This window comes from Rhodoferax ferrireducens, from assembly GCF_003347515.1.
Lineage (GTDB): Bacteria > Pseudomonadota > Gammaproteobacteria > Burkholderiales > Burkholderiaceae_C > Rhodoferax.
On sequence record NZ_QEII01000272.1, the window covers coordinates 56087 to 111187 of the forward strand.

Here is a 55101-nt window from a genome sequence, read left to right on the forward strand (position 1 = left end):
GTCGGCATGATGGAGGTCGAGCATCTGGCGACCGCAGCCGCCTTGGTGGCGCAGGGTCTGGGCATCAGCGTGATCCCGGCGCTGGCACTGTTCCAGTTCCAGCTGCCCGACATCGTGGTCAAACCGCTCGATTTGCCGGGACTGGTGCGCCACATTCACCTCGTGCGGCCGGAAGGACGCTCGCCCTCCGTCGCCGCCGGCGAGTTGCTGGAGATGGTGCGGGCCAGTTTTAGCGCCAGGTGACGATCAGGTAATCATCAGGTGATCGTATCCAGCCGCTTTCGGGTGATATGGGCCACGTCCTTGAGCCAGGGCTGGGCCGCCCAGTGCTGCCGTGCAAACTGACGAATCTGGGCGTTGTAGGTCAGCGACGCGCCAATCACGTCCAGCCCGTCGAGAAACATGCGACGGTGGCGCTCCGAGAGCGTAAAGGACGCGCTCAGGCCCGGGCTGCGCACGCGCAGGTTTTCCACGTCGATCTCCAGCGCCAGGGGACCGGTGCCGGCTTGGGCTTCGCGCATCAGTGCCTGGACTTCGTCCTCGCGCAGAACGGCCAGCATGAGACGGTTGTTCATGGCATTGGAGTAGAAAATCTCGCCGAAACTCGACGCAATCACGGCGGTGAATCCAAACTGCTGCATGCCCCAGACGGCATGCTCGCGGCTGGAGCCGCAGCCGTAGTTGGGGCCGGCGATCAGCATGTTGGTGCTGGCATAGGCGGGCTGGTTCAGGATGAATTCCGGACGGGCCTGACCGGCGCCGTCGAAGCGCAGGTCGTAAAACAGGCCGGGTGCCAGTCCCGATTTGTCGATGCCGCGCAGGAATTGCTTGGGCATGATCTGGTCGGTATCCAGGTTGGCGAGGGGCAGCACGGCGGCGCGGCCGTGGAGGATGGTGTGCTCAGACATGGTTGGGGGTCTCCTGCAGGCGGCGGACATCGGTAATGCAGCCGGTCACGGCGGCGGCGGCCGCCATGGCCGGGCTCATCAAATGGGTGATGGCGCCGCGGCCCTGGCGGCCTTCAAAGTTGCGGTTGGTGGTGGAGGCGCAGCGCTGGCCCGGCGCCAGCACGTCGTCGTTCATGGCCAGGCACATCGAGCAGCCGGGCTGGCGCCACTCAAAACCGGCGGTCATCAGTTGCGCCGCGATGCCTTCGGCCTCGGCCTGGGCTTTCACGGCGCCCGAACCGGGCACGACCATGGCCCGCACGCCGGGCGCGACCTTGCGCGTGCCCACAACGGCGGCCACCGCGCGCAAGTCTTCGATGCGCCCATTGGTGCAAGAGCCGATGAACACATGTTGTATCGGCACGCCCTCCAGGGCTTGGCCGGCTGCCAGCGCGGTGTAGCGCAGGGCCTGCTCGGCACTGAGGCGTTGCACGCTGTCGTCCAGGGTGTCAGGCTGCGGAATCCGGTCGGTAATGGCGATGGCTTGGTCCGGACTGGTGCCCCAGGTGACGAAGGGCGCGACATCGGTGGCGTCAAAGCGGTGTTCGATGTCGAAGACCGCAGCGCTGTCGCTCTTGAGCGTGGCCCAATGCGCCAGGGCCTGCTCGCACCAGGCGCCGGTGATGTCGGGCGTCCGCGCCAGGACATAGTCCATGGCCGTGTGATCCGGCGCGATCAGCGCGCCGCGCGCACCGGCTTCCACGGTCATGTTGCACAGGGTAAAGCGCGCTTCCACGCTCAGCGCATCAATGGCCGAGCCGCTGAACTCGACCACGTAGCCGCGCGCGCCTTGTGCGCCGATGCGGCTGATGATCATCAGAATCAGATCCTTGGCCGTGGTACCCGCAAGCAAGCGCCCGTCCACCGTGATGCGCATGTCCTTGGCCAGCCGGTAAACCAGGGTCTGCGTGGCCAGCACATGCTCCACTTCGGAGGTGCCAATGCCAAAGCCCAAAGCGCCCAAAGCGCCGTAGGTCGTGGTGTGGCTGTCGCCGCAGATCACCACCATGCCGGGGCGGATCATGCCGTGTTCTGGCGCCACCACATGCTCGATGCCTTGCAGCGCATCGTTGGTGTCGAACAGGGGAATGCCGTGGCGCTCGCAGTTGGCCTTGAGCTTGCTGGCCTGCAAGGCTGAGGCGGCATCGGCGATCACGCGCACCTTCACGGCGTACGTCGGGATGATGTGACTGACGACGGCAACGTTCTGCCCAGGCATTGCCACCTCGCGTTCTAGCTCGTGCAGGCCCGCGAAGGCCTGCGGGCTGGTGTATTCGTTCATCAGGTGCAGGTCGCAGAACAGCAGCACATTTTGTTCGTCCAGCTTCGTCACCGTGTGCGACGCGACGAGTTTGCGGTAAAGGGTTTGGGCAGTCATGGAGGGGTCTCGGTCAGGAAAGGCAGGGCGCGGGCGAGCAGGGCGTCAGGCGCTTCCTCGGCGATGTAATGGCCGCAGGGGAGGGCTTCACCGCGCACGTCGTCGGCCACGCGGCGCCATTCATCCAGCGGACGGAAACACTGCTGCACCACGCCTTGCGCACCCCACAGGGCGAGCAGGGGCAGCGCGAGGCGCCGCCCGGCGTCGCGGTCGGCCCGGTCGTGATCGAGGTCAATCCCGGCCGCCGCGCGGTAGTCCTCGCACAGGCCGTGCGCGGTGCCGGGCAGGGCGAGGCAGCGTTGGTATTCGGCCAGTGCGCGTGGGTCAAACGGCGCCAGGCCGGCACTGCGGCGCCCCATCACATCGCGCACATAAGCGGCTGGATCGGCCTCGATCAGGCGTTCGGGCAGCGGGGCCGGCTGGATCAGGAAAAACCAGTGCCAGTAGGCCCGCGCGAAGGCTTCACTGGTTTGCTCGTACATGGCCAGTGTCGGTGCGATATCCAGCAGCACCAGGCGCTGCACCGCGTCGCCATGGTCGGCCGCCAGCCGGTGCGCGACGCGCGCGCCGCGGTCGTGCGCCATCACGGCAAAGCGCGCGTGGCCGAGCGACTGCATCACGCGCAGCAGGTCAAGCGCCATCACGCGCTTGCTGTAGTTCGCATGGTCGGGGGCGCCTTGCGGCTTGGACGAGTCGCCGTAGCCACGCAAGTCGCACAGCACCAGTGTGAACTGGCGGGCCAGCGCGGGCGCGACCTTGTGCCAGATCGCATGTGTCTGCGGGTGGCCATGCAGGAGCAGCAGCGGCGGACCGCTACCGCCGGTCACGGTGTGAATCTGCACGCCGTCGTCGGTGGCAATGTGCCGGCGCTGGAAGCCGGGAAACAGGTCGATTGGGGTCATGGCTAAGTGCTTTCAATCCGGGATTTGGCTTCAAATTTATACGTTTTTGACCTCTAGCCCTCACCCTACTTGCGTAGGCTGCTATTGTTTCAGGACTGATGCGGTAGAGACCACAGGTCGACCGGCTTGTCGGCAGGGTCAGTCAATCTTGATGTCGCGCTCCTTGACGAGCTTGGCCCAGATCGGCATTTCGGCGGCCAGTCGGGTGCGTGCCTGCCCAGGCGTTGACGGCGTCGGCTCAAAGGCTTCCTTGTTCATGCGGTCCCGCAGCGCGGGTGTCTCCAGTGCCTTGTTCAGCGCGGTGTTGAGCTTGCTGATCACGTCCTTGGGCGTGCCGGCCGGCGCCACCACCATGAACCAGGTTTCGAAGTTGTAAGCTGGGAAGCCTGCCTCGGCGATGGTGGGCACATTAGGCATGAGTGCCGAACGCCTGGGCCCCGTCACGCCCAGCGCGCGCAGCTTGCCGGCCTGTACGTGCTGCTGTGCCGCCGACAGCACCGGAAAGCTCAGGTTCACCTGGCCACCGATGGTGTCCACCAGCGCAGGGCCACCGCCGCGATAAGGCACGTGCACGATGAACACGTCGGCGACCGACTTGAAGAGCTCGGCCGACATGTGAAAGGTGCTGCCGCTGCCGGCCGAGCCGTAGTTGAGCTTGCCAGGCTGGCTCTTGGCCAGCGCCACCAGTTCCTTGACGTTCTTGGCCGGCACGCTGTTGTTGACGACCAGAACATGCTGGGAACTGGCCACCATGCCGATCGGGGCGAGGTCCTTCAGCGTGTCGTAGGGCATCTTGGCAAACAGGGCTGGGTTGATCGCCAGTGATACCGTTTGCAGACCGATGGTGTAGCCGTCGGCCGGGGCTTTGGCCACGGCGTCAATGCCGATGTTGCCGGAGGCGCCGGCCTTGTTTTCAATGAAGATGGACTGTCCCAGCGCCCGGCCCCAGTCCTCGGTGATCAGGCGCGCCGCAATGTCGGCGCTGCCCCCGGGTGCGTAGGGCACGATCAGCTTGACTGGTTTGGCCGGGAACGATTGCGCCATGACCACGGCACCCAGTAGCGACAAGATCGTGGTGGCCGCGACGCGAGCCATCAGGCGGGATATTTTCATAGAGGTCTCCTGCGGGTCTATTAAGAATAAGGTGTTTGATGGTATGAATGAATCCACGCAGCATCAATGGCCTCATATTTATTTCATTAGTAAAAACAAAGCAATAATCACGCATGAGCGGATTTTCTGACCTGGGATTTTTTGCCCTTCTGATCAAGGAAGGCAGCCTGGCTGCCGCGGCGCAACAGATGGGCATAACGCCACCGGCGGTGAGTCGGCGTTTGGCCAATCTGGAGCAGCGTCTGGGCGTACGCCTGTTGAACCGAACTACGCGGCGCATCAGCCTCACGCCCGAGGGTGAAACCTATCTGCTGGAGGGTACGAAAATCCTGGCGGACCTGGCGTCGCTGGAGCATATGGTGACGGGTGCCCGCCGTGCGCCGCGCGGCTTGCTCAAGATCGCGGCGACGCTGGGCTTTGGGCGGCGGCAGCTGGCGCCCGCCCTGTCAGCCTTTGCCAAGGCCTACCCGGAGGTCGAAGTGCAACTGCACCTGACTGAAAAAGTCGTCAATCTGGTGGAACAGGGCTTCGACGCGGCGATCCGCTTTGGCGATCTGCCGGATTCTCGTCTCACGGCACGCCGCCTCCTGTCGAACCGGCGTGTGCTGTGCGCTTCACCGCAGTATCTGGAACAGGCCGGTGAGCCAAAGTTACCGTCAGACCTGATGGGGCACCGTTGCATCGTGATTCGCGAAAGCGACGAAACCTACGGTACCTGGCATCTGCATCAGGGCGACCAGCAGGAAACCGTGAAGGTTCGCGGGCTCATGAGCAGCAACGACGGCGAATCGGCCCTGGTCTGGGCGCTTGACGGCCATGGCATTCTGCTGCGTTCGCTGTGGGATCTGACGCCTTACCTGAGCTCGGGTCAGCTACGGCAGATTTTGCCTTTGTGGGAGTTGCCGTCGGCCGATATCTGCCTGATCTACCCCACCAACAGCAATATGTCGGCCAAAACCCGCGCGCTGGTGGATTTCTTGTGCGACTGGTTCACGGGCGAACATCTTGTTGCCAAGCTGTGAATGAATGGCTGTTGACTATAGTCAACAAGCTGAAACAATGGGTCGATGACCATTAATAAGAGTAATCAACGGACTTCATATTACTTTTCGGCGGATGGCGGAATTGTCAGGCCTTCAGAGCGTGTCGACAGGTGGTCGCAATTTCCTGAGTTCCGGCAGATTTCTTAAATGGCATAAATACGTCTGCTAACCTCGAAGTGGCTTACACATTCTTTATTCGCATGCTCAAGAACCCGCGCACAACGGGTGCGCTGGCTCCCTCTTCTGCTCGCCTTGCGCGGGAACTCGCTTGTTTGGCCGCGGGCTCGGACCATGTCCTTGAACTTGGCGCAGGGACTGGCGTCGTGACGCAGGCCCTCTCCAAAGTAGTCAATGAAGAGAAAATTCAGGTGGTCGAGGTGCAAATCAAATTGGCTGCCACTTTGAAGAAGCGGTATCCAAACATGAAAGTCCTGCAGTCAACGGCCCATCACGCCCTGGACAACTATCGCCAATGCGGGTCGGTGGCCGTGGTTTCCAGTTTGCCATTCCGGTCCCTGCCACCAGCCATGAAGCACTTGACCGTTCAAAGCCTGCTGGGGTTTCTGAAATCATCACCTGGCTCCCAGCTTATCCAATACACCTACGGCCTGGGCGCCCCATTCAGCGCACCTTCCGGTTTCAAGTGGCAGCAGGTAAAGTGGGTGTTTGCAAATATTCCGCCCGCCTGTATTTGGGTTCTCACCAAAACAGTTGACTAGCGAAACGCATTTGCCGGGGCCCCGACAATTTCATGTACGAATCAAAAGCACAAGCCCCTCTTTCTCACGTTCACTTTGCCCGGCGCCTGCTTTTCCATGTGCTGCTTGCGCTGGGTCTGCTCAGTGTGTCTCTTGGCGTTGGCATGGTTGGTTACTCCCATTACGAGCGTTTCTCGGTGCTCGACGCCTTCCTTAATTCAGCGATGCTCTTGGGTGGCATGGGGCCGGTCAATCCGCCTGTCAGTGCGGGAGGCAAGCTCTTTGCCGGCCTGTATGCTTTGTACGCGGGCCTTGTTTTTATTGTCACCGCCGCCCTGGTTTTTACGCCGATCGTGCACCGCGTTCTTCACAAGTTTCATTGGGACGAGAAGCCGTGAACTCATTCGTCATCGTCGCTGTCCGGTATGAGCACATCGGCCACCGCTCCGACGGCCTTGGCTGTGATTTTCACGCCGGTTGCCACCACTGTGACAGCGGCATCGGCGATGGCCACGACCGCACAAGCCTGAATCATCAGGACCAGGCCGACACTGATGAGCAATCGGGTTAGTTTGAATTTCATGGTCAGTCTCGCATCTTCCATAGCATGCGAACCGCATACAGGGTCAAGCTACCGATCAGCAAGCCTACGATGTCAGCCAACCAGTCCAGCAAGTCCCCTTGACGCCAGCCGCTTAGCGCTTGAGCGCACTCGATACCGGCCCCAAACAGCACCAAGCCGACGAGCAAGGATAAAGTGCGACCCGGATAAGCCAGCAGCCCCAAAAATGCAAGCGCAGCGAACCCCAGTGCGTGCTGAGCTTTGTCCCAAAAGTGGAGTTCCGAGGGCAGTTGATCGACCGGAACGAGCGACAGCCACAATGTGACCAACACCAGCGTCCAGAACGACAACTTATAGTGAACAGAAAAATTTGGCCGATTCATACGCTGCGCTTGTGATGGGTACCAGGAAGGATCTTGAGAGAGGTGTCTAGAATTTTGACCCGGAAATAAAAAAGCACCTAAGCTTGTGACTTAAGTGCTATTTATTTTGGCTCCTCGACCTGGGCTCGAACCAGGGACCTACGGATTAACAGTCCGGCGCTCTACCAACTGAGCTATCGAGGAATATAAAACTCTAAATTTCAAAAAATTCAAAGGCCTTCCGAAGAAGGCCTTTGAAACTGACACTGTATTCTGGCTCCTCGACCTGGGCTCGAACCAGGGACCTACGGATTAACAGTCCGGCGCTCTACCAACTGAGCTATCGAGGAATAAGCCTTAAATTATAGCTTCATTTTTTGAGGTGCCCGTGCCTGCGGATGACGATTCATTTGAAACCCGGTCCAGCCATCCATTGCTCGCATCGGACACGAATTCCCGGATAATCCGAACTCGCTAGAGGTGTCACCTGCGGGTGACTGAGACATACTCTTTGAACCTGATCTGGGTCGTGCCAGCGTAGGGAAGCTTCTTCCACTGCTCTCGTCTGGCCCATGTCGTACCTGTTATGGAATTACATGGCCACGAATCTCTCTTTTCCCGATCTTTGGTCTGACGTGGTCGCCGTGCGCGAACGTGCGCCGCTGGTGCACAACATCACGAATCTGGTGGCCATCAATTTCAACGCCAACGTTCTGCTGGCTGCCGGTGCTTCACCAGTGATGGCCCATGCCCATGAGGAAGTGGCGGACATGGCGGGCATTGCCCAAGCCTTGGTGCTTAACATCGGCACGCTCGATCCCTACTGGATTGAGAGCATGCGACTGGCCCTGGTCGCCGCATCCGGGCGCGGCATTCCCGTGGTGTTGGACCCGGTGGGCGCAGGCGCGACGCCGTATCGCAACAAGAGCATTGAACTTCTCTTGAACACGGCTTTGCCGACCGTGGTGCGAGGCAATGGCTCGGAGATCATGAGCGTGGCGGGTATCGCAGTGCAGACCCGTGGTGTGGACAGCAGTACCGGGGCCAACGATGCACTGGACGCGGCCCAGGGACTTGTCCAGAGGACTCAGGGCGTTGTCTGCGTCAGCGGACAAACCGACCACATTCTTGGCGCGCAACGGCGTTGGGCACGCCTGTCCAACGGGCACGCATGGATGACCAAGATCACCGGCGTGGGTTGCTCGGCCACGGCGCTTGTCGGGGCTTTTTGCGCCGTGCAGCCGGATGCCTGGCGGGCCACGGTGGCGGCGATGGCATTGCTTGGCGTGGCCGGTGAAGTAGCCGCTGAAAAAGTCATGACACGCGCTGGCGGTGTGGGCAGCCTGCAGATGGCATTGCTGGATGAGCTGCAATTGCTTGATCAGGCGACGTTCGAACAACGTCTGAAGCTGGAAGTCGCCGAGTGGTAGATGCGATAGCGAAAACAACACGGGGCGTGCCCTTGCAGGCGCTACGCCTGTATTTGGTCACCGATCAGTTCTGCGCCGGAGGCCGCACGCTCACCGATGTCGTCGCGGCGGCTGTGCAAGGTGGCGTCACCTGTGTTCAGTTGCGTGAGAAGCTGCTCAATACCCGCGATTTCTTGGCTCAGGCACTGTTGTTGAAGGCGCTGCTGGCTCCGCACGGCATTCCGCTGGTGATCAACGACCGCATCGACGTTGCGTTGGCCTGCGGTGCGCAGGGCGTGCACCTGGGGCAGGGTGATATGCCCGTGGCGCAGGCGCGTCGGTTGCTGCCCCCGGATGTATTCATCGGCTTGTCGGTGGAGACGATGGACGACGTTGTGCGCAGTGCCTTGCTTTCGGTGGACTACCTCGGGGTGAGTCCGATTCATGCCACGCCGACCAAAACGGATACCCAGACGCCCTGGGGACTGGACGGCTTGCGCCAGGTCCGGTCTGCGACTGCCTTGCCGCTGGTGGCCATTGGTGGCATCCACGCCGGCAATGCGCGTGCGGTGTTGGCGGCCGGAGCCGACGGACTGGCCGTGGTCAGTGCGCTGTGTTCGGCACCCGATCCCCGGGCTGCTGCGGTGGCACTGAGAAAACTCATGGATTCGGACTGATTCCGTTTCCAAATCATTCGTGTCTAGGCGCGAAGCCGCAGGCAGTGCAGTAGCACGACAAGGCGAAGCAACAACGACACGGATGATTTAGAAATGGAATGAGATCAAAAACCGGCAGCACAAGAGAATTGACAACGATGAATGCATTTAAATTCGAGTACCCCAGAGTCCTGTCCATCGCGGGCTCCGACAGTGGCGGCGGTGCGGGCATCCAGGCCGATCTGAAAACATTTTCAGCGCTGGGTTGCTACGGCATGACGGCCATCACCGCACTCACGGCACAAAACACCTGTGGCGTGCGCGCCATTCACGGTGTGCCGCCGCAGATGCTGCGCGACCAGATTGACGCCGTGCTGGAGGACATCGGTGCCGATGCGGTCAAGATCGGCATGCTGCATGCGCCGGAAATTGTGCGTACCGTGGCCGAAGCCATTGACCGGTATGCTCTGAAAAACGTCGTGTTCGACCCTGTGATGGTGGCCACCAGTGGTGCGGTGTTGATTGACGACACCGCCGTGGATGTCTTGGTGCGTGAGCTATTTCCCCGCGTGGCGGTGATCACCCCCAACCTGGATGAAGCGGCGCTGCTGGTGGGACACCCATTGAGGTCTGCGCAAGACATGGAGCAGGCTGCACTGGCCTTGCTGGACAAAGGCGCGCGTGCGGTCTTGCTCAAAGGTGGACATTTGCCGGGCGACACCGTGATTGATTTGCTGGTGACTGATACGGGTGAGAAATACTGGATGCAGGCTGCGCGCATTCACAGTCCCAACACCCACGGCACCGGCTGCACGCTCTCCAGTGCCGTGGCCGCCCATCTGGCCCTGGGCGCTCCGCTGCTGGATGCGGTGCAGCATGCCCGGATCTATGTGCGGGAGGCTTTGCAGGCTGGGGCGCAGGTACGCACCGGCAAGTGCAGCGGCCCGCTCAACCACGGCTATGCGCCTGTGGCCATGCGCCTTAAAACCTTGGGTTAATTCGGTCGAATCAGGTTCTTGCGTAGATCAATTCCTGCAGACTGGCGGCCACTTCTTCAGGCTGTTCAGCGGCGACCAAGGCCCGCACCACGGCCACCGAACCGACACCACTGCGTAAAACCTCTTGCAGCCGGCTACCGTCAATGCCACCGATGGCCACCAGCGGGTAGTCGCGCATCAGCCGCGCGTAGGCATGCAGCCGTTCTGTACCTTGCGGTGCGGTCACCATGCGTTTGAGCGTGGTGGGGAATACTGCGCCCATGGCCACGTAGCTTGGGCTGAAGCGGTCGGCGCGCAGCATCTCGGCGTAGCCATGGCTGCTCAGACCGAGGCGCAGCCCGGCGGCCCGGATGATTTGCAAATCCGCCGCGTCCATGTCTTCCTGCCCCAGGTGCACGCCATAGGCGCCCGCGTCTATCGCGGCTTGCCAGTGGTCATTGATGAAGAGCAGGGCGTCCGTGCCCTGAACGGCCTTAACGGCCGCGCGCACCTCATGCGCAATGGCGCTGGCGTCATCAGACTTGAAGCGCAGCTGGACCGTGGGAACACCGGCCCGAGCCATGCGGCTCACCCATGCCACATCCGGCAACACCGCGTACAGGCCCAGTTGGCGCGGGCAAGCGGCGAACGCATCCTCACGGGGCCACGGGCGCATGCCGAAGTCCTGCGCTTCGTCGGGCCACGCGTCTGCATTGAATTGACCGATGCGCTCCGTCATGGCCTGCCACGCCTTGGCAACGCATTCGGCATCCGCTTCGATGAAGCCCAGATTCAGGCAGGCCTGTTTGGCGGCGCGGTAGACCGGCGCGTCGCTGCTGAAGATAGCCGTGGCCGTTGTGTTGGCGATCGAGCCTGCCGCATCAGGTAACGCCAGGTCTTGGTGCGCCGTGATGATCGCCTGCACCCGCGCATTGTGTGTGTTCATGCTTATCAAGTTGCTCATGCCTGATGCCAAAACGGCGTGCCCAACACTGGCGTGCTGGCTTGCGCGGCGTGCTGCTCCGTCATGGTGCCTGACAGAAAAGCATCACGCCCCGCCTGGGTCGCACTGGCGAAAGCGCCCGCCATGCCGATGGGGTCCTGCGCCAGCGCAACCGCCGTGTTGAGCAGCACGCCATCAAACCCCCACTCCATCACTTGGCAGGCGTGCGAGGGCAGCCCCAGTCCTGCATCCACGAGCATGGGTACCGACAGGCGCTCCCGCAGAGTGCGCAGGGCGTAGGGGTTGATGGGGCCTTTGCCGGTGCCGATGGGTGCCGCCCACGGCATGATGGCCTGGCAACCCACGTCCACCAGGCGCTGGCACAGCACCAGGTCTTCGGTGCAATACGGCAGCACCTGGAATCCGTCCTTGATCAGCCGGCTGGCGGCATCGACCAGGTTCAGGGTATCGGGCTGCAAGGTGTAGTCGTCACCGATGAGCTCCAGCTTGATCCAGGGCGTGTTGAACACTTCGCGTGCCATCTGGGCGGTCGTGATGACTTCCTGCACGCTGTGGCAGCCGGCGGTGTTGGGCAGCACCGGCACATCCAGTTCGCGCAACATGTCCCAGAAGCGGTTGGGTGCGTCATGGGCGCTGACATTCTGTCGGCGTAGCGAGGCGGTGAGCATGGCCGGTTGCGCCTTGCGCACCGCCGCTTCCAGTACATGGGGCGACGGGTAGCGGGAGGTGCCCAGCAGCAGGCGGCTTGAGAAGGTCTGGCCGTACAGAACCAGGGGGTCGGCAGACGTGGCGGTGTGGTGTTCAGCGGTCATGGTGTGTCCCGGTTAGCCCCCGGTCACCGGGGTGATGATGTCAATACGGTCGTCGGCTTGCAGCAGTTTTTGCGCGTACTGCGTGTTGGGAACAAATTGCAGGTTCACCGCCGCGGCAAAAGGTGGCCGCGCCTTCAGCCGTGCGACGGCATCGGCCAGTGTCGCACCGGCCGGCAGTTCGTGTGGCACCTGGTTGATAAAGACTTGCATGGGCTCAAGTGTCGGCATTCTGGATGGACACGGAAAACCTGTTCGCCAGCAGTGACGTATTGGTTTGGAACAGCTCCATCACCACATCCAGCATGGCCGGGCCGATCAGATAACCATGCCGGTAGAGGCCGTTGATTTGCATGACGCGTTCGCCAAGCCGGCGAATGGAGGGCAGGTTGTTGGGCAAGGCGGGGCGGCATTGGGTCACCAGATCCACGATCCGCGCTTCGGCAAAACCGCTGTCGACCGTATAGGCGGCGCTGAGCAATTCCAGCGTGGAGCGCACGCTGATTGGCGACAGGTCGTCGGATTCAATCTCGGTGGCGCCGATCACAAAATAACCCTCCTGCTTGGGCGCAATATAGATCGGGTAACGGGGATGAACGAGGCGCGTCGGGCGAGACAGTTTCACCTCCGGCGCCAGCAAGGTGATGACTTCACCACGCACTCCGCGCAGCGCGGGCCATTGCGCGCGCGCACCCACGCCACGGCAGTCAAACACCCAGTCCGGTTGCCCGGGTGCGCCCGGCGAAAAGTCCCCCGGCGCACGTGGGCTGTCCCAGTTCAGTTTGACATCCAGGCGTTGCAGCTGGTGCAGCATGGCCGCCAGCAGCTGGTGGTTGTCCAGTTGTCCTTCGCCCGGCAGGTAAAGACCCTGAGGAAACCGGGTTCCCAGCGAGGGCTCCAGTTCCGCGAGTCCCTGGGCGTCGAGGCGCTGCGCCTTCGGCAGCATGGGCAACGACAGACTGGTGGCATCGAGTTGGCGCGAAAACCGGTCTGCCTCCGCCGCGTCCTGCCGATGCCACAACACCAGCGTGCCCTGCTGCTGAAAATAGACCGGCTCATCAAGCTGTGCAATCAGCTCCGGCCAGCGGGCGAGCCCATGGACGCCCATTTCCACCACGCTGGTTTCCGTGATGGCCGACTCCGCCAGAGGCGCCAGCATGGCGGCGGCAGCGCGGGCGGCCGAGTTCAGCGCCTCCGGGCCACCGGCATCAAACAGCTCCAGTTGATGACCCATACGCGCGAGTTGGCATGCCAGCAGACGACCCATCAGGCCTGCGCCCAGAATAACTATGTTCATGTTTCGTTCTCCGTTGACGATTTCACGCCTGTTTGGGGCGAGTCAGCCAGGCCAGCGTGAAGGTCAGTGCCAGCGTGGGCAGGGCAGAGCCCCATTGCGGCGCCCATTTGGCCAGGGCGTGATAAGTGGCGATGCCCGCCAGCCACAGCATCGCGGCGGTCAGGTCAATCTTGCGCTGCGGTGGTGCAAAGCTGGGTTGGCCGACCCCGAGTTGACCCAGAATGACGCCGTACAAAGGCACGAACACCGAGCTCAGCAAGAGCAAAAACGGCTCCAGACTGTGCATCGGCAGCACCAGCGCCAAGCCGGTGCACAGCACCGCCAGCCCAAGTCCCCATTGCCGGATGCTCCAGGACGGCTTGATGCTGTGGGCCGACACCGAGCCCGAGTACACGTCGCCATAAGCGTTGTCAATTTCATCAACCAGGATCAGGCTCAGGGCGATCAGCCCGCCTTGCGCCAGCAACAGCGCGCTGACCAGACTGGCGTCCGGCTGCGCCACGCTGACCACCAGCACGCCCAGTGCATAGCACCAGATATTGGCTACGGCGTAGCCCAACCAGGTGCCGCTCATGGCGCTGCGCCCCGAGCGACCATGGCGGGCGTAGTCTGCGACCAATGGCAACCACGACACTGGCATGGCAATCACCAGGTCCATGGCGGACAGCATGCTCATGCTGCCGTCACCGGGGCGGGTCCAGAAGGTGTCAAAGCCCTGTGTCTGCAATTGCCCGCCAAACTGCCAGGTCAGCCACATGAGCGAGGCAATCACCAGTGGCAACCCGAAGCGGCTGATGATCTTGCGCACCAGCGTGGTCATGGAGCCGGCCAGCAGCAAGGTCAGCACCGCACCCCACAAGAGCGTCGTGAAGACGATGCCGCCGGGACCGTCCAGCACGAGTCCGAACGACTGCTTGCCGATGGCGGCGGTGCCGTCTCGCATGATCACCAGCTCGAAGGTGGTCCAGCCAATCAGCTGTGCGATGTTCAGCAGTACCGGCAAGCGCGCAAAGTAGCTGCCATAGGTGGTGTGCATCAGGCCGGCGCTGGTCAGGCCGCTGTCGCAACCCAGTTTCGCTGTCCAGGCCAGCAGACCGGAGCCGATCAGCGAACCCAGCACGATGGCAATCGCGGCGTCGCGACTGCCCACCGCTGGCACCAGGTAGGCGCCGATCTGCATGACCAGCAGACCCACCCCCAGGCTGAACCAGAGTGAGGCGTGTTGGTGCCAGCTGAATACGCGGTCGATGTCCGCCACCGGCGTCAGCGCCTTGTTGTCGGCGGTGGAGGCGTATGTGTTTGCCATCTGTTTGCTCCAAGCAAAAGAATTGGCAGGTAGGCTTTGTCTGGACGGGGAGATGCGCCACCCGAGATTAAAGTGGCGCCCCTGAACCGGACATGCTTCCCTGCGCGAGGATTACCTCAATCAGGTTCAAAGGGACTTTCTCAGTCGTCCGGCCTCCAGAGAAGCCGGGCAACACCCCTAGCGAATGTGCTCAACTGAGCACGGTGTGGATTCTACTCAGTCAAAAACCGGCGACTCCACCCCCAGCACCTTGTGCAGCTTGGGGCTGGTCGTGGTGTACTGCAAAAAGACTTTTTTCTCGGGCGCGATGATGGGCATGGCGCCAAAGGCGGCCAGCGCGCATTCATGGAAGCCGCTCAGAATCAGCTTCTTCTTGCCAGGGTAGATATTGATATCGCCGACGGCAAAGATACCCGGCACGCTGGTGGAGAACTTCTCGGTGTCGACCTTGAGCTGCTTGCGCTCGATGTCCAGCCCCCACTGGGCGATCGGGCCGAGTTTGGGGCTCAGGCCAAAAAACACCAGCAGCACGTCCAGCGGCACCACGCGCGTCACCGCATCGGAACCGGTGACCTTGACGCCAGTCAACCGGCCGTCGTGTTCGTCATAGCCGGTGATCTGGCCGACGATGAACTGCATCTCATAGGCCTCGCACAGTTCGCGCATTTTGGCCACATTCGCTGGTGCCGCCTTGAAACCGTCGCGGCGGTGAATCAGGATCACGCTTTCCGCCTTATGCGGGCCGTCTTTGACGAAGTCCAACGCCCAGTCCAGGGCCGAATCGCCTCCGCCGACGATCACCAGGTTCTTGCCGGCAAAGTCATCGGGGTTCTTGACGCTGTAAAACAGCTGCGAACCATCAAAGGTCTCCAGACCTTCGACCTTGAGCGTACGCGGCTGGAAGGCCCCGACGCCGGCGGCGATGAAAATGGTTTTGCTCAGGAATTGAGTGCCCTTGGCGGTCTCCACAAAGAAGCGGCCATCGTCCTGCTTTTCGACCGTGCTGACTTCCTGGCCGTAGTGGAAGGTGGCGCCAAACGGCGCAATCTGCTTGAGCAGGTTGTCGGTCAGCTCTTGGCCGGTACACACCGGCACGGCCGGGATGTCATAAATCGGTTTGTCGGGATACAACTCGACGCACTGGCCGCCCGGATGGGGGAGTGAATCAATGACGTGGGCCTTGATCTCCAGCAGGCCTAGCTCGAACACCTGGAACAGGCCGACCGGGCCTGCGCCGATGATCACCGCGTCGGTTTCGATCGGGCCTTCGTGGGCCTGTGCGGTCTTGATCACTTCGGGGTTCAATTGAGCTTCCATCACGCGTCAGCCCCGTTATTTGATGAGATAGGGCAGCTTGCCGGTCTTGTCTTTCCACTCCTCGGCTTCCGGCAGGGCGGGCTTGCGCTTGGTGATGCTGGTGAAGCTGGGCAGCTTGGCCAGTTCGGCGTTGAGCTTGGTCATGTGCTGCTGGTCCTTGGGCACATCCTCTTCGGCGTAGATGGCGTTCACCGGACATTCGGGAATGCACACCGCGCAGTCAATGCACTCGTCGGGATCGATGGTCAGGAAGTTCGGGCCTTCGCGGAAGCAATCCACGGGGCAAACGTCGACGCAATCGGTGTACTTGCATTTGATACAGGCTTCGGTGACGGTATGTGTCATTTTGTTGTGTTCGACGAATGGGTGGAAACCCTAGATTTTATTGGGTTTCCATATCCCTTTGATTTAACTTGGCCCTGAAGGCCGGAGGGATTGCTTGAGGTGGGTCAATTAATCAGCACAGCACCCGCTGTTTTGTGCGAAGCCGTGTCCACCAAAATCAGTGAGCCCAGCACGCGCGAGCGGCTGTAGGGCAGGGTGGCAATGGTTTCCTGTAGCGTCAACTCGACGTGGCCGATGGCATTGGCCTCCAGTTGGTTGGCGTCGTGCTCGGCTAGCGTATTGATGTCCAGTTGATGAACAATGCGCTTGATTTTGGCCTTGATCCAGCGGTGCCCGTGCAGTGCCCAATACACGCGGCCGGCCACCAGGGGTTCGTCGTCCATCCAGGCGACCGTGGCTTTCAGGTCGCGGCTGATGTTGAAGTTGCCCGGGGCGATAGCAGGCACGTCGAAATCGTCTTCGGCGATGGCTTCTGCTTTGGGCGCAACCGCCAGCAACCAGTCGCCACGGGAAACGTCGACCTCACGGTCCAGCACAATGCCGGCGCTGCGTCCAGCCTGCACCGCGCCGGGTTTGCGCGTGTGACCCAGCACTTGCGCGACCGTGGCCGTTTGGCCGCTGGGCAAGATCGAGATTTGCTGTCCGATCTGCACCCCGCCCGTGGCCACGCGGCCCCAGAAAATGCGCCGTCCCTGGGACGTATCGCTCGATGAGGAAAATTTCTCCACCCATTGCACCGGAAAGGCAAAAGGCGTGGTGACTTCGGCCGGCGTGGCTGGCAGCAGTTCCAGAATTTCCAGCAGGCTCGGGCCCTCATAGCCGCACCAGCCCTCAGCCGACTCGACCACGTTGTGACCTTTCAGCGCCGAGATCGGCACGATGGCCGTCACCTCGATGCCGGCTGCCTGGGCAAAGGCCGTCAACGCATGGCTGATGTTGGCAAACGCCAGCGCCGCCTGACCCAGGGTCCCCGGTTTGTTGGCGTCTTCCAGCGCATCGAGCTTGTTCACGGCAAACACAATGCTGGGCACGCGCAGCAGGTTCACCAGCAACGAATGGCGGCGGGTTTGCGACAGCAGCTCCAATGCATCGGTTTGCCACTGGAGTTTGGTGGCGTCCACCAGCACCACGGCCGCGTCGGCGCTGGAGGCGGCCGTGACCATGTTGCGGGTGTACTGCTCGTGGCCGGGCGCATCGCCAATGATGAATTTGCGCTCAGCGGTGTTGAAGTAGCGGTAGGCCACGTCGATGGTGATGCCCTGCTCGCGCTCGGCCGAAAGGCCGTCGGTGAACAGCGCCAGATCGGCCTCGCCACTTTTGGAAACATTCGCCAACTGGTCCAGCAGGACCGAGCGGCTGTCGATCAGCAGGCGGCCAATCAAGGTGCTCTTGCCATCATCCACGGAACCGCAGGTGATGAATTTCAGTGCCGATTGAGTGTCATTCAAGCCTCTAGCCCCCGTAGATGTTGCGGGAGTAGCTATTGTTGTTGTAGCATTCATCAGAAGTACCCATCTTTCTTGCGCTTCTCCATCGAAGCCTCGGAGGTTTTGTCGTCCATGCGGGTGGCGCCGCGTTCGCTCACGTCGGCGGCCAGTGTTTCGATCACGATGTCGGCGGCGGTGGCCGCCGTGCTTTCCACCGGGCAGGTGCAGGTGATGTCGCCCACGGTGCGAAAACGCACGTCGCGCGATTCCATGGTTTCGCCCGCCTTCAAAGGGGTCAGTTCGGTTACCGGCACCAGCAGGCCCTTGCGTTCGACCACGTCACGTTTGTGTGTGTAGTAGAGCGAAGGCAGGGCGATCTTTTCGCGGTCGATGTATTGCCACACGTCCAGTTCGGTCCAGTTGGAGATCGGGAACACGCGGAAGTGCTCGCCCGGCTGGATGCGGGTGTTGAACAGGGTCCACAGCTCGGGCCGCTGCGCCTTGGGCTGCCATTGGCCGAAACTGTCGCGGTGCGAGAAGATGCGCTCCTTGGCGCGAGCCTTTTCCTCGTCGCGGCGGGCGCCGCCGATCAGCGCGTCAAAACGGAACTCCTCAATGGCCTCCAGCAGGGTGACCGACTGGTGCACGTTGCGGGACTCGCCTGGATGCGCCAGGCGCACGGTGCCGCGCGCCATGGAGTCTTCCACGCTGCGCACAATCAGATCGGCGCCCAGCTCCTTGGCGCGGGAGTCACGAAAATCGGTGACTTCCTTGAAGTTGTGGCCGGTGTCGATCATCAGCAACGGGTAAGGGATGCGGTCGGCCCCAAAGGCCTTCTCGGCGCACTTCAGCATGACCAGCGAATCCTTGCCGCCTGAAAACAGCAAAGTGGGGCGCTCGAACGCGGCGGCGACCTCGCGCAGGATGAAGATGGTTTCTTCTTCCAGGGCATCCAGATGGGCGTTGCTCAGGTGGTCGTGGTGTTCGGAACGGAGTAGTGAATGGTGCATGGGGTCAAGTAGTTCGGGAGGGGTGCGATCGTTCATGCTGGCGCTTTCTCTAGGGAGCTGGATTGGTTGACATGCAGGCCGCATTCCTTGGCCGCTTCGTCTTCCCACCACCAGCGGCCGGCGCGGAAATCTTCGCCCAGACTGATGGCGCGGGTGCAGGGCGCGCAGCCGATGCTGGGGTAAAACTGATCGTGCAGCGGGTTGTAGTCGATCTTGTTCAGGGCAATGAAGTGCCAGACGTCACCCCAGGTCCAATTGGCCAGGGGGTTGAGCTTGACGCGTGTTGCGTCGCTGGTGTCGATCAGTGGCACGTCGGCGCGGGCGCCGGATTGCTCGCGGCGCAGGCCGGTGATCCAGGCGTCCTTGCCGGCCAATGCACGCCCTAGCGGCTCCATTTTGCGAATATGGCAGCAGCCTTTGCGCAGCTCGATGCTCTTGTACATCGCGTCCTTGCCTTCGCGCGTCACAAACTGCACGACTGATTCATTGACCGGGGTGAAGACCTCCACCGGCGCGCGCGACGTGGCCTTCAAGCGGTCCAGCAGTGCCAGCGTTTCGGCGTGCAGCATGCCGGTTTCCAGCACGAAGATGCCGATGTCGAGCTGCAGGGCGTTGATCAGGTGGCTGACCACCACGTCTTCCGCGCCCAGACTGGAGGCCTGGGTGATGCGGAGGGCGCCGCCTGCGGCCAGTGGCGCATAGTCTTTGGCTGCCTGTTGCAGCAGGGCCGTGGTTTCCGCCAGCTTGGCGTCAAAGTCCTTGGAGGCGCGGGCGTTGAGTTCAATGGCGCTCATGCGGCGACTCCTTCGGTGGCAGCGGTCGAGGCACGACCGGCGATGAAATGCGGCTTCACGGTCACCGTGTCGCCCTGGTAGAACGCCGGATAGCGGTCAAACTGGCGTTGTGCAAAATCCAGGTTCTGGTCTTCACGCAACACGGCGGCGTCAAAGCCGCTGCGTTGCATCTGCACCAGCTGGTCAATCAACACGTCGCCGGTGGCGCGAATTTCACCTTTGAAACCGAGACGGCGGCGCAGCAGAAAGGCCTGGCTGAAGGCGCGGCCATCGGTGAATTTCGGAAAATTCAGGTCAATGCGCTCAATGCCTTCAAGACTCAGCGTGCGGGGATCGACATCATTCGCAATTTCAATGACATTTTGGCCTGTAGCCCCGGTGGAATGGGCGTAAGCAGCTATTAATTTCATAGTCATTCCTTTCTTTCAGACCAGCTCGGCCTCAGCCGTGTGGCGCACGCTGTTGGCCGCCTGCTTGAACGTGTCCATGCCGATACGGCGAACGGTGTCAATAAACGTCTCGCCGTTCAGGCGTTCACGGCGGTAGGTATCCAGCAGCGCCTCGATCACGTCCGGCACTTCCAATGCGCCAAATGAGGGACCGACCACCTTGCCGGCCACGGGGGGGCCGCTCAGCGTGGAGCCGTCCGAGCCGCCCAGCGAAATCTGGTACCACTCGCGTCCGTCCTTGTCGACGCCCAAAATGCCAATGTGGCCGCTGTGGTGGTGACCGCAGGAGTTGATGCAACCGCTGATGTGCAAATCGATTTCACCAATGTCGAACAACTCGTCCATGTCCTGGTAGCGCTCGGTGATGGCCTCGGCGATCGGGATGGAGCGAGCATTGGCCAGCGCACAAAAGTCGCCACCGGGGCAGGCAATCATGTCGGTCAGCAGACGGATGTTGGACTTGGCAAATCCAGCCTTGCGGGCCGCGCGCCACAGTGCGGGCAACTGGTCCGCACGCACCCAGGGCAGCAAGAGATTCTGGTCATGCGTTACGCGCACCTCGCCGGCTGAAAACTGGTCAGCCAGTTCAGCGGCCGTGTCCAGTTGCTCGGCAGTGGCGTCGCCCGGGGCGTGGCCCAGGCGCTTGAAGGACAGGGTGACAGCGCGCAGGGCAGGGTTTTTGTGCGGCGCGACGTTTTGCTTCAACCAGCGGGCATAGATGATCTCGTCCTCGGCAGACAGGCTGGGTGCTACGTTTTTAGTAGCCTCTTGCGCAGGTGCAACAAGGGCTGGAGGCACAAATGAGGCTGAAACCCGGTCCAGCTCAGCCTGGGTGATGGTGTGCGGTGCGCCGTCCACGCTGACGATTTGCTGGTACTCGGTCTCGACTTCATCGACAAAGCGCTGGCCCTCGGCCTTGACCAGAATCTTGATGCGGGCTTTGTACTTGTTGTCGCGCCGACCCCAGCGGTTGTAGACGCGTACCACGGCCTCGATGTAGTTCAGGACCTCTTGCCACGGCAAGAAGTCGCGGATGGTGCTGGCAATCACCGGGGTGCGGCCCATGCCGCCGCCAACCAGCACCTTGAAGCCAATCTCGCCGGCTTCGTTGCGCAGCACATGCAGGCCCACATCGTGCCAGCTGGTGGCAGCACGATCTTCCAGTGCGCCGGAGATGGCGATCTTGAACTTACGCGGCAAAAACGCAAACTCGGGGTGCAAGGTGCTCCACTGGCGCACGATTTCGCAAAACGGGCGCGGATCGACCAACTCGTCCACGGCAATGCCGGCGCGCTCATCGCTGGTGATGTTGCGGATGCAGTTGCCGCTGGTCTGGATGCCGTGCATGTTGACCGAGGCCAGCAAGTCCATCACATCGGCGCTCTTGGCCAGAGGAATCCAGTTGAACTGGACGTTCTGGCGTGTGGTGAAGTGGCCATAGCCGGTGGGCATGTTCTCCGTGCCGAACGCGGCCTGGGTACTTGTGGCTGTCCGGTAAACCTCAGCGCTGGGCTGGTCGTACTCGCGGGCAATTTGGGCCAACACGCGCAACTGGCGGCTTGCCAACTCACCATACGGCACGGCCACGCGCAGCATGGGGGCGTAACGTTGCACGTACCAACCATTTTGCAGGCGCAGCGGCAGGAATTCGTCGTTGCTGAGCGTGCCCTCAAGAAAACGCCCCAGCTGATCGCGGTATTGCGCAGCCCGGGTACGTACAAACTGGCGGTCGAAGTCGGTGTATTGGTACATAGTTGATTACAGAGCGATTAATTTGGCACCGGCATAGGCCAGCAGCACGGAAAGGAGGGAGCGGATCACCCGTTCAGGGATGCGCGACATCAGGTGCGAGCCAACCCAGATGCCGGGCAGCGAGCCCGCCAGCAACTTGGTCAGCAAGGGCCAGTCGACCGAACCCATCGAAGCGTGTCCCAATCCGGCCACTAGTGTGAGTGGCACGGCGTAGGCAATATCGGCCGCCACAATGCGGGGTAGCGGCAGCAAGGGGTACAAAATCATCAGCACCGTGACGCCGATGGCCCCGGCACCGACCGAAGTCAGCGTGACCAGGGTGCCGATGATGGCGCCAAACAACAGCGGCAGGCTCCAGTGGCGCGGCGTGGCCGCCTTGACTTCCTGACCGCGCACGACCGTCACCGGTGCGGCTTTGCCACGCAACGCTTTGTACAGTGTTGCCGCAGCGGTCAGCAACAAGGCCAGACCCAGCGTAGTGGTCATCAGGCTTTGCGCCTTGGCGCTGGCCGGGCCAACATGGTTGAGGATGAACAGTGTGATCAGGGCGGCTGGAATGCTGCCGGCCGACAGGTGCAACACCACGCGCCAGTCGATGATGCGGGCGCGCGCGAGCTTGACCGTGCCCCCCATCTTGGTAAAGGCCGCAAACAGCAGGTCAGTGCCAACGGCCATATAAGGCTTGACGCCAAAGAAGAAGATCAGGATAGGGGTCATGAGCGAGCCGCCACCGACGCCGGTGAGCCCGACGACAAGCCCGACGAAGAAACCGGCAAAGATAAACGCTATGTCATGCATGGGTGCAGACTGTAGCGATCGATCTTTAGATTGCAAACTACATTTTCGTGATGTCTATATGCAATATTGGGTATATGTGGTCGATTGCTTCAGCGGGCAAGCCAGGGCGCCATCAGCGTCTTCTCACACACCGCGTTGCAGGCCTCGGCCTGCACCTCCATGCAGACTTGCGTGACGGGGACATCCTTGCCCCAGCCCGCCTGCGGATAGTCCGCTAGCTCTTTGCGCTTCATGATGGTTTGCCCCAGGGCCAAGCCTTGCGTGGCCACGCGGATGCGGCCGCGCTCCAGGCTGAACAGCTCCGGGTTGACCAGATAAATGAAGGCCAGCAGGTCATGCGCGAAACAGCCGTGAATCTCAGCCACATGGGGATACAGGCTGCCGTAATGCCCGGCATAGAAACCAACGGCGTGGTGCAGGGTGTCGGTCGCCACATGCTGATGGTGGTCTGCTATCTTTTTGAACAGCGCCACCGGCAGGATCACGCGGTGCGTCACGTCCAGACCCACCATGGTGAGTTTCCAGCCGGCCGTGAACACTTGGTCGGCGGCGTGCGGGTCGTTCCAGATGTTGGCCTCGGCCACCGGCGATACATTGCCCGGCTCCAGAATCGTGCCGCCCATGACGATGACTTCGCGCAGCAACTGCGGCAGATTCGGCTCCAGCTTGAGCGCCAGGCTCAGGTTGCCCAGTGGGCCGACGGCCACCAGCGTGATCTCGCCCGGCCGGGCGCGGGCCATGTCCACGATGAACTGCGCAGAAGAGCGCGGGTCCAGCGACCGGTCGACCGGTACGCGTTGGGGCAGGTTGCCCAGGCCATCCACACCATGAATATGGGCCGGCGGCACGCCGGGGGGCCGGCACCAGGGCGTTGCCACACCTTTTGTGACCGGGACGTTTTTGCCGGCGATGGCGCTCAGGTACAAGGCATTGGTCGCCGCCTGCTCCACCGTGACGTTGCCGAAAGTGGTGGTGATGCCCAGCACCTCAATGGCCGGGTGGGCCAGCGCAAAATAAAGCGCCATGGCGTCATCCACACCGGGATCGGTGTCGTAAATGACTGGAATGACGGGGTAGGGGCGTGGATTGCTCATGGGGAAATGCTTGTCAGACGGATTGGGCAAGATCAAAGCCGCAGTATTGCCTGAGCGCTGCGTTTTGGGCTTCGGTCGAAACGGCCTGTGTGGCGAGCAGGGCGCTCACTTCGGCCTGGCTTGGAATGCTGGATTGCGCACCCGGCCGGGTACAGGCCAGGGCACCGGCGGCGCTGGCCTGGCGCAAGGCTTGCGGCAGCGCCTGCTGCAGGCTATCGCCCTGACTGAGGGCGGCGACCAGCACGCCACAGAAGGTGTCACCGGCACCAGTCGTATCGATCGGGGTGATGTCGAAAGCGCTCTGGAAGGAAAACTCACCCCCCAGGCGGGCACAACAACCGCGGTGCCCCAGGGTGACCACGACGCAGGGCACCGCTATGCGCGCTAGGCACTGGGCCACGCTGCCGGAGAAGTCGGCGACGACGGCCAGTTCGCCCTCGTTCACCACCAGCACGTCAATCAGGGCCAGCAACTCGGTCGGCAGGCGTTGCGCCGGGGCCGCATTGAGTACCACCTTGACGCCCGCAGCCCGGGCCGCTTGGGCATAGGCCGTTACCGACTCCACCGGTATTTCGAGCTGTAGCAGCAGATGGGTGAAGCCAGCCAGGGGCGGCAGGTGGGCGGCGGCTAAGGACAGGTTGGCGCCTGGCGCGACGGTGATCGCGTTTTCCGCGTCATCCGAGACACAGATGAAAGCCGTGCCGGTGGCCTGCTCCTTGACACGGACGATGTGCATCTGCACCCCGGCGCCGGAAAGCGACGCCTCCAGCGGCAGGGCATAAGCGTCATCGCCGAGCGCCAACAGCATGTGGGTGGCGGCAGCGTCAGCGCGCGCACAAGCCACGGCCTGGTTGGCGCCCTTGCCGCCGGGAAAGGTTTTGAAATCCCGTCCCATCACGGTTTCGCCCGGGGCCGGAATATGCGAGGCACGAACGGAAAAATCGAGGTTAGCCGAGCCGGCAACAAGAATCATGGTGGAACCTAGCGGATAAGAATTAACGTGATTTGACGAAGGGCACACCAATCGCCTTGGGTGCCACCGATTTGGCCATGAAGCCGGCCAGAATGATCACGGTGAAAATGTACGGCAGCATCTGGATCAGCGAGCCCGGCACCTTGCCGATGACGGGGAAAACAAGGCCTTCGGCTTGAATTTGCAGCGCATTGAAAAATGCAAACATCAGGCAGCCCAAGGCGGTGTGCACAGGGCGCCAACTGCCAAAGACCAGTGCCGCCAGCGCCAGAAAGCCATTGCCCGCCGACATGTCGCGCAAGAAGAAACCGCTTTGCACAATCGACAGGTAGGCGCCCGAGAAGCCACACAACACGCCGCCGCACAGCAAGGCCCGATAGCGCACGCCCGCGACACTGACCCCGGCCGTGTCCGCGGCATGCGGGTTCTCGCCGACGGCCCGCAGGCGCAGCCCGAAACGGGTGTGGTTGACGACCCAGTGGACCAGCGGAATCATCAAGAATGCCAGATAGACCAGCAGCGTGTGGCCGCCGATCAGCTTACCGTACAACCAGCCCAGCACGGGGATATCCACCAGGCTTTGCGCGCCGGGAAAATCGATGACCGAAAAACGACCCTGGTCCAGCCCCGGCGTGCGGCCACCCAGCTGGAAGAAGAACTGCGCCAGCACAAAAGTCAGGCCGCTCACCGTGATGTTGATGGCCATGCCGGACACCAGTTGATTGCCGCGCTGGTGGATGCAGACGTAGCCATGCAACAGTGCCACCCCACACGAGACCCCAATGGCAGCCAGAACGCCCCACCACGGGTTCTGCGTGGCGTGGGCCACGGCGGCGGCGGCAAAGGCGCTGGCCAGAATCTTGCCTTCCAGACTGATGTCCACGATGCCCGAGCGCTCCGAAAACAAGCCGCCCAGCGCGGCAAAAATCAGCACCGGCGCGCTGCGCACCATGGCCACCAGAATGCTGGAGAGTTGTAAATCGTCCATCAAGTCACACCGTTCTTGGCGGCGGCCACTGGTTTGGTGAAGCGCTTGAGCAGGGCGGCCAGTGCCGGGGCATAAAGGTTTTCCATGGCACCGCAAAAGAGAATGATCAAGCCTTGAATGAAGACAAAGGTTTCCGGTGGAATATTGGGTTTCTCCAGCGACAGATCAAAACCGCCCTGAATCAGGCCGCCAAACAGCACTGCCGACAGCAAGATGCCCACCGGGTGATTGCGCCCCATCAGCGCCACGGCAATGCCGACAAAGCCCGCCCCGGCCGTGAAGTTGAGCCCAAGATGGTGGGCCGAGCCCATTTCACTGTTGACCGCTGCCATTCCGGCCAGTGCCCCTGACACCGCCATGACGCCGATGATGGTGCGCTTGATGGAGATACCGGCGTAGTGGGCGGCATGCGGGTTCAGACCCACGGTGCGCACGTTGTAGCCCCAGGCCGTGCGCCAGATCACCACGGCATAGACCACCAGTGCCAGCAGCGCCAGAAGGAAGCTGATGTTCAAGGGCGTCTGCCCCAGGCCTGGCAGCCACTCATTGAGGCGCGGCAACCAGGCGCTTTGGGCGAACTCGCGGCTGGACGTGGCTTGCTGGCCTGGCGGAATCAAATGGCTCACGATCACGTAATTCATCAAACTCGATGCGATGAAATTGAACATGATGGTCGTCACCACAATGTGACTGCCCCGGCGCGCCTGCAAGTAGCCCGGCAGATAGGCCCAGGCCGCCCCGAACGCCGCGCTGACAAGAATGGTGAGCGGAATCAGCAACCAGCCGTCCAGGGTTTGGTCCAACCCGAGAATCAGCAAAGCCATGCCGAGTCCGCCGATGTACATCTGGCCTTCACCGCCAATGTTGAACAAGCCTGCGTGCAAGGCATACGCCACGGCCAGCCCGGTAAAAATAAAGGTGCTGGCGTAAAACAGCGTGTAGCCCAGGCCCTCGGGGTTGAGAAAAGCACTTCTCACCATGATCGCCAGGGACTCGGCCGGGCTTTCGCCCAAAGCGAAAATCACCAGGCCGGCCACCAGCAGGGCGGACAACAGATTCAGGAGGGGCAAAACCAGGCTGGTGGCCCAGCGCGGCAGTTCCTGCGGGTTCATCGCGAAACCCCGCCCATCAGCAGGCCGATGCGGGTGGTATCGAATTCATGGGCGCCGAATTCGCCGGTGATTTTGCCGCCGCACATGACCAGAATGCGGTCCGCCAGCGCGCGTATTTCTTCCAGCTCCACCGACACCAAGAGAATGGCAATACCGGCATCGCGCAGCGCAAGCAGTTTGCGGTGAATGGTGTCAATCGAGCCGATGTCAACGCCCCGGGTTGGTTGCCCCACCAGCAGGAGCTTGGGCGCGGCTGAAATCTCGCGGCCCAGCACCAGTTTTTGTTGGTTGCCGCCGGACAGCTGGCCCACGCGCAAATCAGGGTTGGCGGGCCGGATATCGAAATTCTGGATCAGTTCAAGCGCGTGCGTCCGCATGGCCTGCGGGTTCAGAAAGTGGCCAGCGGCAAACAGGCGGTCATGTTGATGCCCGAGCACGCCATTGAGAATGACTGAATTGTCCTTGACCAATCCTTCGTGCAGCCGGTCTTCGGGCGCATGGGCGATGCCCAAGGCGCGGTAAAGGGCGGGCAGGCCATCGGCCTCGGTCCGGTTGCGGTAAGGCAAGGTTTGCCCGAGGTAGCGAATCTCACCATGCCCGGGCAGCTTCATGCCCGCGAGCACTTCCAGCAGCTCGGTCTGACCGTTGCCTGAGACCCCCGCGATGGCCACAATCTCGCCGGCGCGCACCGTGAAGTTGAGCTCGTCCAGCGTTTTCAGGCCTTGCCGGTCGCTCAGACACAAATGCTCAACCTGAAGCACCTCCGTGCCGGGCGCAAACGGTGCCCGCGAGAGCTGGCTGTCGAGGTGCCGCCCGATCATGAGGGTGGCGACTTCTTCGCGGCTGCTGTGCTGCGTATCGACCTCGCCCACCACCGCGCCCGCGCGCATCACCGTGACCCGGTCCGTGATGGCAAAGATCTCCTGCAGCTTGTGGGTGATGAGAATGATGGTTTTGCCCTGCGCCCGAAAGAGCCGCAGGATGTCAAACAGGGACTCGGTCTCCTGCGGCGTCAACACGGCGGTGGGCTCGTCCAGAATCAGGATCTCGGCACCCCGGTAAATCAGCTTGAGAATTTCGACCCGCTGCTGCGCCCCCACCGACAAATCCTCAATGCGGGCCTGAGGGTCCACTTCCAGCTTGTATTGCGTGCCGATTTCCCGCAGACGCGCCTCGGCCGTCTTGAAGTGGGCATCCAGCACCAGCCCGCCCTCAACGCCCAGCATGATGTTCTCCAGCACGGTGAAGGTGTCCACCAGCATGAAATGCTGGTGGATCATGCCAATGCCGCGCCGGATGGCATCCTGGCTGTTGCGAATCGCGGCGGACCGCCCATCCAGCCAGATATCGCCGCTGTCGGCTTGGTAATAGCCGTACAGAATGCTCATCAGCGTGGACTTGCCGGCGCCGTTTTCACCCACGATGCCGTGAATCGAGCCTTTGCGGACCGAGAAGCTCACGCCCGCGTTGGCTTGAACCGCTCCAAACTGTTTGCTGATGTTCCTGAATTCAACGGCAGGCGTCATGGATGGCCGCAGCGGTGTCCGTGGCTCAGACCGGGCAGCTGTTGGCTGCGCGGTAGTCCACCACCTTGACCTTGCCGCTTTGAATGTCCTGGCTGGCCTGTTTGATGCGGGTTTCCATGGCCGGCGTGATCAGCTTGCGGTTGTTCTCGTCCAGCGCCCAGTCCACGCCGCCTTCCTTCAATCCTTTTTCGGTCACGCCCGGTTTCCAGCTGCCGTTCTTGACGCTCATGAAGCCGTCATACACGGCGTTGTCCACGCGCTTGAGCATGGAAGTCAGGATGAAACCCGGAAACAGCGGATTCTGGTTCGAGTCCACGCCGATGCCCAGCTTGTTTTTGTCTTTGACCGCCTGCAGCGCACCCATGCCGCTGCCGCCAGCGGCGGCGAACACCACGTCAACGCCACGGTCAAACTGGGCACGCGCCAGCTCGCCGCCCTTGGCCGGATCGCTCCAGGCAGCCGGCGTGGTGCCCACCATGTTTTGCGTGACCTCGGTCTTGGCGTCCGCCGCCTTGGCGCCCTGGGCGTAACCGCAACCGAAGGCGCGTATCAGGGGAATGTCCATGCCACCGACAAAGCCCACCTTGTGGGACTTGCTGGCCAGGGCTGCTGCAACACCCACCAAATAGGAGCCTTCCTGCTCCTTGAACTTGACCGAGTTGACGTTGTCGCCCTTGACCTCGTCGTCGATGATCATGAACTTCACCTTGGGAAACTCCTTGGACACGGTGGCCACGGCATTCGCCATCGAGAAACCGATGGAGACCACCAGATCGACATTCTTGCGGGCCATGCTGCGCAGCACCTGCTCGCCCTGGGCATCGGCGGTGATCTGCGCTTCCAGGTAGCCAATTTTGGTTTCCTTCTTGAAACGCTCCGCGCCTTCATAAGCCGACTGGTTGAACGACTTGTCAAACTTGCCTCCACCACCATAGACGACTGCGAGTTTCGGGTCGGCAGCAAAAGCACCCAGGGTAAACAGCGCAGCAGTGGCGGCCAGAGAAATTGATTTCAGTTTCATGGTCAGTTCGCTCAATGGTTGAAGGAGGGACCACAATTATGAGTGACAAAGAGGGCGCCCAATCAACAAGGGCTGTTGCGCGAAGGGCCGCATAATTTGCCTGGAATCACAAAAATCGAAAGTATCTTGCGCATGGGACCCAGTGTTTACGTCAAAGTTGTCGGCTTCGCGGACATTGAGCGCCATGCGCTCAACACGCTCTTCAGGCTGTCCACCGGGCGACCCACCTCCTATGGACTATGGACACCCGAGGCACCCGTGGCGCCCCGGCTGGCGCTGATTGATCTTGACGCCTACGAAGCCGGGCTTGCGCTGGCGTCTCCCCGTCTTGACCCGGATATGAAGATGATTTGCGTGGGCCGTGGCGCACATACCCATGCCCGGCACACGTTTCAGCGGCCCTTGCATTGGCCCGATGTCTTGAAAGCCATGGACAGCCTGTTTGTTCCGGTGGAAAAGCTTGATGCGGATGTCGACTTTAGCGACGGACGCGATGGGGTGGCATCGGGCTTCAAGGTGTCGCTGCTGGTGGACCCCTCACGGGAGGGGCGGCTGTATCTGCGTGCCCGTCTGGCATTGGCCGGTTATACCCATGTTGACGAAGCCGGAACTGCCGCGCAGGCGCTTGAACTGGCGAAACAGCGGCACTACGATTTGCTCATCGTGGGGCTGGATGTGCCGGATATGGAGGGCTGGGTATTGATTCGTCAGTTGGTGGCGCTGGAGCCCGCGATCGGAAGTGTGATCGTCACCACCACGGACAAATCCTGGCAGATGCGGGAGCATGCGCAGGCATCCGGCTGCAGCGGGTTGCTTGAGAAGCCTTACGATCCCTTGCAGCTTGTTGAAATGCTACAAAAATTATAGCTATCTGCGCTTTAGTTGCGAGGGCTAGAGCCTGTTTTTATCAAATATCGCAAGCCGTGGCAGCGCTGCCACGCAAAGCGTTGAGTGATTGGGCCAAACCCGCTTCTATGGGCAAGGGCTCCGCGCCCCAGCGAGCCGCCAGTAATTCGGCGCACAGTACCGAAAAGCTCATGCCTCTTGATCCCATGCCAGCGCAAATCCACAGACTGGGGTTGTCGGCCTCGTGCAGTGGCCCCACCACGGGCAGGCGGTCGGCGGTGGTGCAGCGCGTGTTTTTCCAGGCGTTGATGGGGCCGGCGGCAAACTGCTCGGCCAGTGCCTGACCCAAGGTGGGTATCAGCTTATGCAGCCGCCCGAGGTTGGCCGCATGGTTTTTTTCGTCCGGCGAGGCTGGCTTGGTGTCAGGCTGGTAGCTGGAGCCAATAAACCAGGCGCTCCCTCCATCGACGGGTACCACTGGCACCACGCTGCCCGCCCCATTAACGGGGAAAGGCGGGAAGGCGGAGTGGATGGCACGGGCGTGCATGGCCCACGATAACTGACCACGCACCCCGTGCATGACCGGCAGCTGATTCACGTGAATGTCCAGGGCGGGCTGCGCCGTTTGCACGGCTTCGAGCAGGGGGAGCGCCCCGCCGGCGTTGGCGAATACAACGCGGTTGGCGCGGGCGAGCACCTCACCCTGCGCGTCCAGCAGTTCCCATTCATTTCCGTTCTGGCGAAGTGTGGCGACTGGGGCCTTGCCCTGAAATGTGATGCCGGCTTGCGACAGCCAGGCCCGCACCAGTTGGGCCGGTTTGAGCCACGCCGCCTGGGCGTGCCAGATGGCGGGGTCGCCGGCAGCCATCCCGTGCGTCCATGCGGGGGCTGATCCGCCAGCAGTCATCTGCCGCGATGCCGTGTCCGGGGTGCTCACTTGCGACCAGTCACGACCCGGCATCGGCCAGGTCAAAGGCAGACCCGGTGTGCCATCCACCCGGTGCTCCAGCGTGCCAGTGGGGTCCCAATCCTGCCCTTGTTGCAGCAGACTGCGCGCCTGCTGCAGCATCAGGCGCACGCCGCTGCGCGACAGACGCGACAGCGGGCAGTCGTCGACAGACACATGCGGCACGACCAAACCCACCGGCAGTCCGGACGCGCCGGCGGCGGGCGCCTCACCCTGGTCGAGCACCTGCACCTGCCAGCCGCGCCTGGCCAGCGCCGCAGCGACACTGGCGCCCGCCAGCCCGGCCCCGATGACGGCGCAGCTTCCCACCTCCACCGCGCGACCCGGCGCGGCGTCGCGCGTGGTCTTGATGGTCCAGCGTGGATTGAATTGGCCGGTCAGGGGATCACGCCGTGGTCCGGTCGCCGGTTCAGTTTGACGGGCGCCCATCTCAAAGCCGCATTGCGTCAAATCAGCGCGTAAATCGTCGGAAATATCCACCGTGGTGGCCAGACCGGTGCCGCGGCGGCAGCAGCGTGCCAAGGCCTTGACTGTCCATATATCCCAGGCTGCAAACTCGGTGGAGTCTGGATGAGCAGGGTCGAGGTAGACCGAATCGGCGATAAATTGCTGCTGGCGTAACAAGGTCGTCAACTCGCCCACGCACAGTGTCAGCAGTACTCGCCCGCCACCCAGCGTCAGACGGTGAAAACCGGGCAACAGTCCGAACCATTGAGGCGCCAATTCGTGCGCCAGCGCCAGCAGTTCGGGATAGGGCGCCGCGCACGCCAGCAATTCGTCCAGTGGCGGCGGCGCTTGGGTCAGCGATACATAGTGCAGCAGGCGCGGTCGCTGTGGGTCGTTTTTCCAGGCCCGCCAGGTGCTCAGGAAACGAAGTCCCTCACCAAAACGGGTTTCCAGGATGCGCCAGGCGTTTTGCCCAGCCCACGCCTGCGGCAAATCGCAGCTGGCGAACAACGCGGCCGTTGTCGTTTCAGCCACGGGCCAGGCGCTTCAAGGACTGGGCGGTACGTAACCCTGCGCCGCATCGGCGCCGGAGCCAAAAAAGTGATTTTCCATCTGGCGTGCCAAGTACTGACGCGCACGGGCATCCGCCAGATTCAGGCGGTTTTCATTGACCAGCATGGTCTGGTGCTTGAGCCAGGCGGCCCAAGCCTCCTTGCTCACGCTCTCCCAGATACGCTTGCCGAGTTCGCCGGGGTACGGTGGAAAATCAAGGCCTTCAGCTTCCTTGCCAAGTTTGATGCAGTTCACAGTGCGTGCCATTTGAAGCCTTTTCCGAATACTTATAAAGAGCGTCACTTTAGCAAGCTTTCAGTGGCCGTCACTCTGGCAGGGTCAGGGCGTGCTTGCATTTTCAGTGCCCGTCCCCAGTTGTCGTGTACGAATTCCGGTAAGCCCTTGCCGTCATCGCTGGCTCGCGCTCCGCCGTGTGTGGGCGGCAGTGCGTAAGGGCAAACTGGTGATAAACCGTGACATGTGCTCACTGAAGTAAAATATAACTTATGGCAAAAGCTGACACAAAAACCAAAATGCTGGCCGACGGCCTGCGTTACAAATCCAAAGTATCGGGTTCACCCTTCACGGCTGCAACGTCGTTCGGGGCTGCAACCATGTCGTGTTTTCTGTGTGGCAAGCATCGCGCCCGCTCGCAGATGGTTACACGCAAGATACTCGGCAAATCCCAGGCGGTATGTTCACCGTCCTGCAAAGCGGCTGACGAGGCTGCGGCAGGCTGATTGGCCTGAATCAAACCGGTTTCCTGAGTCCTCAGGAACTTAATTCTCCAGACAACAACCAACCCCTGGGCATTTCGCCCGGTGATTCTTTTGTTGAAGGATATCGATGTTTTTCCAGGTTCTTGGTGGGCGGGACAATTCTCCGCGTCGCGTCTTCGCTCTAGTCAGCGCTGTATGCGTTGCTTTGCTGGTGTACGGCTTGTATTTGCAGCATGTGGTGGGACTGGTGCCCTGTCCGATGTGCATCGTTCAGCGATATGCTCTTGTTTTGGTAGCGCTTGTTGCAGGTCTGACAGGGGCTAGCAATAAAAAAGGCTTGCACGTCGGTGGCGCTGTGCTGCTTCTGCTGTTAGCGGGTTTCGGTGCCTATGTGGCGGCCCGGCAGAGCTGGCTCCAGTGGTATCCGCCTGAAGTCGTGACTTGCGGACGCGACCTTTATGGAATGATCGAAACCTTCCCGCTGCAGCGCGCCATACCCATGATTTTCAAGGGCGGGGGCGACTGCACAGTCGTGGACTGGACTTTCCTGGGCGGCTCCATTGCCAACTGGTCATTCGTGTGTTTCAGCGGCATTGCCGTGCTGGCGCTGGCGCTGATCTGGCGGATCAGCAGAGCCAGGCGCTAATTTCACGTAATTTACAGCGGCAGCGTATCGAGCGTGTCGTAGGTTTTCTTCAGCCAGTTCTTGACACGCTGGCGCTCCAGCAACCCCAGGGTATCTTCGCCTGAGCGGTTGTTGAGGGCGGACCAAAAACTGGCATTCTGACGATCAATCTTGCGCATGCTGGCCTCGTGCAACTGCGCAAGGGTGATGACCCGGGCACCCAGGGTCAAGGCTTTTTCCAGCGCCGGTGACTCATCCAGTTGCGAAAAATCCGAGCCGCGGCCCAGATTCTTGACCACAAAATAGTTGGGTTCGGCGCCAAAGGTGTTGATCAAACGGCCAAGTAAGTCCACCGAATCCTTGCCGGCATCGGCCACATGCCAGAAATTAACAGTAACGCCCATCTCGGCCAGGACTGAAAACACGTCCGAATCCTTGACCCATCGCGTCAGCGGTGCGGCCGTCTGGGCGGCCAGATCCACAATCACGCTCTTGTCCTTGCCGTCCATCGGTGCATCTTCGAAAGCTGTGGCGATCAAATCCAGGCCTTCGTAGCTGTCCACAATGACGGGCGAGGCATAGTCGGCATAAAAGCGGGTGAACGAGGTGTGCGAGCGGTCGGTATCGAAGCCGGTGAAGGGCCGATCCTTGTCAATGAAATACTGGGCCAGAACCCGGGAAACGACTGATTTGCCTACGCCGCCTTTTTCGCCGCCGATGAAATTGAGTGAGCTCATGTGTCTTTTCCGTGTGTTGATGAGGATGAAATCAAGCCCTCTGGCTTGCCGATGGTCTGAAGCAAGATACGTGCGCGAGCTTCGTGTTGACCTGCGAGGGCAGCGCTATCAGGGCAGTTTCTTGACCAGGACCTGACTTTTTCGATCCCAGTTGTACTTGCGCTTGCGCGCTTCGGGCAACCATTCCGGATCGACCAGGACAAAGCCGCGCTTCAAGAACCAGTGTGTCGTTCGGGTCGTCAATACAAAAATACTGTCCAGGCCGGCCGCTCTGGCGCGTTGTTCGACGCGCTTCAAGACCCGTTCGCCATCGCCCTGGCCTTGCACCTGCGGCGATACGGTGAGCGCCGCCATCTCGGCCGTGCGGGCCTCCGGGTAGGCGTAGAGCGCGGCGCAGGCAAAGATCACGCCGTCGTGCTCGATCACCGTGTAGAGACCCACGTCGCGCTCGATTTCGGTACGGCTGCGCTTGACGAGCGTGCCGTCTTTCTCGAATGGTTCGATCAGCTGCAGGATGCCCCCCACGTCGTCCACCGTGGCCTCGCGCAGGCTCTCCAGCTTTTCGTCTACCACCATGGTGCCGATGCCATCGTGCACGTACACCTCCAGCAGGATGGAACCATCCACCGCGAAGGGGATGATGTGGCTGCGCTCGACGCCGCTCTTGCAGGCCTTGACGCAGTGCTGCAGGTAAAACGCCGTGTCGGTCGGCTGGTTGGCCGCCGGCAAGTCGGCCAGCAGCTTCTCGGCGGTGGCCAGTGGCAGTTCGGTGTCAATCGGGTTGTCGTCACTCTCGGGCTGGCCGGGGTGAATGCGAATGCCCGGGATTTCAGTCACAAAAATCAGCTTGTCGGCCTGCAGCGCCGTGGCCACTGACGTAGCGACTTCCTCCATGGTCAGGTTGAACGCCTCGCCCGTGGGCGAAAAGCCAAAGGGAGACAGCAGCACCATCGCGCCAAAGTCCAGCGTGCGCATGATGCCCGCCGTGTCCACCTTGCGCACCAGACCCGAGTGCTGAAAATCCACCCCATCCACAATGCCCACCGGTCGTGCGGTGAGAAAGTTGCCTGAAATCACCCGTACCGTCGACCCAGCCATGGGGGTGTTGGGCAGGCCCTGGCTGAAAGCGGCCTCAATCTCGTAACGCAGCTGACCGGCCGCCTCTTGCGCACAGTCCAGCGCCACTTCATCGGTGATGCGCATGCCATGCGAATAACGCGGTGCATGGCCCTTGGCCTTGAGCTGTTCGTTGACCTGTGGCCGAAAACCGTGCACCAGCACCACTTTCACGCCCATGCTCTGAATCATGGCCAGGTCTTGCGCCAGGTGCGCCAGTTTGCCGGCGGCAATGGCCTCGCCGGCGATGCCCACGACAAAGGTCTGGTTGCGAAACTTGTGGATGTAGGGCGCCACCGAACGGAACCAGGGGACGAAGGTGAAATTGAATACGGAGGACATGCGGACGAGGTCGAATTAAGGGGGCGTGGACTGGGATAATCCTTGATTCTCTACGAAGTTATTGCCTTGATAGTTCTGCCCCTCCAAATCGAGTTTCCCGAATCCCTGCCCGTATCGGCCAAACGTGACGAAATCATGGCCGCGCTGGACGCGCATCAGGTCATCATCGTATGCGGTGAAACCGGTTCGGGCAAGACCACCCAGCTGCCCAAAATCGCGCTGGCCATGGGGCGCGGCAAGCTGAACTACCCGCCCGGCCGGGGCAAATTGATCGGCCACACGCAACCGCGCCGCATCGCAGCCAGCAGCGTGGCCAAGCGTATTGCCGAGGAATTGAAAACCACGCTGGGCGACGTGGTCGGCTTCAAGGTGCGGTTTCAGGACCGGCTGAGCCGTGACTCATCCATCAAGCTGATGACCGACGGCATCTTGCTGGCCGAGACGCAAACCGATCCGCTGCTCAAAGCCTACGACACCATCATCATTGATGAGGCGCACGAGCGTTCGCTCAACATTGATTTCCTGCTCGGCTACCTGCGCCAGATACTGCCGCGCCGGCCCGACCTGAAGATCATCGTCACCTCGGCCACCATCGACGCCCAGCGTTTTGCCGACCACTTTGCGTCAAGACAGGGCCCCGCGCCGGTCATCATGGTGTCGGGGCGCATGTTTCCGGTGGAACAGCGCTACCGGCCGTTTGAAGAATCGCGTGATTACGACCTGAATTCGGCCATTGCCGACGGCGTCGACGAGCTGTGGCGCGACGTGCACAACAGCGGCGACATCCTGGTATTTTTGCCCGGCGAGCGCGAAATCCGCGAGGCGGCCGACCATTTGCGGCGCCACCTGAGCCACCAGCCGGTGTTCCGCAATGCCGAAGTGCTGCCACTGTTTGCCCGCCTGAGCCAGGCCGAGCAGGACCGCATTTTTGACGGCCACACTGGGCGGCGCATCATTCTGGCCACCAATGTAGCCGAGACTTCACTCACGGTTCCAGGCATCCGCTATGTCATCGACGCCGGCACGGCGCGCATGAAACGCTACAGTTTCAGGAGCAAGGTAGAGCAGCTGCTGGTCGAGCCGATCAGCCAGAGTTCCGCCAACCAGCGCGCCGGGCGATGCGGCCGGGTCGCCAACGGCATTTGCATCCGGCTCTACGACGAGAAAGACTTCAACGGTCGACCGCGCTTCACCGATCCCGAGATTCTGCGTTCGTCGCTGGCCGGCGTGATTCTGCGCATGAAGTCGCTGCACATGGGCTTGGTGGAGGATTTTCCGTTCATCGAGCGTCCCTCGGGCCGCGCCATTGCTGACGGCTACCAGTTGCTCAACGAACTCGGTGCCGTGGACGACGCCAATGAGTTGACACCCATGGGCCAGGAACTGGCCAAACTGCCGCTGGACCCGCGCGTCGGCCGCATGATTCTGGAAGCACGCGAGCGCGGTGCGCTCGACGAAGTGCTGGTAATCGCCTCGGCGCTGAGCGTGCAGGACGTGCGCGACCGGCCGATGGAGGCGCAACAGCAAGCCGATCAGGCACACGCCAAGTTTGATGACGAAAAGAGCGAATTCAGCGGTTATCTGAGGCTGTGGAAGTGGATCAATGACGGCAAGGGCGGCGAAGGGCAACACAAACTGTCCAACCGCCAATACGAGCAATTGTTGCGGCAGAACTTCGTCAACATCCGGCGCGTGCGCGAGTGGCGCGACATCCATTCGCAGCTGCACACCGTGGTGGCCGAGCACAAATGGCGGCTCAACACGCTGCCGGCCAATTACGAGCAGTTGCACCTGTCGATGCTGTCCGGGCTGCTGGGCAACATCGGCTGCAAGCTGGAAACCGAGGGCGCATCGGGCGAGTACCTGGGCGCGCGCGGCATCAAGTTTTACCCGCATCCCGGTGCGCACCTGGTCAAGAAACCGGGCCGCTGGATCGTAGCCGCCGAGTTGGTGGAAACCACGCGCCTGTTTGGCCGGGGCATTGCCGCCATTGAGCCGCAATGGCTGGAGCAGGTGGCAGGCCATTTGCTCAAGAAGCAACTGCTCGATCCGCACTGGGAAAAGAAGGTGGCCGAGGTCACGGCGCTGGAGCGCGCCACGCTGTATGGCATCGTCATTTACAGCGGCCGCCGCGTCAATTTCGGCCGGGTGGACATGGTGGCGGCGCGCGAGATCTTCATCCGCCAGGCGCTGGTGGACGGCCAATGGGAAACCAAGCTGCCGTTTCTGGAAGCCAACCAGAAGCTCATCAAACAGGTCGAAGACCTGGAGCACAAGGCGCGCCGGCAAGACGTGCTGGTGGACGAGGAGCTGATCTTTGCCTTCTACGACCAGCAGTTGCCGGCCGATGTGTGCAGCGGCTACAGCTTCGAGAACTGGTACCGCGAGGAGATCAAGAAGAACCCGAAGCTCTTGCTGCTGACGCGTGAAGAGCTGATGCGCCACGAGGCCGCGGGCATCACCACCCAGTCTTTCCCGAAAAATATCCGTCTCGGCGGCGTGGACTGCGCTGCCATCTACTTGCACGAACCGGGCGACGCCAAGGACGGCTTGACCGTTACCGTGCCACTGTTTGTGCTGAACCAGGTGAACGAGGAGCGTTGCGAGTGGCTGGTGCCCGGCATGCTGAAGGACAAAATTCAGGCGCTGATCAAGACCCTGCACCAGCGCCCGCGCTCGCGGCTGGTGCCGCTGCCGGACACTGCCAGCAAAATGGCCGAGGCGCTGAATGCCCCCGAGGTTTTTGGCCACGGCAGCTTGCTCGATGCGGTGCTGAAACTGGTGCGCCAGGCCACCTCCATCGACGTGGTTCGCGCCGACATCAAGGCCGACATGCTCAGCCCGCACTTCTTCATGAACTTCCGGGTGGTGGACGAACACGGCCGACAGCTTGGCACCGGGCGCAACCTGGGCGCCCTCAAAGCCGAACTCGGCGCGCAGGCACGCGGCGCGTTCCAGGCGCTGGCGGGACTGAAGATGGCGAGCGTTGCCGCTGCCCAGCCAATTTTTAAGGAAAATCAGCCTGTAGCCCGCGTGAATAGCTCGAAGGAAGCTATTAAAAACGTAGCGACCCCCGCGACACCGGCCGGCCAGCGCTACACCGCCTGGACTTTTGGCGAGCTGCCTGAATTGCTCGAAATCCAGAAAGGCGGGCAGACCCTGATTGGCTACCCCGGGCTGATCGATGCTGGCGACGCCGTCACGATCGAGGTGTTCGACGAACCGGATGTGGCCGCCGCCAAACACCGCGCCGGACTGCGCCGCCTGTTTTCGCTGCAGATCAAGGACGCTCTCAAGTACCTGGAAAAGAACATCCCCGATCTGCAAAAAATGGCCGTCACCTTCATGCAGGTGGGCAAGGGCGCGGACGGAAGCGGCGGCGGCACCATCGAAGAACTGCGCGAACAGATCATCGCCGTGGCGCTGGACCGGGCGTTTCTGCTCGACCCGCTGCCGACCAACGAATTCGACTTCAAGCGCCGGGTGGACGAGGGCAGGGGACGCCTGACCCTGATCGCCAATGAGGTCGCACGCCTGGCGGCCATCATCCTGTTGGAATACTCAGTAGCTGCCCGCAAGATCAAGGACACCAAAAATGCGCCTGACGCGACCGCAGACGCGGCCCAACAACTGGCGCGCCTGATGCCGAAACGCTTTCTGGCTACCTCGCCGTGGGGCCCCTTGCAGCACTTTGCCCGCTACCAGAAAGCCATCATCGCGCGGCTGGAAAAATACCGTGCCGACCCGGCCCGCGACGCCAGTCGGCTGGCCGAGTTGCGCCCGCTGGAGCAACGCTACTGGCGCCTGGTGGCCGAGCGCAAAGGCGTGACCGATGAACGCATGCAGGAGTTCCGCTGGCTGCTGGAAGAGCTACGCGTGAGCTTCTTCGCGCAAGAACTGCGAACACCCCAGCCGGTGAGTGTCAAAAGGCTGGAGAAGGCTTGGGGGCAGCTGGGGTGAGGGCGCATCTTTCATAAAACCATCCAGTACGACACGCGTAGCTGTTCAGCCGCAGCGGCTGCGGTAGTTTTCCTCGAAGCGTCGCAACTCGGATTTCCCGCCCTCGGTCAGGTCGGTACGTGCGCGCTTGGTGTACAGAATGCGTTTGGACTCACCGCATTGCTGCTCGCGCACACTGCCCCGCCTGCGGGGGACTTCGCGCAAGGCCTTATGTTTATTCAGTTCGGCATCAACCGGATCAGTTGCCCCCGCGCCTCATCGGTCAGCACATACAGCAAGCCATCCGGCCCCTGGCGCACGTCGCGAATGCGCTCGCCCAGTTCGGTCAGCAGCTTGTGCTCGCGCACCACCTTGCCCTTGAAAGGCGCGGACAGCTCGATGCGGTCCAGGTAGCCAAACTTCAGCGAGCCGACAAACAGGTTGCCGACCCACGCGCGTCCATAACGCTCGCTGGACAAAAACGCCATGCCGGAGGGTGCAATGGAAGGCACCCAATAGTGCAGCGGCTGCTCCATGCCTTCTTTGGCCGTGATGCCGTCGCCGATGGGGCCGCCGCCATAGTTTTCGCCATAGGTGATCACCGGCCAGCCGTAGTTGCGACCGGCCTGGGGTAGGTTGATTTCGTCACCGCCCTGCGGGCCGTGTTCATGCGTCCACAAGGTGCCGTCAGGCGAGAGGGTTGCACCCTGGACGTTGCGGTGGCCATAAGACCAGATCTCGGGCAGGGCGCCGGCACGGCTTGCAAAAGGGTTGTTAGCGGGCACCCGGCCGTCCTTGTGGATGCGGATGATCTTGCCGTGGTGGTTGTCCAGTTTTTGCGCATCGTCCTTGCGCACAAAACGTTCACCCAGCGTCAAAAACAACATGCCGTCGGGCTTGCCAGCCTGACGGCTCTCCACGATGCGGCAGCCGAAGTGAGCGCTGCTGGCCATCTTGGGTTGCTGGCTGAAGATGACCTTGACCTCTTCCAGCCGCGTGCGGTCTTCCGACAGGCGGGCTCGTGCCAGGGCGGTGCTGTTGCCGGTCTGGCCGGGCTCGGAGAAGCAGAAAAACAGCGTGCGGTTGCGGGCAAAGTCGGTATCCAGCACCACGTCCAATAAACCGCCTTGACCACCCGCCGCCACTTTGGGCAGGCCTTCCAGTGCGGTCCCGATTTTTCCGTTGGCCTCAATCACCCGCATGCGGCCCGGGCGCTCGGTCACCAAAAATCGCCCCTCAGGCAAAAAAGCCACGGCCCATGGGTTTTGCAGGCCGGAGGCCACCACGTCGGGGCGCACGGTTTGCGCCCGGACTGTGGCCACGATGCCCATCAGCAGTAACGCAAGCAGCGCAACGGGTTTGGCAATGTGCGGCATGACGATCTCCTTTTTGAATTGAGACAGGCCATGCTAACGCCTGGTTCCCAGGTTGGGGTTTTCAACTGAAATTTAAATAAAACAAGGCTCTAGCCCTCGTGTTATATGCGAAAGTAGCTATTATTTATATAGCGTTTCAGTGTTGTCCAGCCGCTCTGGCGGGAACCGTTTGCAGGAAAGCAAACAATGCGCGCTTGTCAACATCATTCATTTTCGAGAACGACCCAAACGGCATCACCGCGATCGGGCTTCCATCCGGGCGTTTGCCGGTTTGCAACATGGTTACAAAGGCATCCGCGTCCTTGTAGCGCACCATCGCGCTGCCTTCACCCGGGGTGATGTTCGCCGCCGCGGGCCAGTCCGGCGGGCCACCCGGAATCCTGCCGCCCGAGAGTTTTTCGCCGTGGCAGCCGATGCACATATTGGCCACATAGGCGCCGTGCTCTGCCGTCATACCGGAGGCGACTGGCGTCGAGGGCGGCAGCGCGTGGTTGATGCGCTGCGCCGCATCCGGGATCATGTCAAAGCCATACAACACGCGCGCCGGCAAGGGCAAGTCCACGATGGCCCCGCCACCGGCCGTCGGCGGCAAACTGCGCACATAAGCAACGACCGCGGCCAGGTCCGCGTCGGTGAACCGGTTGTAGTCTTCACTGGGCATGACCATGACCGGTCGCCCGTCGGGCTTCACCCCATGGCGGATGGTACGAACCCAGTCCTCGGGGGTGTACTTGGCCACATCCCCGGCCGGTGTGATGTTGGCGCCGACGATGCGCGTGCCTTTGCCGTCATTGACAAATTCACGGCCCGCCCCGTTCGCGCCGTGGCATTCGGCGCAACCACGCGTCTGGAACAGGTAGCGGCCGCGCTCCAGCGCAGCAGCGTCGGTGGTGTACGCCACGGGAGTGACCGGGACTGTGATGACGCGCATGCGTTTGTGCTCGGCCATTTGCACACCAGCCAATACCGCGACGACCAGCAGCAGGGCCAGCAAGACCACGAGCCAAAGAACCCACTTGAGTGAACTTTTCACAGGCAATTCTCCTCGGCGCATTGACACTGCGCAGGCGCATTATTTCGATGCGCCGATTGGGTTGGTCTTGTGTTTTGTCAACTCCCGGTCTTGGATGACTTTGTGCCACTGCGCAGCGCCAGCAGCAAAAAAGCCGGGCGTCGGCCCGGCTTTTTCTTACCCCTTGTGCAACTTCGGGGTGCGGACGTGCAACTTACTTCTCGGTCATGGCGGCACCCCAACGGGCAGACAGCAAGCCGAAGAGAGAACCGACCACCAGCGAGCTTGAAATAACGACCAGTGAATTTTTCAGGCTCGCCGACAGCAGCACGTCAAGTTTCAACACATCCGGCGTTTGCAGCAGATAGGCAAACGACGAAGCGAAACCGAACACCGTGGCCGGAATGGTCGCCAGTGCCGGCACATTGGCGGCCAGAACCACCACCACCACGCCGGCGCCAACGGCAAGGGCGGCCCAAAGCGGCAGGCCCAGGGGACCGGCCAGTGGCACGGACAGAATGACGACGGCGACCAGCCACGCCACAAAGGCCCCGAAAATGCCGCAAACCACTAATTTCTGCAGTGCGGCGATATCGGCACCCAGGGCGAAGAAGGCGCCCCAGGCCACAAAGGCGGCCCAGATGAGATAGACCCCACCCAAGGGTCCAAGGGCGAGAAAGGTGGCCAGCGCGCCCAAAACCGAGATGCTGATGGCGAGTGCATTCAAATTTTTCAAGATAGTCTCCTGTGATTGATTTAGTTCGAGTCCGTTACGCATACAGGAGCGAGCCAATCCATCGCCCGGGCGGGTAAGCACGGGTAATCGATCATGACGGGACAGGTCGGCCCTCTTGGAATGAAACACAAGTGCTCCGTATCAGGACACCTGTGCCAACAGCATCGCTCCAGACAGGGAAGGGGCAAGATGCATGCCGAGGGGCTCGGTTTTAGCTGCGGCGACGCGCCATGCGCCACGACGGCAGTCCCGGTTTGACGGTGAAACGCCCGAGAAAACGGGCCACCCATGACGCAATGCTCGCCATCGGAAAGAGGCTTTCCGGCGACACCAGCCACAGCGCCACATCGCCCCGGGCGGCGATTTCAAACCAGCCAGACGCGTGCACGCAGTACACGCCGCCTTGATGAACCGGTGTCTGCACCGCGAGCGTGGCGTGCTCCAGGTGGACACGGCTGCTGATGGACATCGTGCCATGCGCCACACCGATGAGCGTGCCCCGACGGAGTTGGGCGCAATGCGACTGCCCGCGCAGCAGGCTGATTTGCGTCTTGGTGCTTGGTCTGGTTTCCTGCATACTGGCCCCGCTTTCATGCTGCTTGATGCCCGGCGAGATGCCTTTGGGCGATGTAGAAATCGTATCGACCGGGTCACGGGGGCGCCAGCCACAGGTGCGCTTTATCTCAGGCATAGCAGGGCGGGAATTCACTATCTGTTACGGTATGTTTTTCGTAAATCTGCATCTGTTTTTTGCCCGCCAGATCAAGGACCATCGACCATGAACACCACGCCCCACCCGACCACGCAGTCGCAGCCGCTCTACCAGCGGCTGGCCTCGCACTACCGCAGCGCCATTCACGCCGGCTCGCTGGTTCCGGGCGACCGCATGCCGTCGTTGCGCGGGCTGATGCGCCAGCACGACATCAGCCTGAGCACCGCCATGCAACTGAGCCGGCATCTGGAGAGCGAAGGCTGGCTGGAGGCGCGGCCACGTTCGGGCTACTTTGTCAGGCGACCGTTGCGCAGCACGCTGGCCAAAGTGAGCGAGCCGCGCATGGACGTGACCCCTGATCCGGCGCAGTACGTGGGCATCCACGCCCGCGTGTCCGATTTCGTCTCTCGGGGTCGGCTGCACATGGTCAAGACCAATCTGGCGGTGGCGCGCTGCGCCCCCGAGCTGTATCCCGGTGAGGCCTTGAAGCAGGCCACCATGCGCGTTTTGCGCCGCCACCCCAATTTGTTGGTCAGTGCCTCGTCGCCCCGGGGTAACCCGGAATTTCGCGCCGTGCTGGCCAAACGTGCCTTGGGGTTGGGCATGACGCTGTCACCCAACGAGGTGCAGATCACCAACGGTTGCATTGAGGCGCTGAACCTGGCGCTGCGTGCCGTGGCCCGACCGGGCGATACCATTGCGGTGGAGTCACCCACTTTTTACGGTTTGCTGCAGGTGCTGGAGAGTCTGGGCTTGCGCGCGCTGGAGATACCGACCAGCCCGCAGACCGGCATTTCCATTGACGCGCTGGAGCTGGCACTTCAAACCTACGACAACATCAAGGCCGTGGTGGTGGTGCCGCATCTGCAAAACCCGCTCGGCAGCATCATGCCGGACGCCCACAAGCAGCGTCTGGTGCAGCTGTGTGAAGACAATGCCGTTGTCCTGATTGAAGACGACACCTACAGCGAACTGGTGAGCGAGCGCACGCGGGGCGATGCGCCCTTGCGAGCCATGAAATCATGGGACAAGACGGGCAACGTGATTTACTGCGCCTCGCTGCACAAAATCCTGGCGCCCGGCCTGCGCTTGGGCTGGATGGCTGCGGGGCGCTGGCAGGCAAGGGTGGAGATGCTTAAATTTAGCCAGACCCGCAGCAACGAGGAGCTTTCGCAACTGGCCGCCGCCGACTTCATCGCGTCGCCGGCCTACGACCGCCATTTGCGCCGGCTGCGCAGCACGCTGCAGGTGCAGCGTGAAAAAACGGCGGAAGCCATTGCCAGCTATTTTCCGCCGGGGACGCGCCTGACGGTGCCCGATGGGGGGCTGTCCTTATGGGTTGAATTGCCCCAAAAGCTCTCCAGCAAACGCGTGTTTGACGCGGCCTTGCAGGAGCAGATTTTGGTGACGCCGGGCTTGATGTTCTCCAACTCGCTGCGTTTTGACCCGTTTCTGCGCATCAACTGTGGTTGGCCGCACAGCCAGGACGTGGAGCAGGCCTTGCAACGGCTGGGCCAGATCGTGGCGCGTTTGCTTTAGCCGTCTAAAAATTTATAAGAAATAAGGCGCTAGCCCACGTGCAATAAGCGCAGGTAGCTCCTTAATTTATAGCGACTGAAGGCGTTGCAGGGCCGCGTTCAGCGTCTCATCCTTCTTGGCAAAGCAGAAGCGCACCACACGCTGATCAAAGCCATTGCCGTAGAACGCTGACAACGGAATGGCGGCCACGCCGATTTCCGAGGTGAGCCACTTGCAGAACTCGGTCTCGCCCAGGTCGCTGACATTTGAGATATCCACGCACTGAAAGTAGGTGCCTTCGCTGGGCAGCAATTTGAACTTGGTGCGCTTGAGGCCTTCGCGGAACAGGTCGCGCTTGCGTTGGTAAAAAGCCGGCAGTTCCAGGTAGGGTTTGGGGTCGGCCATGTACGAGGCCAGACCGTATTGCACGGGCGTGTTGACGGTGAACACGTTGAACTGATGCACCTTGCGAAACTCGGTGGTCAAGGTGGCGGGGGCGGCCACATAGCCCACTTTCCAGCCGGTCACATGGTAGGTCTTGCCAAAGCTGGAGACGATGAAGGCCCGCGCCGCCAGCCCAGGGAAACGGGCCGCACTTTGGTGTTGCTGGCCGTCGAACACCATGTGTTCATAGACTTCGTCACTGATCAGCAAGACGTTGGTGGGCGCGAGAATTTCCTGCAGGCGCAGCATGTCGGCTGCCGTCCACACCGTACCGCTGGGGTTGTGCGGCGAGTTGATGATGATGGCGCGGGTTTTCGGCGTGATGGCGGCGGCGATTTTGTCGAAGTCGGGGCGAAAGGTGCCGGGCGTCAAAGGCACGCGCACCGGCACGCCGCCAGCGAGCTCGATGTTGGGCACGTAGCTGTCGTAACACGGCTCCAGCACGATGACTTCGTCACCCGCATGGACGACAGCCAAAATGGCAGTGATGATCGCCTGGGTAGCCCCGGCCGTGATGGTTATTTCGCTGACGGCGCTGTATTCACGGCCATGTAACGCTATTATTTTTGCGGCAATGGCGTCGCGCAACACCGGCACGCCGGTCATGGGCGGGTACTGGTTCAGGCCTTGCTTCATGGCGTCGGTCACGACATCGACCAGCTTGGGGTCACAGTTGAAATCGGGAAAGCCCTGCCCCAGGTTGACGGCATTTTTCTCCGCCGCCAGGGTGGACATGACGGTGAAGATGGTGGTGCCGACGTTGGGCAGTTTGCTTTGAAGCGTCGGGGTCGGTGCGTGGCTCATAAATGGGTTGAATCAGTTGAGGATGGAGCGGGTTTTATAACTCGTAGTCGTCGACATGGCCGGTCATGGCTTGCGCCACCAGATTGCGGTTCAGGCGGTCGCTCAACAGTTCGGCAAACTTGTAGACGAAGTTGCGCAGGTAGGCGCCGCGCTTGAAGGCGACCCGGGTCACATTCTGGCCAAACAAAAGCCCGGCCGGGCGCACCACTAGATCGCTTTTGGCGCCGTCAGCCACGACGTCGCGGACCGACATTTCTGCGGCAATGCCAATGCCCAAGCCGAGGCGGACGTAGGTCTTGATCACGTCCGAGTCGATCGCTTCCAGCGCTATGCGCGGTTCCAGCTTGCGGGTGGCGAAGGCATGGTCAATCTTGGTGCGGCCGGTGTACGAGGGATGGTAGGTAATCAGGGGCTCGTGGGCGATGTCCTCCAGCGTCAGGTGTTCCTTCAAGGTTAAGGGATGGCCCACGGGCAGCACCAGCACATGCTCCCATTCGTAGCAGGGCAAAGTCACCAGCTCCGAATAGCCTGCGAGCGATTCGGTGGCAATGCCGATTTCCGCCACTTCATCAATCAGCATTTTGGCCACCTGGTCCGGCGAGCCCTGGTGCAGGCTGACGTTGACCTTGGGGTAGGCCTGGCGCAGCTTGGCCACGGGTTCGGGCAGTACATAACGGGCCTGCGTGTGGGTGGTGGCGATTGACAGGGTGCCGCTGTCCTCGGCGCTGTATTGCTCCCCAATGCGTTTGAGGTTGCCCAGCTCGCGCATGATGAGTTCGATGCTCTTGAGCACATGCTGGCCCGGCTCGGTCACGCGCTTAAGGCGTTTGCCATGGCGGGCAAAAATCTCGATTCCCAGCTCTTCCTCCAGCTCAATGATGGCCTTGGAGACACCTGGTTGGGAGGTGTGCAGGGCTTTGGCTGCTTCAGTCAGGTTCAAATTGCGCCGGACTGCTTCCTGAACAAAACGAAATTGATGTAGGTTCATATGAAATTTCAGCTAACAGTGAAATTTATTATGCCCCAATCACATATGCCAACAACTGTTAAATCTCAAGAAAGGGCAATTCGGGCCATGAGCTCGATCATTTGCGCGTCCTCGCCGATGGCCGGTTTCAGATCGAACGCAATCTGCGGATGGCTGGCTCGCAAGCCGGTGATCAGTAGTGGCAGGTCTTCCCGCGCATGCCGGCCCACGCCCAGGAACATCGGAACGATGGTGATGGCGGTGACGCCCAGCGCCGCCAATTCGGCAACGCTGGTCGGTAGATCGGGGTCGGTGAGTTCCAGGTAGGCGCAGCGCACATGAACCTCGGGGGCAATCCCCCGAATATGGCTGGCCACGGCTTCAATAGGTTGTCGCCACAAAGGATCCCGTGAGCCATGTGAAAACAGGATGGTGGCGCGCACTGTCTCAAATTGCATCAAGTCCTCGCTATTTTTGACCATGACATTGACTACCGCCTGAGTACCAGCCACCCAAACGCGGTGAGGGACAGCAGTGAATAAATCATGCCCGGCAGCGCCGCGGTCAGCCACGGTTGCCAGTTCTGCAGATTGCCGATATAGCCAAATACATTGTTCAAAAGGAAGAAGCTGATACCCGCCATGACCCCGCCGAACACATAGGCGGCAATGCCGCCGGAGCGGAAGTGCAGGTAGGCAAAGGGCAGGGCCAGCACCACCATCACCAGGCAACTCAGGGGATAAAAGACCTTCTTCCAGAACTCGATCTCGTAGCGCTGTGCACTCTGTCCGTTGGCATTTAAATGCCGTATGTATTCAAACAAATCGATGGTGCTCATGCGTTCGGGTTTGAGCAAAGCGGCCGACACCATTTCCGAGCTGATCTGGTTGGGCCAGCGAAAACTTTCCACCTGGGTGTGTTCAATGCGGCCGGTATCCGCGCCACGCGCCGGAAACTCGGTCCGCTGCACACGCTTCAGGGCCCACGAATCGTCTGCCCCATAGCTTGCGGCCTCAGCCTGGACCATGGACATCAGGAAACCCTGGCTGTCGAATTCGAAGATGCGCACGCCGCGCATGCTGCCGTCCGACTCCATCGCGTTGACGTTGACGGCGTACTGCGAATGCTGCTGCCTTTCCTTCAGCCACGCGCCGGTCTGGCCTATGGTGATGCGCCCCTGGTAACGGGCTTTGAGGAGTTGCGCCGTGCGGTCGGCGACGGGGGAGAGATAGTCCCCAACGGCAAAGGTCAACAGCACAAAGCCCAAGCCCAGGAGCAGCAGCGTCCTCAGCGCTCGCCAGGGCCCCAGTCCACTGGTTCGCAAAATGGTGAACTCCGAGCTCTGGGCAAATCGCGCCATCACAAAGATGGTGCCGATCAGAACGGCAATGGGCAGCAGTTCATAGAGGTGACTTGGAATCATCAGTGCCACGTAGGTCACCGCGTGCACGAGCCGATAGCCGGCGGCCGCATTGCGTCCAAGTGACTGGATTTCTTCCACAAAGTCAAAAAAGAAGAACAGCGAGAGAAACCCCAGGATGACAAAAGCCACCGCGTACAGTACCTCGCCATAAATCAGACGTCGAATGGTCTTCATGTCGCGGCCCTGCGGAAGAGGGAGGCACGCAGGTCAACCAGCGTGCGCCAGTCCCAGTTGTTGTGGCCTTTGGCGAGCCAGAGGGTTCCCAGCACCAGCGTACTACCGTGCAAGCCCAACAGGAAGCCGCCAAAGCTGAATTTGCCAGACGCAATCCAGCTTTGGCCCAGGGTCAAGAGGTTGTAATACAGGACGAAAGCAAACAGGGAAAAAACCAGGTTCGCACTGCGCCCAACGCGTGGGTTGACGCTGGAAACGGCCACGCCAATGATCACGAAATTGATGGCAGCCAGAATCAATCCAATGCGCCAGGAGAGTTCCGCCAGGTTGGGCAGGGTCAAGTTTTTCAGCAAGGCCAGGGTGGGGCGTGTATTGACCGCGACGTCATCCGTGGCCCCGGGCATGTCTACGCCGACCTTGATGCCGTATTCTTCGAACTCGCTTATTTTTAGTTCAGATTTTCCGACCACACTTTCCAGCCGCTGCCCGTTGCTGAGCATCAAAAATCGGCCCTGATCTACCGTCTGAATGCGGCCGCTGCGGGCAGAGGTGATGGTCTCCTTGTCGGATTCGGTCGTGGCAATGAAGACGTTGGAGCCGGACTGCTTGCCGGTGGCGTCTTTTTCCACAAAAAACACCCGGTTTCCTGTCGCCGACTCCTGAAACTGGCCGGGTTGAATGCGCTCAATGTCCCCCCGCTTCTCGTATTGCTCCTTCATGGTTTCTATTTTCTGGTTGGACCAGGGCAGCACCAGCAGTGCCAGTGCCATGACGACCAGCAACACGGGCCAGGCAAACCGGAACAAGGGGCCAAGCAAGGCGGACAGGCCCCTGCCGCTGGTGAACCAGATCACCATCTCGCTGTCGCTGTACATGCGCGACAAGGTCGCAATGATCGAGATGAACAGGCTCATGGTCAGAATGGTTGGCATGTAGGCGAGCACGGTGTAGCCCATGACCAGCATCACGTCGGACGGGTTGAAGCTGCCGCGCGAGGCCTGCCCGAGGGTGCGGATCAGCGTCATGGTCATGACGACGGTCGCCAGCACGATCAGTGTCGCGCCAAAACTGCGCGCCAGCTCCTTGCGAATGGACGAATGGAATAACATAGGATGAGAATTTGCCGGACGGCTCGCAGCTACGCAATAGCTGCGCAAGCGCCGTCCTAAACCAATTAGAAAAGCTGAATTATGAACTTTGAACTCAAGACCTTTGACCTGAGCGGCGCAGCCAATGAGAAATGCGACGCCCTGATTGTGCTGCTGGGCAGCTCCTTCAAGCCTGGAAAAGACGTTTTGTCAGTGATGGCAGCGCAGGCATTCAAGGCAGGGGATCTGGAGAGTGCGCCGGGCAAGCCGGGCAAGCCACTGGTTTTATACCGACTCGCCGGGGTGGCTTGTTCGCGTGCCGTGCTGGCCAGTGTCGGCGATGGATCGGCCAAAGAGGTGCGCCAAGCAGTCGCTGCCGCAGTGGCGGCAGTCAAGTCAACCCAGGTCAAGAAACTGGTGCTCTGTTTTGCCACCTTGCCGCAGGAAGACGCCGTCCGCGCCGCTGTCATGGCCGTTGCCGAGGCCAGTTATGTATTCACGACCACCAAATCAAAGCCCGAGGGCAGGGCAATTCAACGCGTCATCGTGGGCTTGCCGAGTGCACCGAAGTTCAAACCTGTTTTTGACCAGGTGGTTGCCGCCGTGGCGGGTATGGAGTTCGCTAAAGAATGGGCCAATCGACCGGCCAACCACGCCACGCCGACCCTGTTGGCGGGCGCCGCCCGATCACTGGCCAAGTTGCCCCATATCAAGTGCGAAGTGCTTGGCCCCAAGGAAGTGGCCAAGCTGGAGATGGGTTCGTTCATGGCGGTCGCCCAGGGGTCTGAGGAACCTCTGCGCTTTATTGTGTTGCGCTACGACGGTACGGTGAAGTCCGAGGCGCCCACGGTTCTGGTGGGCAAGGGCATCACTTTTGACAGTGGCGGCATTTCCATCAAGCCCGCGGCCGAGATGGACGAGATGAAGTTCGACATGTCAGGTGCCGCCAGTGTGTTGGGCGTTTTTCGGGCCCTGGCAGAGCTGAAGCCCGCCATCAACGTGATCGGCTTGATTCCCTCGTGTGAAAACCTGCTCAATGGCCGGGCCGTCAAACCGGGCGATGTGGTGACCAGCATGAGCGGTCAGACCATTGAAATTCTCAATACCGATGCCGAAGGTCGATTGGTGCTGTGCGATGCACTGACCTATGCCGAGCGCTTCAAACCCCGTGCCGTGGTGGACATCGCCACGCTCACCGGTGCCTGCGTAGTGGCCTTGGGTGCGGTGCGCAGCGGCCTTTTCTGCGCGAATGAGGAATTGGCCGCAGCCCTGTTGACAGCGGGAGATACCTCGCTTGATCTGTGCTGGCGCATGCCTTTGGACGACGATTACGCCGAGGGCCTCAAATCCAATTTTGCCGATGTTGCCAACGTGGGCGGACGCGCCGGCGGCGCCATCACAGCGGCCAAGTTTCTGCAACGATTCACCGGCAAGTTTCCCTGGGCTCACCTGGACATTGCCGGAACGGCCTGGAAGAGCGGAGCCGCCAAAGGTGCGACTGGCCGCCCGGTCGCGCTGCTGCTGGAATACCTGCTGACTTCAGCAAAATAAAGCAGGTGGCATTGAATATGACGGAGGTGGCATTTCACTTCAACGCACCTGATCGCGTGGCCTATGCCTGTCGTTTGTTGAGAAAGGCCGTGAGCAATGGTGCAAAGATTGTGGTGACGGGCCACGCTGACACACTGCAGGCGCTGGACAGCGCGCTGTGGACTTTCTCACCGGTGGATTTTGTGGCGCATTGTTATCTGGAGAGCGACGCCTGGGTCGTGGCGGCGTCGCCCGTGATTCTGGCGCCATCGATTGAGTCCGTGCCCCATCAGCAGGTGCTACTCAATATCGGCCATCTCGTGCCAAGCGGTTTTGAGCGGTTTGAGCGTGTGATTGAGGTCGTTGGAATGGAAGACGATGACCGTCAGCATGCACGAAGCCGCTGGAAGCATTACACCGAGCAAGGCTTCACTATCAAGCGCCATGATCTGGCTTTGAAACCTTCATAGCGATGAACACCATACCCCGAAATCTGCCGCGATTTTTGCCAACCTTGACTGAAGTTGTGCATCCGGACGAGTTGGTCCGCATGGCGGTGCCGGCGCTGCCGGGAGTTGATGAGACAGTATCGCTCGTGATGCAGAGGGTGGAGCCGGTGATCGAGCGTCGGCTGCGCGAAGAAGCCGATGTCATGCTTCGCAATATGGTGGCCGAACAACTGCAACGCTTGAGTGCGGGCCTCCGGCAAGAACTTGAAATTGTCGTGCGTCAGGCCGTGTCTGAGGTGATGACATCTCAGTCAAGTCAGCATAAGTTGAAATAATGATGCATTACGCCACAGCTCGGTGTCTTCCCTATGTTTTTGGCTCAGAAATTGCGTTATCGTGCCGGGTGTGGAACGATTAGGTTCACATTTTTTTAACTATGGAGTTGTCTATGCAAATGAAATTAAGAATTACCGTTGCTGCCGCGATTGCTGCGGCTGCTGGCGTCGCCATGGCGCAGGACATGGTCGTCAAGATCGGTCACGTTGCCCCGGTTTCGGGCGCGCAAGCGGCATACGGCAAAGACAACGAGAACGGTGCCCGCATGGCTATTGAAGATCTGAACGCCGCTGGCGTGATGATCGGCGGCAAGAAGGTGAAGTTTGAGCTCTTGGCTGAAGATGATGCAGCTGATCCCAAACAAGGTGCAGCTGTTGCACAAAAACTGTGCGACGCCAAAGTGGCTGGTGTGGCTGGCCACCTGAACTCGGGCACCACCATCCCTGCGTCCAAGATTTACAACGATTGTGGGATTCCCATGGTCACCCCCTCTGCAACCAACCCCAACCTGACCAAGCCTGGCTACAAGACCACATTCCGCTTGCTGGCAAATGACAATGCACTGGGTGCAGGCTTGGCTCTTTACGCCGCGGACACTTTAAAGCTCAAGCGCATCGCCGTAATTGATGACCGTACCGCTTACGGTCAAGGCGTGGCGGATGTGTTCAAGAAGATTGCAGCATCCAAAGGCATCACCATCGTTGACGAACAGTTCACCACCGACAAGTCCGTTGACTTCATGTCCATCCTGACGTCCATCAAGGGCAAGACTCCGGACGGCGTTTTCTTCGGTGGTATGGACCCCCAAGCCGGCCCGATGCTGCGTCAGATGGAACAACTCGGTCTGAGCAACGTCAAGTACTTTGGTGGCGATGGCATCTGCACCAATGACCTGATCAAACAGGCTGCCGGCGCCAAAACGCTGGAGAACGTGGTTTGCGCTGAAGGTGGCGCATCGTTGGAAAAAATGCCCAGCGGTGCCACCTGGAAAAAGCGTTATGACGCCAAGTACCCAGGTCAGTTCCAGGTTTACAGCCCTTACGTCTATGACGCCATCCACGTGTTGGTGGATGCCATGAAGCGTGCCGGCAGTGCAGACCCCAAGGTTTACACCTCGTTCATCGGCGCGACAAACTACCAGGGCGTCACGACCAAAGTACAGTTCGAGTCAAATGGCGAGTTGAAAAACCCTGCCATGACCCTGTATACCTACAAGGCCGGCAAGAAGGTCGCACTGAACTAATTCAGTTTTATTCAGAGCCGAAAAAAGCCGCCTTCGGGTGGCTTTTTTCTTGCCCCTTCGGTCCGCACGGCGGAAATAGGGCCTTGGCTCGGCTAAAATACGAGTTGCTGGAGCGGTGGATGAGCGGTTTAAGTCATACGCCTGGAAAGCGTACGAGGGGTAAAACCCTCCGCGGGTTCGAATCCCGCCTGCTCCGCCAGTAACACATGTCTTGAATCATCCGCAGACATACAGAATCCCGCAGTTCTCTTTGAGAGCTGCGGGTTTTTTGTTTTTGCTCTCTAACTTTTATCCTAACTACGCCCGCTGCGTTTGCACCATTTTCATGGCCGATGAAATCAGCGCGGACACTTCGGTCATGTTGCTGGGCACGATGAGGGTTGTAGTGGCATCTGCTGCCACTTTTGAATAAGCATCCACGGCTCTTTCAGCCACCTTGAGTTGCACGGCTTCAGCGCCACCGGGCTGGCGAATCGCGGCGGCAATACGCTCGATCGCGCCGGCGGTCGCCTCGGCAACGGCGGTGATGGATTGGGCGTCGCCCTGGGCCTTGTTGATCACGGCTTGTTTCTCGCCTTCAGAGCGGGCAATAAAGGCTTCACGCTCGCCGGTGGCAATATTGATCTGCTCCTGGCGACGGCCTTCGGACGCGGCAATCAGCGCGCGTTTTTCGCGCTCCGCAGTGATCTGCTGCTGCATGGCGTGCAAGATCTCCTTGGGCGGCGTCAGATCCTTGATCTCATAGCGCAGCACCTTGACGCCCCAGTTCAGGGCGGCCTCGTCAATGGCCTGCACCACCTGGGCGTTGATGATGTCGCGTTCTTCAAAGGTTTTATCCAGCTCTAGCTTGCCGATGACCGAACGCAGCGAGGTCTGCGCCAACTGGGAGATGGCCATGATGTAGTTGCTTGAGCCATAGCTGGCACGCATGGCGTCCGTCACCTGAAAATAGAGGATGCCGTCGACCTGCAACTGGGTGTTGTCGCGTGTGATACAGACCTGGCTGGCAATATCCAGGGGGATTTCCTTGAGGATGTGTTTGTAGGCGACCTTGTCCACAAAGGGCATCAAGAAGCTCAAGCCTGGCGTCAGGGTGCCGTTGTATTTTCCAAGGCGTTCGACGACCCAGGCGTGCTGCTGCGGCACCACTTTGACCGACTGCGTGATAAACACAGCCGCGATGACGAACAAAATTATTGCGATTTCCATCAGTTTTCCCAGTTAACCCCAACAGGACGTCGTTGGCACATTTTTATGATTTTTTGACGATCAATTGGCTACCGACCACTTCCACCACGTTGTGGAGTCCGGGCGATGGTGTGGCGCCCGGCAGGAGTGACACGGTCCAATTGGCGCCCCGGTATTTCACGGTGCTTGTGCCGTCCGGGCGCCAGGCCTCGACGTGAACGGTCGCGCCAACATCCATATTGACATCGTGATTGGCGCTGGCGGGGAGGGCGGACGGTGTTTTTTGTTTGTATCGGCGCCAGGCCACGACGGACCCACCGCCGACGAGGGCTGCCACGACCAGTTGCAGGGTGGCTGTGGCGCCCAGGTGAGCGGCGATGGCCGCTGCGACAAACCCCATGGAGAGCATGAGCAAATAGAACGTCCCGGTCACCAACTCGACTGCGATGACAGCACCTGCCAGTACCCACCAGATCGTTGATTCAGCCATATCGCCCCTTATTGTGTTTGTAGCGCCACATTTTGAGTCAAAAAATGTGTCGTGCAAGTGACGCGACTTAATAAGTCCTTACACTTCGCGCCTGTTTCTTATTTTTCCCGTGCCTGGCTGGAGTGCCCAATGAAATTTCGCTTTCCCATCGTCATCATCGACGAAGATTTTCGCTCTGAAAATACCTCTGGTCTGGGTATTCGGGCGCTTGCCCAGGCGATCGAGTCGGAAGGCCTCGAAGTGCTTGGCGTCACCAGCTATGGCGACCTGAGCCAGTTTGCGCAGCAGCAAA

Annotated in this window: 58 protein-coding genes, 3 tRNA genes and 2 riboswitches (2 of these 63 only partly in view); of the genes, 18 read left to right on the forward strand and 43 right to left on the reverse strand. The window is 60.9% G+C overall.

The annotated features are described in order from the left end of the window. On the forward strand, positions 1–243 hold the end of the coding sequence (locus C5P05_RS13195; RefSeq protein ID WP_114970311.1) for a LysR family transcriptional regulator. The gene continues 645 nt to the left of window position 1, outside the view; 243 of the gene's 888 nt are visible here — the last part of the coding sequence; its start codon lies off the left edge, out of view; it ends in the stop codon at positions 241–243. 14 nt (positions 244–257) lie between these two features. Here the strand turns inward: C5P05_RS13195 and leuD are convergent, their stop codons facing one another. The 4 genes from leuD to C5P05_RS13215 all read right to left on the reverse strand — a co-directional run bounded on the left by leuD (position 258) and on the right by C5P05_RS13215 (position 4340). Further along, complete coding sequence (gene leuD, locus C5P05_RS13200; protein ID WP_114970312.1) at positions 258–908, reverse strand: 3-isopropylmalate dehydratase small subunit; 651 nt, start codon at positions 906–908, stop codon at positions 258–260. After that, complete coding sequence (gene leuC / locus C5P05_RS13205) at positions 901–2325, reverse strand: 3-isopropylmalate dehydratase large subunit (protein ID WP_114970313.1); 1425 nt, start codon at positions 2323–2325, stop codon at positions 901–903. Before leuC ends, leuD begins: the two co-directional genes overlap by 8 nt. After that, positions 2322–3227: an alpha/beta fold hydrolase gene (locus tag C5P05_RS13210; RefSeq protein WP_114970314.1), complete on the reverse strand. Its 906-nt coding sequence runs from the start codon at positions 3225–3227 to the stop codon at positions 2322–2324. Before C5P05_RS13210 ends, leuC begins: the two co-directional genes overlap by 4 nt. Before the next feature lie 138 nt (positions 3228–3365). Next, positions 3366–4340, reverse strand: a complete 975-nt coding sequence (locus tag C5P05_RS13215) for a tripartite tricarboxylate transporter substrate binding protein (protein ID WP_420130748.1) — start codon at positions 4338–4340, stop codon at positions 3366–3368. A gap of 113 nt (positions 4341–4453) precedes the next feature. On the opposite strand from C5P05_RS13215, the gene C5P05_RS13220 reads away from it, so the two are divergent. The 3 genes from C5P05_RS13220 (at position 4454) to C5P05_RS13230 (ending at position 6479) form a co-directional block, all read left to right on the forward strand. Further along, on the forward strand, positions 4454–5362 hold the full coding sequence (locus C5P05_RS13220) for a LysR substrate-binding domain-containing protein (RefSeq protein WP_114970315.1): 909 nt from the start codon (positions 4454–4456) through the stop codon (positions 5360–5362). A gap of 197 nt (positions 5363–5559) precedes the next feature. After that, entirely contained in the window at positions 5560–6102 is a 543-nt protein-coding gene (locus C5P05_RS13225; protein WP_114970316.1) for a class I SAM-dependent methyltransferase, read from the forward strand. A gap of 32 nt (positions 6103–6134) precedes the next feature. After that, a complete protein-coding gene (locus C5P05_RS13230; protein ID WP_114970317.1) occupies positions 6135–6479 on the forward strand; it encodes a hypothetical protein in 345 nt (114 codons plus the stop codon). A gap of 2 nt (positions 6480–6481) precedes the next feature. Here the strand turns inward: C5P05_RS13230 and C5P05_RS13235 are convergent, their stop codons facing one another. The 4 genes from C5P05_RS13235 to C5P05_RS13250 form a co-directional block, all read right to left on the reverse strand. Beyond that, complete coding sequence (locus C5P05_RS13235) at positions 6482–6664, reverse strand: hypothetical protein (RefSeq protein ID WP_114970318.1); 183 nt, start codon at positions 6662–6664, stop codon at positions 6482–6484. A 2-nt stretch (positions 6665–6666) separates the two neighbouring features. Then, complete coding sequence (locus C5P05_RS13240; protein WP_157979319.1) at positions 6667–7026, reverse strand: VanZ family protein; 360 nt, start codon at positions 7024–7026, stop codon at positions 6667–6669. A 107-nt stretch (positions 7027–7133) separates the two neighbouring features. Continuing rightward, positions 7134–7209: transfer RNA gene (locus tag C5P05_RS13245), tRNA-Asn, on the reverse strand. Between the two features lie 70 nt (positions 7210–7279). Next, positions 7280–7355, reverse strand: a tRNA-Asn gene (locus C5P05_RS13250). Positions 7356–7471: 116 nt separating this feature from the next. Then, positions 7472–7566, forward strand: a riboswitch (TPP riboswitch). Between the two features lie 35 nt (positions 7567–7601). On the opposite strand from C5P05_RS13250, the gene thiM reads away from it, so the two are divergent. The 3 genes from thiM (at position 7602) to thiD (ending at position 10068) form a co-directional block, all read left to right on the forward strand. Then, positions 7602–8435 (forward strand): hydroxyethylthiazole kinase, encoded by an 834-nt coding sequence (gene thiM / locus C5P05_RS13255; RefSeq protein ID WP_114970320.1) that lies wholly within the window; start codon positions 7602–7604, stop codon positions 8433–8435. Next, positions 8429–9091 (forward strand): thiamine phosphate synthase, encoded by a 663-nt coding sequence (gene thiE, locus C5P05_RS13260; protein WP_232834479.1) that lies wholly within the window; start codon positions 8429–8431, stop codon positions 9089–9091. Before thiM ends, thiE (C5P05_RS13260) begins: the two co-directional genes overlap by 7 nt. A gap of 137 nt (positions 9092–9228) precedes the next feature. After that, positions 9229–10068, forward strand: a complete 840-nt coding sequence (gene thiD, locus C5P05_RS13265; RefSeq protein WP_114970321.1) for a bifunctional hydroxymethylpyrimidine kinase/phosphomethylpyrimidine kinase — start codon at positions 9229–9231, stop codon at positions 10066–10068. A gap of 10 nt (positions 10069–10078) precedes the next feature. On the opposite strand, the gene thiE (C5P05_RS13270) is transcribed toward thiD, so the two are convergent. The 19 genes from thiE (C5P05_RS13270) to C5P05_RS13360 all read right to left on the reverse strand — a co-directional run bounded on the left by thiE (C5P05_RS13270) (position 10079) and on the right by C5P05_RS13360 (position 29029). Beyond that, positions 10079–10993 (reverse strand): thiamine phosphate synthase, encoded by a 915-nt coding sequence (gene thiE, locus C5P05_RS13270; protein WP_114970417.1) that lies wholly within the window; start codon positions 10991–10993, stop codon positions 10079–10081. 14 nt (positions 10994–11007) lie between these two features. Then, the gene (locus tag C5P05_RS13275) at positions 11008–11823 is read right to left on the reverse strand and encodes a thiazole synthase (protein ID WP_114970322.1); all 816 of its coding nucleotides are present in this window, start codon (positions 11821–11823) and stop codon (positions 11008–11010) included. Positions 11824–11835: 12 nt separating this feature from the next. Further along, positions 11836–12033, reverse strand: coding sequence for a sulfur carrier protein ThiS (gene thiS, locus C5P05_RS13280; RefSeq protein ID WP_114970323.1), 198 nt, complete (start codon positions 12031–12033; stop codon positions 11836–11838). A 4-nt stretch (positions 12034–12037) separates the two neighbouring features. Next, positions 12038–13117: an FAD-dependent oxidoreductase gene (locus C5P05_RS13285; RefSeq protein ID WP_114970324.1), complete on the reverse strand. Its 1080-nt coding sequence runs from the start codon at positions 13115–13117 to the stop codon at positions 12038–12040. A 22-nt stretch (positions 13118–13139) separates the two neighbouring features. After that, complete coding sequence (locus C5P05_RS13290) at positions 13140–14423, reverse strand: purine-cytosine permease family protein (RefSeq protein WP_114970325.1); 1284 nt, start codon at positions 14421–14423, stop codon at positions 13140–13142. A gap of 80 nt (positions 14424–14503) precedes the next feature. Continuing rightward, a riboswitch (TPP riboswitch) is annotated at positions 14504–14612 on the reverse strand. A 27-nt stretch (positions 14613–14639) separates the two neighbouring features. Further along, positions 14640–15740, reverse strand: a complete 1101-nt coding sequence (locus C5P05_RS13295; RefSeq protein WP_114970326.1) for an NAD(P)/FAD-dependent oxidoreductase — start codon at positions 15738–15740, stop codon at positions 14640–14642. 15 nt (positions 15741–15755) lie between these two features. Continuing rightward, a complete protein-coding gene (fdxA, locus tag C5P05_RS13300; RefSeq protein ID WP_114970327.1) occupies positions 15756–16085 on the reverse strand; it encodes a ferredoxin FdxA in 330 nt (109 codons plus the stop codon). A gap of 104 nt (positions 16086–16189) precedes the next feature. Further along, positions 16190–17587 carry a sulfate adenylyltransferase subunit 1 gene (locus C5P05_RS13305; RefSeq protein ID WP_114970328.1) on the reverse strand — a complete coding sequence of 466 codons (1398 nt, stop codon included), beginning with the start codon at positions 17585–17587 and terminating at the stop codon, positions 16190–16192. Then, a complete protein-coding gene (gene cysD / locus C5P05_RS13310) occupies positions 17587–18558 on the reverse strand; it encodes a sulfate adenylyltransferase subunit CysD (protein WP_420130749.1) in 972 nt (323 codons plus the stop codon). The genes C5P05_RS13305 and cysD overlap by 1 nt, the downstream gene beginning before the upstream one ends. Further along, on the reverse strand, positions 18555–19316 hold the full coding sequence (locus C5P05_RS13315) for a phosphoadenylyl-sulfate reductase (protein WP_114970330.1): 762 nt from the start codon (positions 19314–19316) through the stop codon (positions 18555–18557). The genes cysD and C5P05_RS13315 overlap by 4 nt, the downstream gene beginning before the upstream one ends. Then, on the reverse strand, positions 19313–19726 hold the full coding sequence (locus tag C5P05_RS13320) for a DUF934 domain-containing protein (protein ID WP_114970331.1): 414 nt from the start codon (positions 19724–19726) through the stop codon (positions 19313–19315). The genes C5P05_RS13315 and C5P05_RS13320 overlap by 4 nt, the downstream gene beginning before the upstream one ends. 15 nt (positions 19727–19741) lie before the next feature. Further along, positions 19742–21517 carry a nitrite/sulfite reductase gene (locus C5P05_RS13325; protein ID WP_114970332.1) on the reverse strand — a complete coding sequence of 592 codons (1776 nt, stop codon included), beginning with the start codon at positions 21515–21517 and terminating at the stop codon, positions 19742–19744. 6 nt (positions 21518–21523) lie between these two features. Next, positions 21524–22315, reverse strand: coding sequence for a sulfite exporter TauE/SafE family protein (locus tag C5P05_RS13330; RefSeq protein ID WP_114970333.1), 792 nt, complete (start codon positions 22313–22315; stop codon positions 21524–21526). Positions 22316–22404: 89 nt separating this feature from the next. Beyond that, positions 22405–23409 (reverse strand): nucleoside hydrolase, encoded by a 1005-nt coding sequence (locus tag C5P05_RS13335; RefSeq protein WP_114970418.1) that lies wholly within the window; start codon positions 23407–23409, stop codon positions 22405–22407. 13 nt (positions 23410–23422) lie between these two features. Continuing rightward, positions 23423–24382 (reverse strand): ribokinase, encoded by a 960-nt coding sequence (locus tag C5P05_RS13340; RefSeq protein WP_114970334.1) that lies wholly within the window; start codon positions 24380–24382, stop codon positions 23423–23425. Positions 24383–24404: 22 nt separating this feature from the next. Further along, positions 24405–25370 (reverse strand): ABC transporter permease, encoded by a 966-nt coding sequence (locus C5P05_RS13345; protein ID WP_114970335.1) that lies wholly within the window; start codon positions 25368–25370, stop codon positions 24405–24407. Then, on the reverse strand, positions 25370–26482 hold the full coding sequence (locus C5P05_RS13350; protein WP_114970336.1) for an ABC transporter permease: 1113 nt from the start codon (positions 26480–26482) through the stop codon (positions 25370–25372). Before C5P05_RS13350 ends, C5P05_RS13345 begins: the two co-directional genes overlap by 1 nt. Next, positions 26479–28008 carry an ABC transporter ATP-binding protein gene (locus tag C5P05_RS13355; RefSeq protein ID WP_114970337.1) on the reverse strand — a complete coding sequence of 510 codons (1530 nt, stop codon included), beginning with the start codon at positions 28006–28008 and terminating at the stop codon, positions 26479–26481. The genes C5P05_RS13350 and C5P05_RS13355 overlap by 4 nt, the downstream gene beginning before the upstream one ends. A 25-nt stretch (positions 28009–28033) precedes the next feature. Continuing rightward, positions 28034–29029 (reverse strand): BMP family lipoprotein, encoded by a 996-nt coding sequence (locus C5P05_RS13360; protein ID WP_114970419.1) that lies wholly within the window; start codon positions 29027–29029, stop codon positions 28034–28036. Positions 29030–29161: 132 nt separating this feature from the next. Here C5P05_RS13360 and C5P05_RS13365 point away from each other — a divergent pair, with 132 nt between their 5' ends. Then, positions 29162–29896 carry a response regulator gene (locus C5P05_RS13365; RefSeq protein WP_114970338.1) on the forward strand — a complete coding sequence of 245 codons (735 nt, stop codon included), beginning with the start codon at positions 29162–29164 and terminating at the stop codon, positions 29894–29896. A gap of 40 nt (positions 29897–29936) precedes the next feature. On the opposite strand, the gene mnmC is transcribed toward C5P05_RS13365, so the two are convergent. Beyond that, positions 29937–31823, reverse strand: coding sequence for an FAD-dependent 5-carboxymethylaminomethyl-2-thiouridine(34) oxidoreductase MnmC (gene mnmC / locus C5P05_RS13370; protein ID WP_114970339.1), 1887 nt, complete (start codon positions 31821–31823; stop codon positions 29937–29939). 12 nt (positions 31824–31835) lie between these two features. Beyond that, positions 31836–32108, reverse strand: a complete 273-nt coding sequence (locus C5P05_RS13375; RefSeq protein WP_114970340.1) for an oxidative damage protection protein — start codon at positions 32106–32108, stop codon at positions 31836–31838. 239 nt (positions 32109–32347) lie between these two features. On the opposite strand from C5P05_RS13375, the gene C5P05_RS13380 reads away from it, so the two are divergent. Together C5P05_RS13380 and C5P05_RS13385 are read left to right on the forward strand one after the other, a co-directional pair. After that, positions 32348–32581, forward strand: a complete 234-nt coding sequence (locus tag C5P05_RS13380; RefSeq protein ID WP_011464395.1) for a hypothetical protein — start codon at positions 32348–32350, stop codon at positions 32579–32581. A gap of 106 nt (positions 32582–32687) precedes the next feature. Next, positions 32688–33206, forward strand: a complete 519-nt coding sequence (locus tag C5P05_RS13385; RefSeq protein ID WP_114970341.1) for a disulfide bond formation protein B — start codon at positions 32688–32690, stop codon at positions 33204–33206. 11 nt (positions 33207–33217) lie between these two features. Here the strand turns inward: C5P05_RS13385 and C5P05_RS13390 are convergent, their stop codons facing one another. Both C5P05_RS13390 and argA read right to left on the reverse strand, forming a co-directional pair. Further along, positions 33218–33922, reverse strand: coding sequence for a mobilization protein (locus C5P05_RS13390; protein ID WP_114970342.1), 705 nt, complete (start codon positions 33920–33922; stop codon positions 33218–33220). A gap of 108 nt (positions 33923–34030) precedes the next feature. Continuing rightward, positions 34031–35380 carry an amino-acid N-acetyltransferase gene (argA, locus tag C5P05_RS13395; RefSeq protein WP_114970343.1) on the reverse strand — a complete coding sequence of 450 codons (1350 nt, stop codon included), beginning with the start codon at positions 35378–35380 and terminating at the stop codon, positions 34031–34033. A 135-nt stretch (positions 35381–35515) separates the two neighbouring features. Between argA and hrpA the strand changes: the two genes are divergently transcribed. After that, positions 35516–39340, forward strand: a complete 3825-nt coding sequence (gene hrpA / locus C5P05_RS13400) for an ATP-dependent RNA helicase HrpA (RefSeq protein WP_232834484.1) — start codon at positions 35516–35518, stop codon at positions 39338–39340. Between the two features lie 45 nt (positions 39341–39385). Here hrpA and C5P05_RS33695 read toward each other — a convergent pair whose 3' ends face one another. From C5P05_RS33695 to C5P05_RS13420, 5 genes are all read right to left on the reverse strand, one after another. Next, complete coding sequence (locus tag C5P05_RS33695; RefSeq protein WP_157979320.1) at positions 39386–39544, reverse strand: hypothetical protein; 159 nt, start codon at positions 39542–39544, stop codon at positions 39386–39388. Positions 39545–39558: 14 nt separating this feature from the next. Beyond that, positions 39559–40650, reverse strand: a complete 1092-nt coding sequence (locus C5P05_RS13405; protein ID WP_232834485.1) for a PQQ-dependent sugar dehydrogenase — start codon at positions 40648–40650, stop codon at positions 39559–39561. A 181-nt stretch (positions 40651–40831) separates the two neighbouring features. After that, complete coding sequence (locus tag C5P05_RS13410) at positions 40832–41728, reverse strand: c-type cytochrome (protein WP_114970345.1); 897 nt, start codon at positions 41726–41728, stop codon at positions 40832–40834. Between the two features lie 193 nt (positions 41729–41921). Then, positions 41922–42443 carry a DUF1097 domain-containing protein gene (locus C5P05_RS13415; protein WP_114970346.1) on the reverse strand — a complete coding sequence of 174 codons (522 nt, stop codon included), beginning with the start codon at positions 42441–42443 and terminating at the stop codon, positions 41922–41924. Positions 42444–42654: 211 nt separating this feature from the next. Next, positions 42655–43134 (reverse strand): hypothetical protein, encoded by a 480-nt coding sequence (locus C5P05_RS13420; protein WP_157979321.1) that lies wholly within the window; start codon positions 43132–43134, stop codon positions 42655–42657. 87 nt (positions 43135–43221) lie between these two features. Between C5P05_RS13420 and C5P05_RS13425 the strand changes: the two genes are divergently transcribed. Beyond that, on the forward strand, positions 43222–44694 hold the full coding sequence (locus tag C5P05_RS13425; protein ID WP_114970348.1) for a PLP-dependent aminotransferase family protein: 1473 nt from the start codon (positions 43222–43224) through the stop codon (positions 44692–44694). Between the two features lie 66 nt (positions 44695–44760). On the opposite strand, the gene C5P05_RS13430 is transcribed toward C5P05_RS13425, so the two are convergent. The 5 genes from C5P05_RS13430 to lptF all read right to left on the reverse strand — a co-directional run bounded on the left by C5P05_RS13430 (position 44761) and on the right by lptF (position 49594). Next, a complete protein-coding gene (locus tag C5P05_RS13430; RefSeq protein ID WP_114970349.1) occupies positions 44761–45921 on the reverse strand; it encodes a pyridoxal phosphate-dependent aminotransferase in 1161 nt (386 codons plus the stop codon). Between the two features lie 34 nt (positions 45922–45955). After that, positions 45956–46909, reverse strand: a complete 954-nt coding sequence (locus C5P05_RS13435) for a CysB family HTH-type transcriptional regulator (protein WP_114970350.1) — start codon at positions 46907–46909, stop codon at positions 45956–45958. A gap of 65 nt (positions 46910–46974) precedes the next feature. Further along, positions 46975–47346 (reverse strand): sirohydrochlorin chelatase, encoded by a 372-nt coding sequence (locus C5P05_RS13440; protein WP_114970421.1) that lies wholly within the window; start codon positions 47344–47346, stop codon positions 46975–46977. A 32-nt stretch (positions 47347–47378) separates the two neighbouring features. After that, positions 47379–48485, reverse strand: coding sequence for an LPS export ABC transporter permease LptG (gene lptG, locus C5P05_RS13445; RefSeq protein WP_114970351.1), 1107 nt, complete (start codon positions 48483–48485; stop codon positions 47379–47381). Beyond that, on the reverse strand, positions 48482–49594 hold the full coding sequence (gene lptF / locus C5P05_RS13450; protein ID WP_114970352.1) for an LPS export ABC transporter permease LptF: 1113 nt from the start codon (positions 49592–49594) through the stop codon (positions 48482–48484). The genes lptG and lptF overlap by 4 nt, the downstream gene beginning before the upstream one ends. Positions 49595–49675: 81 nt before the next feature. Between lptF and C5P05_RS13455 the strand changes: the two genes are divergently transcribed. The 5 genes from C5P05_RS13455 to C5P05_RS13475 all read left to right on the forward strand — a co-directional run bounded on the left by C5P05_RS13455 (position 49676) and on the right by C5P05_RS13475 (position 53330). Beyond that, complete coding sequence (locus tag C5P05_RS13455; protein WP_114970353.1) at positions 49676–51124, forward strand: leucyl aminopeptidase; 1449 nt, start codon at positions 49676–49678, stop codon at positions 51122–51124. A 17-nt stretch (positions 51125–51141) separates the two neighbouring features. Beyond that, positions 51142–51573, forward strand: coding sequence for a DNA polymerase III subunit chi (locus C5P05_RS13460; protein ID WP_114970354.1), 432 nt, complete (start codon positions 51142–51144; stop codon positions 51571–51573). A gap of 2 nt (positions 51574–51575) precedes the next feature. Then, positions 51576–51887, forward strand: coding sequence for a hypothetical protein (locus C5P05_RS13465; protein WP_114970355.1), 312 nt, complete (start codon positions 51576–51578; stop codon positions 51885–51887). Between the two features lie 113 nt (positions 51888–52000). Then, positions 52001–53131: a branched-chain amino acid ABC transporter substrate-binding protein gene (locus C5P05_RS13470; protein WP_114970356.1), complete on the forward strand. Its 1131-nt coding sequence runs from the start codon at positions 52001–52003 to the stop codon at positions 53129–53131. Between the two features lie 109 nt (positions 53132–53240). Next, positions 53241–53330, forward strand: a tRNA-Ser gene (locus C5P05_RS13475). Positions 53331–53428: 98 nt separating this feature from the next. Here the strand turns inward: C5P05_RS13475 and C5P05_RS13480 are convergent. Both C5P05_RS13480 and C5P05_RS13485 read right to left on the reverse strand, forming a co-directional pair. Beyond that, the gene (locus C5P05_RS13480) at positions 53429–54340 is read right to left on the reverse strand and encodes an SPFH domain-containing protein (RefSeq protein WP_114970357.1); all 912 of its coding nucleotides are present in this window, start codon (positions 54338–54340) and stop codon (positions 53429–53431) included. Positions 54341–54383: 43 nt separating this feature from the next. Further along, complete coding sequence (locus tag C5P05_RS13485) at positions 54384–54809, reverse strand: NfeD family protein (protein WP_114970358.1); 426 nt, start codon at positions 54807–54809, stop codon at positions 54384–54386. Positions 54810–54938: 129 nt separating this feature from the next. Between C5P05_RS13485 and C5P05_RS13490 the strand changes: the two genes are divergently transcribed. Continuing rightward, positions 54939–55101, forward strand: partial view of an Orn/Lys/Arg decarboxylase N-terminal domain-containing protein gene (locus tag C5P05_RS13490; RefSeq protein ID WP_114970359.1) — the start only. The gene runs 2126 nt beyond the window's last position; the window shows 163 of its 2289 coding nt (coding positions 1–163); its start codon is at positions 54939–54941; its stop codon lies off the right edge, out of view.

Bases quoted from the DNA above. Each gene is read 5' to 3' on its own strand.
- leuD (WP_114970312.1), bottom strand. From the start codon at position 908: ATGTCTGAGCACACCATCCTCCACGGCCGCGCCGCCGTGCTGCCCCTC.
- leuC (WP_114970313.1), bottom strand. From the start codon at position 2,325: ATGACTGCCCAAACCCTTTACCGCAAACTCGTCGCGTCGCACACGGTG.
- C5P05_RS13210 (WP_114970314.1), bottom strand. From the start codon at position 3,227: ATGACCCCAATCGACCTGTTTCCCGGCTTCCAGCGCCGGCACATTGCC.
- C5P05_RS13215 (WP_420130748.1), bottom strand. From the start codon at position 4,340: ATGAAAATATCCCGCCTGATGGCTCGCGTCGCGGCCACCACGATCTTG.
- C5P05_RS13220 (WP_114970315.1), top strand. From the start codon at position 4,454: ATGAGCGGATTTTCTGACCTGGGATTTTTTGCCCTTCTGATCAAGGAA.
- C5P05_RS13230 (WP_114970317.1), top strand. From the start codon at position 6,135: ATGTACGAATCAAAAGCACAAGCCCCTCTTTCTCACGTTCACTTTGCC.
- C5P05_RS13235 (WP_114970318.1), bottom strand. From the start codon at position 6,664: ATGAAATTCAAACTAACCCGATTGCTCATCAGTGTCGGCCTGGTCCTG.
- C5P05_RS13240 (WP_157979319.1), bottom strand. From the start codon at position 7,026: ATGAATCGGCCAAATTTTTCTGTTCACTATAAGTTGTCGTTCTGGACG.
- thiM (WP_114970320.1), top strand. From the start codon at position 7,602: ATGGCCACGAATCTCTCTTTTCCCGATCTTTGGTCTGACGTGGTCGCC.
- thiD (WP_114970321.1), top strand. From the start codon at position 9,229: ATGAATGCATTTAAATTCGAGTACCCCAGAGTCCTGTCCATCGCGGGC.
- thiE (WP_114970417.1), bottom strand. From the start codon at position 10,993: ATGAACACACACAATGCGCGGGTGCAGGCGATCATCACGGCGCACCAA.
- C5P05_RS13275 (WP_114970322.1), bottom strand. From the start codon at position 11,823: ATGACCGCTGAACACCACACCGCCACGTCTGCCGACCCCCTGGTTCTG.
- thiS (WP_114970323.1), bottom strand. From the start codon at position 12,033: ATGCAAGTCTTTATCAACCAGGTGCCACACGAACTGCCGGCCGGTGCG.
- C5P05_RS13285 (WP_114970324.1), bottom strand. From the start codon at position 13,117: ATGAACATAGTTATTCTGGGCGCAGGCCTGATGGGTCGTCTGCTGGCA.
- C5P05_RS13290 (WP_114970325.1), bottom strand. From the start codon at position 14,423: ATGGCAAACACATACGCCTCCACCGCCGACAACAAGGCGCTGACGCCG.
- C5P05_RS13295 (WP_114970326.1), bottom strand. From the start codon at position 15,740: ATGGAAGCTCAATTGAACCCCGAAGTGATCAAGACCGCACAGGCCCAC.
- fdxA (WP_114970327.1), bottom strand. From the start codon at position 16,085: ATGACACATACCGTCACCGAAGCCTGTATCAAATGCAAGTACACCGAT.
- C5P05_RS13305 (WP_114970328.1), bottom strand. From the start codon at position 17,587: ATGAATGCTACAACAACAATAGCTACTCCCGCAACATCTACGGGGGCT.
- cysD (WP_420130749.1), bottom strand. From the start codon at position 18,558: ATGAACGATCGCACCCCTCCCGAACTACTTGACCCCATGCACCATTCA.
- C5P05_RS13315 (WP_114970330.1), bottom strand. From the start codon at position 19,316: ATGAGCGCCATTGAACTCAACGCCCGCGCCTCCAAGGACTTTGACGCC.
- C5P05_RS13320 (WP_114970331.1), bottom strand. From the start codon at position 19,726: ATGAAATTAATAGCTGCTTACGCCCATTCCACCGGGGCTACAGGCCAA.
- C5P05_RS13325 (WP_114970332.1), bottom strand. From the start codon at position 21,517: ATGTACCAATACACCGACTTCGACCGCCAGTTTGTACGTACCCGGGCT.
- C5P05_RS13330 (WP_114970333.1), bottom strand. From the start codon at position 22,315: ATGCATGACATAGCGTTTATCTTTGCCGGTTTCTTCGTCGGGCTTGTC.
- C5P05_RS13335 (WP_114970418.1), bottom strand. From the start codon at position 23,409: ATGAGCAATCCACGCCCCTACCCCGTCATTCCAGTCATTTACGACACC.
- C5P05_RS13340 (WP_114970334.1), bottom strand. From the start codon at position 24,382: ATGATTCTTGTTGCCGGCTCGGCTAACCTCGATTTTTCCGTTCGTGCC.
- C5P05_RS13345 (WP_114970335.1), bottom strand. From the start codon at position 25,370: ATGGACGATTTACAACTCTCCAGCATTCTGGTGGCCATGGTGCGCAGC.
- C5P05_RS13350 (WP_114970336.1), bottom strand. From the start codon at position 26,482: ATGAACCCGCAGGAACTGCCGCGCTGGGCCACCAGCCTGGTTTTGCCC.
- C5P05_RS13355 (WP_114970337.1), bottom strand. From the start codon at position 28,008: ATGACGCCTGCCGTTGAATTCAGGAACATCAGCAAACAGTTTGGAGCG.
- C5P05_RS13360 (WP_114970419.1), bottom strand. From the start codon at position 29,029: ATGAAACTGAAATCAATTTCTCTGGCCGCCACTGCTGCGCTGTTTACC.
- C5P05_RS13365 (WP_114970338.1), top strand. From the start codon at position 29,162: ATGGGACCCAGTGTTTACGTCAAAGTTGTCGGCTTCGCGGACATTGAG.
- C5P05_RS13375 (WP_114970340.1), bottom strand. From the start codon at position 32,108: ATGGCACGCACTGTGAACTGCATCAAACTTGGCAAGGAAGCTGAAGGC.
- C5P05_RS13380 (WP_011464395.1), top strand. From the start codon at position 32,348: ATGGCAAAAGCTGACACAAAAACCAAAATGCTGGCCGACGGCCTGCGT.
- C5P05_RS13385 (WP_114970341.1), top strand. From the start codon at position 32,688: ATGTTTTTCCAGGTTCTTGGTGGGCGGGACAATTCTCCGCGTCGCGTC.
- C5P05_RS13390 (WP_114970342.1), bottom strand. From the start codon at position 33,922: ATGAGCTCACTCAATTTCATCGGCGGCGAAAAAGGCGGCGTAGGCAAA.
- argA (WP_114970343.1), bottom strand. From the start codon at position 35,380: ATGTCCTCCGTATTCAATTTCACCTTCGTCCCCTGGTTCCGTTCGGTG.
- hrpA (WP_232834484.1), top strand. From the start codon at position 35,516: ATGGCCGCGCTGGACGCGCATCAGGTCATCATCGTATGCGGTGAAACC.
- C5P05_RS13405 (WP_232834485.1), bottom strand. From the start codon at position 40,650: ATGGGCATCGTGGCCACAGTCCGGGCGCAAACCGTGCGCCCCGACGTG.
- C5P05_RS13420 (WP_157979321.1), bottom strand. From the start codon at position 43,134: ATGCCTGAGATAAAGCGCACCTGTGGCTGGCGCCCCCGTGACCCGGTC.
- C5P05_RS13425 (WP_114970348.1), top strand. From the start codon at position 43,222: ATGAACACCACGCCCCACCCGACCACGCAGTCGCAGCCGCTCTACCAG.
- C5P05_RS13430 (WP_114970349.1), bottom strand. From the start codon at position 45,921: ATGAGCCACGCACCGACCCCGACGCTTCAAAGCAAACTGCCCAACGTC.
- C5P05_RS13435 (WP_114970350.1), bottom strand. From the start codon at position 46,909: ATGAACCTACATCAATTTCGTTTTGTTCAGGAAGCAGTCCGGCGCAAT.
- C5P05_RS13440 (WP_114970421.1), bottom strand. From the start codon at position 47,346: ATGCAATTTGAGACAGTGCGCGCCACCATCCTGTTTTCACATGGCTCA.
- lptG (WP_114970351.1), bottom strand. From the start codon at position 48,485: ATGAAGACCATTCGACGTCTGATTTATGGCGAGGTACTGTACGCGGTG.
- lptF (WP_114970352.1), bottom strand. From the start codon at position 49,594: ATGTTATTCCATTCGTCCATTCGCAAGGAGCTGGCGCGCAGTTTTGGC.
- C5P05_RS13455 (WP_114970353.1), top strand. From the start codon at position 49,676: ATGAACTTTGAACTCAAGACCTTTGACCTGAGCGGCGCAGCCAATGAG.
- C5P05_RS13460 (WP_114970354.1), top strand. From the start codon at position 51,142: ATGACGGAGGTGGCATTTCACTTCAACGCACCTGATCGCGTGGCCTAT.
- C5P05_RS13465 (WP_114970355.1), top strand. From the start codon at position 51,576: ATGAACACCATACCCCGAAATCTGCCGCGATTTTTGCCAACCTTGACT.
- C5P05_RS13470 (WP_114970356.1), top strand. From the start codon at position 52,001: ATGCAAATGAAATTAAGAATTACCGTTGCTGCCGCGATTGCTGCGGCT.
- C5P05_RS13480 (WP_114970357.1), bottom strand. From the start codon at position 54,340: ATGGAAATCGCAATAATTTTGTTCGTCATCGCGGCTGTGTTTATCACG.
- C5P05_RS13485 (WP_114970358.1), bottom strand. From the start codon at position 54,809: ATGGCTGAATCAACGATCTGGTGGGTACTGGCAGGTGCTGTCATCGCA.